Genomic DNA, 55403 nt, shown 5'->3' with positions numbered 1-55403 from the left:
GGCGGGGAGGAGATCCGGATGTGGACCTCGGCGGCGCCGGCCTCGCGGAGCATGCGGACCAGGGCCCGCTGGGTGTTGCCGCGGACGATGGAGTCGTCGACGACGACCAGCCGCTTGCCCTTGATGACTTCCTTCAGCGGGTTCAGCTTCAGGCGGATGCCGAGCTGGCGGATGGTCTGCGAGGGCTGGATGAAGGTGCGGCCCACGTAGGCGTTCTTCACCAGGCCGTTGCCGAAGGGGATGCCGGACGCCTCGGCGTAGCCGATGGCGGCGGGGGTGCCGGACTCCGGGGTCGCTATGACCAGGTCGGCCTCGGCGGGGGCCTCCGCGGCCAGCCTGCGGCCCATCTCGACGCGCGACAGGTAGACGTTGCGGCCGGCGATGTCGGTGTCCGGGCGGGCCAGGTAGACGTACTCGAAGACACAGCCCTTGGGCTTCGCTTCCGCGAATCGGGAAGTGCGCAGGCCGTTCTCGTCGATGGCGACGAACTCGCCCGGCTCGATCTCGCGGACGTAGGAGGCGCCGCAGATGTCGAGGGCGGCGGACTCCGAGGCGACCACCCAGCCGCGCTCCAGGCGGCCGAGGACCAGCGGGCGGATGCCCTGCGGGTCACGGGCGGCGTAGAGGGTGTGCTCGTCCATGAAGACGAGGGAGAAGGCGCCGCGCACCTGGGGCAGCACCGTCGCGGCCGCCTCCTCGATGGTCAGCGGCTTGCCGTCCTCGTCGGTCTGGGCCGCGAGGAGCGCGGTGAGCAGGTCGGTGTCATTGGTGGCCGCCACGCGCGGGGCGCGGCCGCCCTCCTGCTTGGGCAGGTCGGCGACCATCTCGGCGAGCTGGGCGGTGTTGACGAGGTTGCCGTTGTGGCCGAGCGCGATGGAACCGTGCGCGGTGGCCCGGAACGTCGGCTGGGCGTTCTCCCACACGGAGGCGCCGGTCGTCGAGTAGCGGGCGTGACCGACCGCGATGTGACCCTGGAGCGAACCGAGCGAGGTCTCGTCGAAGACCTGGGACACGAGGCCCATGTCCTTGAAGACGAGGATCTGGGAGCCGTTGCTGACCGCGATTCCCGCGGATTCCTGGCCCCGATGCTGGAGGGCGTAGAGCCCGAAGTACGTGAGCTTTGCGACCTCTTCACCCGGAGCCCAGACACCGAAGACGCCGCAAGCGTCCTGGGGGCCCTTCTCGCCGGGGAGTAGATCGTGATTGAGTCGACCGTCACCACGTGGCACGTTCCCGAGTGTAGGGGAGGTCGACCACTGGTCCGAATTGGGGATCCCGGCTCACCCGGGGCTCACCGGTCGGCGACGGCCCGGACGGTGACGCCGTCTTCGCTGGTCAGCGTGAGGGTGTCCTGGACGATCCGGTACTCGGCCCGGCCCTCGAAGAGACGCAGTGTCCGCTTCTCGGCGTCCATGAGTGAGCCTTCGCACATCATTCGGGTAGTGGCGGGTGTGCCGAGGGTGATATGTCCGTCGCTCACCGTGGCCCCGGCGCTGACGCGGTTGCAGGGGAGGCGGCCGCTCACGGACTTCGCGTCCCGGTCGAAGGTGAGGTGGGCGCGGCCCTTCGGCCCCGGTTCGGTGAGGGCCCATTTCGTGCCGTACAGGGGTGCGTCCCGCTCCCTGCTGAGCTCGACGGTGTCGCCGTCGGGGGTGGTCAGGGTGAGCCGTTCGCCGTGGGCCCTGGCGGTGAGTTCGGCGCCGAGGACGTGGCCGAGGGACTTCTCGAAGCCGGCGGGGGTGTCGGTACAGCCCTTCTCGGTGAAGGTGGCGTCGCTGAGCCGGACGCGGTCGCCGTCGACGGTGGCGCGGGCGCCGAAGGTGTTGCAGCCGGTGCTGCCCGACGCCTCGCCGCCGTCGTCGATCCGGACCCGTGCCGAGTCGGGTGCCTGGTGGGTGGTGCCGTCCACGGTGACGGAGTCGATGCTCCACCGGACGCCGGTGACGGGTGTGCCGGCGCCGACGGAGCCGCTGCCGCCGGCCTTCTCGCTGCCGCAGGCCGCCGCGAGCGGCACGAGCACGGCGACGGCGGCCACGGTCAGGGTCATGCTGCGCTGCTGCTTCTGCTTCTGCCTGTACATGACGATTCGACGGAGGCGCGGAGGATCTGGTTCCCCTCAGCGCATCAGCGGCAGCAGTCCCCCGAGGTCGGCGCGCTCCCCGCTCGCGCTCACCTGGGCGTCCGCCACGGCGTCCGCCCAGGCCAGCCGCCCGGTGGCCAGGCGGATCCAGGTCAGCGGGTCGGTCTCGACGACGTTCGGCGGGGTGCCACGGGTGTGCCGGGGCCCCTCCACGCACTGCACGACGGCGTACGGCGGCACCCGCACCTCGGTCGAGCCGCCGGGCGCCTTCACGGCGAGCGCGTCGGCCAGCAGCCGGGTGGCGGTGGCCAGTGCCTGCCGGTCGTGGGGGATGCCGAGGCCGGGCACGGCGGCGTTCAGGTCGTCGGTGTGGACGACGAGTTCGACGGTGCGGGTGACGAGGTAGTCGTCCAGCGGCAGGGCGCCGGCGTTGGTCTCCAGGAGCCGGCTGCCGGGGTGTTCGGCGAGCAGCGTGCGCAGGCTCTCCTCGACGTCGGCGAGGTGGGCGTCGGGGTCGGGGTGGTCCGCGGCGAGTTTCCGGGTGAAGTCGGCGATCGCGGCGGAGTTCCCGGCGGTGGCGAAGGGCCACTCGACGACCCGGACGTCCTGCCTGGGCGGGGCGGGCCGCTCCACGGCGCGGTGCAGGGCGGTCACGGCCATCCCGATGTGCGCCACCAGCTCCCGTACGGTCCAGTCGCCCAGTCGGGTGGGCAGCGCGAGCTGCTCGGGACCGAGGGTGCGGACGGCGTCCCGGACATGCCCGAGCTGGGCGAACACGGCGGTACGGGTGCGGGCGGGGTCGTAGCTGCGGGCGCGTTTCCTGGCGGGCGGCATGGCGGCGAGCCTAGACGAGCCCGGGGAGTGGCCGTGTCACTCCTCGGCGGCGGTCTCCCGGATCACCGGCTCGAACTCCCGGCGCACGTAGGCGTCGAACGGCTCCGTCAGCGCGCCGTCGATCACGCGCCGCACCCGGCACTGGGCCGCGAACTCCTTGAGGGCGGCGCGGGAGTCCGGTCCCACACCGCCGCCGATGACCATGACGCCGAACTCCTGCGACTCCAGGAGCTCGCGTGCCTCCTCGTCGGTGGTCACTCCCTCCGCGTCGAATCCGTCGGCACGCAGCGTGTCCACCACCGCCGTCACCCTGACCGCAGTCCTGCCCAGCACCAGCGTCCTCATGACCGCTCCTCTCCCGTACGTCTCCGGTACGCCGACATCGACGCGCCCGACGCTAGAAGCTCAACCGCGCTTCAGGTCAAGCCCGGCCTGCGGACCCTCGCCACGTCGAGGAACTCTCCGCGGCGAGGGACGCCGATGCCCTGCCAGGTGAAGGGGAGGCCCCGGGGCGACGCGTACCGGCAGGCGGGGATCCCGCTGTACCTCCTGATCGACCGGCACACCTGCACGGTCACGGTGCACAGCGGCCCGGACCGGCAGGCCGGTGGCTACCGGGACGTCCGCGTCGCGAAGTTCGGCGAGACGGTCCTCCTCCCCGATCCGGTCGGCATCGCACTCGGCACGGAGATCCTCGAGAACTACGTGCGATGAGACGGCGAGGTCCCGCCCGGTCGCTTCCGGGCGGGACCTCGCCGGGTACGGCCGCTTACGCCAGCAGCGCCGGGATGGTGCCCTCGTGGGCCTCGCGCAGCTCGGCCAGGGGGAGGGTGAACTCGCCCTGGACCTCCACCGCGTCGCCGTCCACCACGCCGATGCGGGTGACCGGAAGGCCGCGCGCACCGCACATGTCGGTGAAGCGGAGCTCCTCCGAGCGCGGGACGGCGACGACGGCGCGGCCCGCGGACTCGGAGAAGAGGAAGGTGAAGGCGTCGAGCCCGTCCGGGACGACCAGACGCGCGCCCTTGCCGCCGAGCAGCGCCGACTCGACGACCGCCTGGACCAGACCGCCGTCGGACAGGTCGTGCGCGGAGTCGATCATGCCGTCGCGGGAGGCGGAGATCAGGATCTCGCCGAGGAGGCGCTCCCGCTCCAGGTCGACCTTCGGGGGCAGGCCGCCGAGGTGGTCGTGGATCACCTGGGACCAGGCCGAGCCGCCGAACTCCTCACGCGTGTCGCCGAGGAGGTACAGCAGCTGCCCCTCTTCCTGGAAGGCGACCGGCGTGCGGCGGGCCACGTCGTCGATGACGCCGAGGACCGCGACCACCGGGGTGGGGTGGATGGCGGCCTCGCCGGTCTGGTTGTAGAGGGAGACGTTGCCGCCCGTGACCGGTGTGCCGAGCTGCTGGCAGCCGTCGGCCAGGCCGCGCACGGCCTCCGCGAACTGCCACATGACCGCCGGGTCCTCCGGCGAGCCGAAGTTCAGGCAGTCGGAGACCGCCAGCGGCTTCGCGCCGGTGGTGGCGACGTTGCGGTACGCCTCCGCGAGGGCCAGCTGCGCGCCCGTGTACGGGTCGAGCTTGGCGTACCGGCCGTTGCCGTCCGTGGCGATGGCGACGCCGAGGCCGGTCTCCTCGTCGATACGGATCATGCCCGAGTCCTCGGGCTGGGCGAGGACGGTGTTGCCCTGCACGAAGCGGTCGTACTGCTGGGTGATCCACTGCTTGGACGCCTGGTTCGGGGAGGACACCAGCTTCAGGACCTGGTCCCTCAGCTCCTCGCCGGACCGCGGCCGGGGCAGCTTGTTCGCGTCGTCGGCCTGGAGCGCGTCCTGCCACTCGGGGCGGGCGTAGGGGCGCTCGTAGACCGGGCCGTCGTGGGCGACGGTGCGCGGGTCGACGTCGACGATCTTCTCGCCGTGCCAGAAGATCTCCAGGCGGTCGCCGTCGGTCACCTCACCGATGACGGTGGCGATGACATCCCACTTGTCGCAGATCTCCAGGAAGCGGTCGACCTTGTCGGGCTCGACCACCGCGCACATGCGCTCCTGCGACTCGCTCATGAGGATCTCCTCGGGCGAGAGCGTGGAGTCGCGCAGCGGTACGTCGTCCAGGGTGACGCGCATGCCGCCGGAGCCGTTGGAGGCCAGCTCGCTGGTGGCGCAGGACAGGCCCGCCGCGCCGAGGTCCTGGATGCCGACGACCAGCTTCTCCTCGAACGCCTCCAGCGTGCACTCGATGAGGAGCTTCTCCTGGAAGGGGTCGCCGACCTGGACGGCGGGGCGCTTCGACGGCTTCGCGTCGTCGAACGTCTCGCTCGCCAGGATCGACGCGCCGCCGATGCCGTCGCCGCCGGTGCGGGCGCCGTAGAGGATGACCTTGTTGCCGGCGCCGGAGGCCTTGGCGAGGTGGATGTCCTCGTGCCGCATGACGCCGATGGCACCGGCGTTGACCAGCGGGTTGCCCTGGTAGCAGGCGTCGAAGACGACCTCGCCGCCGATGTTGGGCAGGCCCAGGCAGTTGCCGTAGCCGCCGATGCCTGCGACGACGCCCGGCAGGACGCGCTTGGTGTCGGGGTGGTCGGCGGCGCCGAAGCGCAGCGGGTCCACGACCGCGACCGGACGCGCGCCCATCGCGATGATGTCGCGGACGATGCCGCCGACACCCGTGGCCGCGCCCTGGTAGGGCTCGACGTAGGAGGGGTGGTTGTGCGACTCGACCTTGAAGGTGACCGCGTAGCCCTGGCCGACGTCCACGACACCGGCGTTCTCGCCGATGCCGACGAGCATCGCGTCGGACTCGGGGGCCTTCTCGCCGAACTGGCGGAGGTGGACCTTGGAGGACTTGTACGAGCAGTGCTCGGACCACATGACCGAGTACATGGCCAGCTCCGCGCCGGTGGGGCGGCGACCGAGGATCTCCACGACCCTCTCGTACTCGTCCTTCTTCAGGCCCAGCTCGGCCCAGGGCAGCTCGACGTCGGGGGTCGCGGCCGCGTGCTCGACCGTGTCCAGAGGCGTCCGGCTCATGCGTTGACCAGCTTCTTGAGGATCGAGGTGAAGAACGGGAGGCCGTCGGTGCGGCCGGTGCCGATCAGCGGCTCGACGGCGTGCTCGGGGTGCGGCATCAGACCGACGACGTTGCCCGCCGCGTTGGTGATGCCGGCGATGTCGTTGAGCGAGCCGTTCGGGTTGACGTCGAGGTAGCGGAAGGCGACACGGCCCTCGGCCTCCAGCTCGTCCAGCGTCCGCCGGTCGGCGACGTAGCGCCCGTCCATGTTCTTCAGCGGGATGTGGATCTCCTGCCCGGCGCTGTAGTCGCCGGTCCAGGCGGTGTCCGCGTTCTCCACCCGCAGCTTCTGGTCACGGCAGATGAAGTGCAGGTGGTCGTTGCCGAGCATGCCGCCGGGCAGCAGGTGGGCCTCCGTGAGGATCTGGAAGCCGTTGCAGATGCCGAGGACCGGCAGACCGGCCTTGGCCTGGTCGATGACCGTGTCCATCACCGGCGAGAAGCGGGCGATGGCACCGGCGCGCAGATAGTCGCCGTAGGAGAAGCCGCCGCACAGCACCACGGCGTCGACCTGCTTGAGGTCCTTGTCCTTGTGCCAGAGCGCCACGGGCTCGGCGCCGGCGACGCGGATCGCGCGCTGCGTGTCCCGGTCGTCGAGGCTGCCGGGGAAAGTGACGACACCGATACGAGCGGTCACTTCGCCGCCCCCGCGGCCACGTCCCCGGACTCGACCTTGACGGTGAAGTCCTCGATCACGGTGTTGGCGAGGAAGGATTCCGCAAGATCATGGATGCGGGCGAGGGCGGCCTCGTCGACCGGCCCGTCCACTTCCAGTTCGAATCGCTTTCCCTGGCGGACGTCCGAGATCCCTTCGAAACCCAGTCGCGGCAGTGCGCGCTGCACCGCCTGGCCCTGGGGGTCGAGGATCTCCGGCTTGAGCATGACGTCGACTACGACGCGTGCCACTGGCACTCCCGGTGTGTGGTGCTGAGCAGGTTCCTTCAGACTACCCGTACAAAATTTCTACGCGCGTAGCCTTGGAGGATTCTACGTGACACCGGTCACTATTCCCCTTCGGGCGGGAACCTCCGGGAAAAGCTTCGGGAAAGATCCCGGATCTCCCACCGTCCCGCTATTGCGCCCACCCACCTCCCACCATCACCCTTCAATCGAAGTCACCGCGCTCTCGTCTTGATTCCGGACACGCGAAGAGATTTAGTCGGACTTCCCATGGCAATGCCAGGCACTGTACAAATGAAATGTCATCAGCCGATGCTTTGCCCAATTACAGGCGAACAGTCGGCATCTTCACGGCGTCCTGGCACGTCAAGGCGGAGATGCCGCACGAAGGGACCGATATTCGTGGCGCAGCGTGTCGTGGTCACTCTCTTCGACGACATCGACGGCTCGGAAGCGGCGGAGACGATCGCCTTCGGAGTCGACGGACGGACGTACGAGATCGACCTGAACGAAGCCAATGCCCGGAAACTGCGCGAGGCTCTCGAGCCCTACGTCGCGGCCGGCCGCAAGCGGTCCCGCTCCGGCAGGGCCTACCGGCAGACGGAGGTCGCCCCCGCCCCGGCGGCCGTACGGGCCTGGGCGCAGGCGAACCGGATGGACGTGCCCGCACGGGGCCGGATCCCGAAGAGGGTGTACGAGGCGTTCGCCGAGGCGCAGTGATCGGCCGGCGGGCCGGGCGGCCGACGTCCGCTCAGCCACCCCTCGCGGCAACCGACTTGCGCGACACCCCGGGTGATCAGCTAAAGTCTGGAGCACGCCGAGGGGCGAGGCCGAAGGGCCCCGGCTCACGGACCGTGCGGGTGTAGTTCAGTAGTAGAACATCCCCCTTCCAGGGGGAAGGCGCAGTGTGCAATTCCTGTCACCCGCTCCGCACCGCCGTACCGATCACGGATGGGGGTCCCCCCTCTGGGGGAGGATCAGGTAGGCTGGTGCTCGCACCGATCGGTGAAGGCCGGTCGGGGGCAATGCGGACGTAGCTCAGTTGGTAGAGCGCAACCTTGCCAAGGTTGAGGTCGCGAGTTCGAGCCTCGTCGTCCGCTCGGGAATCAGACCCCGGTCCTCCAAGGACCGGGGTCTTTTCGTGCATTCCGATCGCCGGGACAAGCAGCCGTCCCGGGACGGCGGGGCCGTTCTGACATTTGTCATGACGGCCGATGACGACGCGCACTGTCGGCCGGCCCTCTGCTCCGCGATGCTCGGAGCATGCGATCAGACGAACACGAACACGTGATTGAGGTCACCGACCTGCGACGTGTGTACGGGGGCGGGTTCGAGGCGGTGCGCGGGATCGACTTCTCCGTGCGCCGCGGAGAGATCTTCGCGCTGCTGGGCACCAACGGCGCCGGAAAGACGTCGACGGTCGAACTGCTGGAGGGCCTCGCCGCCCCGGCGGGCGGACGGGTGCGCGTCCTCGGCCACGACCCGTACACCGAGCGGGCCGCCGTACGCCCCCGTACCGGAGTGATGCTCCAGGAGGGCGGCTTCCCGTCCGAACTGACCGTCGCGGAGACCGCGCGGATGTGGGCGGGATGCGTGAGCGGGGCACGGCCGCCGGCGGACGTCCTGGCGAGGGTCGGCCTGGAGTCGAAGGCCAAGGTCCGGGTGAAGCAGCTCTCCGGCGGCCAGCGGCGCCGCCTGGACCTGGCGCTCGCCCTGCTCGGCGACCCCGAGGTGCTCTTCCTCGACGAGCCCACCACCGGACTGGACGCCGAAGGCCGCCGGGAGACCTGGGAGTTGGTGAGCGCGCTGCGCGACGGCGGTACGACCGTGCTGCTGACCACGCACTACCTGGAGGAGGCCGAGAACCTCGCCGACCGGCTCGCGATCATGCACGAGGGCCGGATCGCCGCCACCGGGACCCCGGCCGAGGTGACCGCCTCGCAGCCGTCGCAGATCTCCTTCGAACTGCCCGAGGGCTACTTCGTGGGAGACCTGCCGCCGCTCGACGGCCTCGGCGTGATCGACCACGAGACCGACGGCCGGCTGGTCCGGCTGCGCACCCGCGAACTGCAGCGCGCGGCCACGGAACTGCTGGTGTGGGCCAAGCGGGCAGAGGTCGAACTGCGCCGCCTGGACGTGCGGTCGGCGTCCCTGGAGGAGGCGTTCCTGAGCATCGCCAAGGAGGCGGCCGCGCGGGAGTCCGGGACGACCACGACGACGAAGAAGGAGTACGCGGCATGAGCGCCACGGACACGAAGACGGGCGCCCCGGGCACCGGACGAACGGGCGTCACCACGCCGATGAGCCGCATGACGGCACTGGCCCGCGCCGAACTGACCCTGCTCGGACGGAACAGGGGCACCCTCTTCGCCTCGCTGTTCGTGCCGCTGGTGCTGCCGCTCAGCGTGTACTCGGCGTCCCAGGAGATGGACCTCGCCGAGGCCGGACTGACCACCGGCACCCTCGTCCTGCCCGCCGCGGTCGGCTTCTCCCTGCTCTTCGCCGTCTACTCGGCGCTCGTCGGCGTCTTCGTCGTCCGGCGCGAGGAACTCGTCCTCAAGCGGCTGCGCACCGGGGAACTGCGGGACGTCGAGATCCTCTCCGGATCCGCGATGCCGGCCGTCCTCGGCGGGCTCGTGCAGAGCCTGCTGCTCACGGCCGGCTGCTTCGTCCTGCTCGACCTGCCCGTCCCGCCCGCGCCCCACCTGGCCGTCGTCGGACTGCTGCTGGGCCTGGTGCTGTGCGCCGCGCTCGCCGCGGTCACCGCGAGCTTCACCAGGACCGGGGAGAGCGCGCAGGTCACCCCGCTGCCGCTGACCTTCGTGTCGATGTTCGGCTCCGGCCTGTTCATCCCGCTCGAGATGCTGCCCGACCGGCTGGCCTCCGTCTGCGAGCTGCTGCCGCTGACCCCCGTCATCACCCTGGTGCGCGGCGGCTGGACCGGCGACCTGTCCGTGTACGAGTCACTGGGCGCCCTGGCCACGGCGGTGGCCTGGACCGTGCTCGCCGTGTTTGCTGTACGGCGGCGGTTCCGCTGGGAACCGCGACACTGACGTACGGGGAGACCCGGACCGGGAAGAGCGAGAGCGGGGGGAGCCGGGACATGCGCAGGCCGCGGCGCTGGTGGGGGCGGAAGAGCACGCCCGCGAAGGTGGAGACGTACACACGGTGGTCCTTCCACTTCTTCGGACTCACCGAGGTCCTCGCGCTGGGGGTGTCGAACTTCGACCAGGTGGGGGCGCGGCTCGCGGCCGCGCTGTCCCTGCTGGTCGTCGCACACGCCGCGATGTGCATGCTGGTCGCCTCCCGGGCCCTGGACTGGACGCGCGGCCGGCGTGAGCAGCCCGTACGGCTGCTGTGGGCGCTCACCGCGCTGACCGCGGTGATCGCCGTCGGCGCGGTCGTCCTGGCCGAGCGCTGGCCGGGCGGCGGGGGCGTGGACACCGCGGCCGGCGGGATCTTCGCCGGAGTGCTGTGCTTCGGCGCCGGCAACATCGCCCTCGGGGTGCGCGACCGGCGCCGGGTCGCCGCCATCGCCGTCGGCTTCGCCCTCGGTGCCGGGGTCCTGTCGTTCCCGCTGGGCCTGCCGGGTCCCATCGGGCTGGTGATCACGTGCCTGGTGCTGACGGGCAGCGGCTTCCTCGCCTTCACCGCGGTCTTCTCCGTCTGGCTGCTCAACGCGGTGTACGAGCTCGACGAGGCCAGGGAGACCCGGGCCCGGCTCGCCGTCGCCGAGGAACGGCTGCGGTTCGGCCGCGACCTGCACGACGTGATGGGACGGAACCTGGCCGTGATCGCGCTCAAGAGCGAACTGGCCGTCCAGCTGTCCCGGCGCGGGCGGCCCGAGGCGGTGGAGCAGATGATCGAGGTGCAGCGCATCGCGCAGGAGTCGCAGCGGGAGGTCCGGGACGTCGTCCGCGGCTACCGGGAGGCCGACCTGGAGGTCGAACTCGCCGGCGCCCGGGGCGTGCTGGGAGCTGCCGGGATCGACTGCGAGATACGCGGCACGGCGGCCGGGCTGCCCGCCGAGGTGCAGTCCACGCTCGGCTGGGTGGTGCGGGAGGCGACCACGAACGTGCTGCGGCACGGCAACGCGGAGAAGGTCGCCGTCGGAGTGCGGAGGTCGAAGGGGCGTGTGGTGCTGACGGTGGAGAACGACGGGGTGACGGACCCGGCCGGGGCGAAGAACCCGGACGGTACCGGTACGGGGAGCGGCACCGGTGTGCCGGGCGGTTCCGGTGCAGCGGGTGGCTCAGGGCTCGCGGGTGGCACAGGGCTCGCGGGGCTGCGGGAGCGGCTGTCCGCCGTGGACGGCACGCTCGAGGCCGGGAGCGCCGGCAGGGGCAGGTTCCGGCTCACCGCCGAGGTGCCGCTGCCCTCGGCCGCCCCTGCTCCGAAGACCGCCCCGCCGGCGACCACGGCACTGGAGGCCGCGTCGTGACCGCCCCGGTACGTGTGCTGCTCGCCGACGACGAGCACCTCATCCGCGGCGCGCTGGCCGCCCTGCTCTCCCTGGAGGACGACCTCCTCGTGGTCGCCGAGGCGGCCACCGGCCCCGAGGCCCTGGCGATGGCACGGGCCCACGCCCCGGACGTGGCCGTGCTGGACCTCCAGATGCCCGGCGCCGACGGTGTGAAGGTCGCCACATCGCTGCGGACCGAACTGCCCGCCTGCAAGGTGCTGATCGTGACCAGTCACGGGCGCCCGGGGCATCTGAAACGGGCGCTCGCGGCAGGGGTGCGCGGATTCGTCCCCAAGACCGTCAGCGCCCAGCGGCTCGCCGAGCTGATCCGCACCGTCCACGCCGGAAACCGTTACGTCGACCCGGAGTTGGCCGCCGACGCGATCTCCGCCGGGGACTCGCCGCTGACCGCGCGGGAGGCCGAGGTGCTGGAGCACGCCGCCGACGGGGCGCCCGTCGCGGAGATCGCCGAGCGGGCCGCGCTCGCCGAGGGGACCGTGCGGAACTACCTGTCGTCGGCCGCGAACAAGCTGGGCGCGGAGAACCGGCACGCGGCGGTGCGTCTCGCGCGGGAGCGAGGTTGGGTATAGTGGCTGTCGCGCCACGGAGAAATCCACGGCGCGAAGTGCGAACGTAGCTCAGTTGGTAGAGCGCAACCTTGCCAAGGTTGAGGTCGCGAGTTCGAACCTCGTCGTTCGCTCCACGGAAGAAGCCCCCGGTTCCAACCGGGGGCTTCTTCGTGTCTCCGCGTCCTACCAGCGCACACCCGTCAGACGCTCGTACGCCTCGACGTACTTGGCGCGGGTCGCGTCCACGACCTGCTGCGGCAGCGCCGGCGGGGGCTGCTCGCTCCGCCGGTCCCAGCCGGACTCCGCCGAGGTCAGCCAGTCCCGTACGAACTGCTTGTCGTACGACGGCTGCGCGCGGCCCGGCTGCCACTGGTCGGCCGGCCAGAAGCGGGAGGAGTCCGGGGTGAGGACCTCGTCGGCGAGGACGAGGCCGTCGCCCTCGAAGCCGAACTCGAACTTGGTGTCGGCCAGGACGATCCCGCGCTCGCGCGCGATGTCCCGGGCGCGGGAGTAGACGGCGAGAGTGGCCTGGCGGAGCTGGGCGGCGGTCTCGGCGCCGACCTGGTGGGCGACCTCCTCGTAGGAGACGTTCTCGTCGTGCTCGCCGACCTCGGCCTTGGTGGCCGGGGTGAAGATCGGGGCGGGCAGCTCCGAGCCGTCGACGAGGCCCTCGGGAAGGGCGAGGCCGCAGACGGTGCGGGTCTCGTTGTACTCGGCCAGGCCCGAGCCGGTGAGGTAGCCGCGGGCCACGCACTCCACGGGGACCATCCGCAGCGACTTGCAGACCAGGGTGCGGCCCTGCCAGTCGGCGGGGGCGCCGGCGGGCAGCTCGGTGCTCAGGACGTGGTTCGGGATCAGGTCGGCGAGCTGGTCGAACCACCACAGGGAGAGCTGGGTGAGGACACGGCCCTTGTCGGGGATCTCGGTGGGCAGCACCCAGTCGTAGGCGGAGATGCGGTCGCTGGCGACCATCACGAGGTCGCCCGCCTCGTTCCGGTACAGGTCGCGCACCTTGCCGGTGTGCAGGTGCACCAGGCCCGGGACCTCGGTCGGTTCGGGCTTTTCGACGAATCCGGACACGGTTCCTCCCCGTGGTTGAACAAAAAGGTGCGCCCGTAGGGCTCCCCCAGGGTGGTGGTGGGAGACGGGAGGGCCAAGTACGTCGATTCTCCCGTACGCGGTGACAGGGGGCCTGGCGGGGTGGCCGCGGGCGTGATCAGTCGCGTTTGCAGATGCGGTCCAGGAGGTTGGCGGTGGCCCGCTGGACACGCGGGTCGACGTGGCCCGGACGGTCCAGGGCCGGGGACCAGGCGAACGTGCCGGACGCGAAGACCCACGCGCCGGACGGCGCCCGGTACAGCGACGTCTCCTGGTGGCGCCGGGCGCCGTGGACGTCGGTGTACGGGGAGTGGGCGAGCAGCACCCGCTCGTCGTGCTCGGGGAGCGGGGCGCGGGGGAAGTAGCGGTCGGCCTCGCCCGCGACCAGGTCCTCGATCTCGTCGCCCTCGTGGGCGCCGGTGGCCTCCCACAGCCAGTGACCGGTGTTGCGGACGATCAGCGGGTGCGGTTCCGGGACGCGTCCGGCGTACTGGATGCCGAGCAGTTGCTGCTCGGGACGGCCGGCCTCCCGCCACAGCACCGGCCTGCCCGGGCCCTGGCGCTTGCGGCAGGTCAGCAGGCGGTCGGGGACGCCGGAGGGGGAGGGCGCCAGCTCCACCTGCCAGTACATGGTGTTGGCGGAGAGGAAGACCAGGGAGGTGCCGTGGTCGCGGGCGCGCTCGGTGGTGCGGCGCATGGCCGCCGACCAGTACTCGTCGTGGCCCGGGAAGACCAGGCCCCGGTAGCGCGTCGGGTCGACGCGGCCGGAGTGCAGGTCGCGGGCGTCGGCGTAGGCGAGGTCGTATCCGTAGCGCTCGGCGAAGCGGATGAAGTCGTAGGCGTGACCGACGTGCAGGGGCAGTCCGGCGCCCGCGTAGGGGCGGTCGAAGGAGACGGTCGTCGCGGCGTCGTCCTCACCGAGCAGCCGGCCCTCCTCGTCCCAGGCGTGGTACAGGCTGGCGCCGGTACGGCCGTCCTCCGGGTAGAGGTTGTACGCCTGCCAGGTGATGTCCGGCAGGACCAGCAGCAGGTCGGCGGGGTGGTCGTCGCGGACCGTGAAGGGCACGTGGGAGCGGTAGCCGTCGGCGGTGGTGAGGACGGCGACGTACGCGCCGATGTTCCAGTACGTCGGGATCTGCAGCCGCCAGGACAGCCACCAGTGGTGGCAGGAGACCGTGCGGTCGGCGGTGAGCGGCGCGGGCTGGACGATGCCGGACAGCCGGGGACTGGTGGTGATCTTGGCGGCACCGTCACCGCCGTAGTGGCCGATCCGGTAGACGTCGACGCTGAACTCCTGCGGCGGGTCGACGGTGATGTGGAAGTCGATGGCCTCGCCGGGGGCGGCGGCTCCGGTGGCGGTGAAGCCCTTGATCTGGAGGTGCACGTCGTCGGCGGAGCGGGGCCCTCCGGTGGTGGAGCGCCGCTCGGGCGCGTCCCGGCGGCCGGTGCCCCTCCGGGAGCCGGTCCCCGGCTCGTAGGGGTCCAGGTCCGGATCCGGGTCGACGTACCAGGGGACGACCTGGCCGGTGTCGCTGAAGTAGGTCTCCCCGCCGCGCAGCCAGGGGACGGGACCCTGCCCGAAGGGATCCGTCACGGCGTGTGCGAGTGCTCCCGATTCCCAGCGGCGGATGTGCTCGGGCCCCATGGGACCGCCCCCTCCCTCGTGACCCCGTGGTCGTGCGTATGACGAACGCCTTTGCCATGTGCGCGATCGCTCCCAGCACATCACATTTCGCGCGCGTACTGTCACCGTTCGTTGGGAAGTGACTGAAAGTGGAGCCGTGAAGTCCGGTTCATGGACCGGTGAGGCGCGTGGGGGCGGCAACGGGGGCGCACCGGGAGGGATCAGACGAGGCGTACGGGCTTCTCGGGGCGTATGCCGATCTCCGCCAGCCAGGCGCGCAGAGGGCCGGGGTCACCGGCCTCCACGAGGCTGAGGACGCGCGGGGCCAGGTCCGGTGCGCGGACTCCGTCGACCAGGAGGGACGGGCCGTCGAGCCAGTCGAGCCCGGGGACGGCGCCGGCGGTGTCCATCGCGGCGCAGCACACCATCGCCGTGATGTGGTCGGTGAGGATCTCGCGGCCGGAGCGCGGGGGCTGGAGCGGGAGAAGGGGCAGCGCCCGGTCGTCCCAGAGGGCGGTGCCACCTGCGGTCCCGGCAGCCCCGGCGGTTCCGGCGGCCGTCCGGGAGACGGGGGACGGTGTTGCGGCGGTCCCCGCCTCCTCACGCGCCAGCTGGGCACTGAGCCCTGCGGCCAGGGCGGCGCCCCGGGGGGTGGTGTCGGCGAGGTCGTCGTCGGCGGGGGCGGGGGCGTACGGGCGGTCGTCCCCGGTGGTGGTGCCCGTGAGGGCCTCTCCGTCACCGGCGTCGCCGGCGGGGAGCGCGGTCCGGACCCCGGGCTCGGCGTCCGTGCCGTCTCGCCCCCCGGGCCCGTGGTCCGCCGCCGGTGCCGGGCGGTCGGTGAGGTGGTCCAGGACGCGGGCCAGGGTGGGGCCCTCGGTGCCCGGTGCGGCGTCCTCGGCGGTGCGGCGGACGCCCAGGGTGTCCAGGACGCGGTGGAGGCGGGCCGCGTCCGCGCGCCAGGCCCGGTCGACGACCTCCTCCGGGTACTCCTCCCAGCCCACCGGTGCCCAGTCGGGGCCGGCCCCGGCGGGGCCCCCGTGGAAGAGACGTGCGGCGAGCAGGGAGACCGACTCGTCGATCGCTCCGGGCTCCTCCAGCAGGTCGCAGGCCGGACGCTCGCCCAGCCGGGAGGCGAAGCCCTCGGCCAGGCGGTCCCTGCGGGACAGCTCCGTCAGGGCCGCGACGACCCCCATGTCCAGCCGGGCGGGCCACCGGCCCATCCGCCAGGCGGGCAGCGCCACCCGGGTCAGCAGCCGGTCCCAGCCCGCGTACGCCAGCCCGACCTGCTCCTGGGCGACGATCCGCAGGCCGTAGTCCACGGCCTGGGCGCGCTCGGCGGCCGCCGAGGCGACCGCGCGCTCCATCTCGGCGGCGTGCGCGCGACAGCCGCGCAGCAGCAGCCGGGACACCCGGCCGAGGCCCCCGTACACCATCCGGGACAGCGGGCGGCCCCTGTGTGCCGCGGCCACCGCCACCGCGGCGTCCAGTCCCCGTACGAAGCGCCGGGCCGCGGCTATGTCGGGGTGCGCCGACGGTCCCGTACCGGCGACGACCGGAGCGAGGACCGCGCGCAGTTCGCCCACACGCATCCACCACAGGAAGGGCGAGCCGATGACCAGGACGGGCGCGCCGGGAGTGCGGCGGCGCGCGGCGCCGCCCGGGCCGGGGGCGGCGCCGGGCCGGTCCCCGGGCGGCGGGCCGTGGGCCGGGTGGGTGCGGTCCTCCAGCCAGCTGTCGCAGTCGGGGGTGAGCGCTATCGCGGACGGCGCCGGCACCTCGAGCCGGTCGGCGAGGTCACGCACCATCCGGTACAGGTCCGGCGCCGACTCCTCGGGAACGGCGACCGTCGGGGTCACGGCGGGGCGGGCGCGGGCGACCACCAGGGCGACACCCGCGGCGGCCGACAGGACGAGAAGCGCGAGGACGCCCACCGCCCAGCGGGCCGCGTCCCAGCCCCCGCCCACGAGACGCCCGGTGGAACCGCCCACGAGCAGGACCACGGCGACGGCGGCGGGAAGCAGGGCGACGGCCAGCGCCCGGCTGCGCACCCGCAGCACGGCCAGCGCCCGGGAGCGCGCGGCCTGCGCGCCCCTCTCCACACCACCGGCACCGGTCACGGCCCGACCTCACCCCCTCCTCGTCACTGCCCTCGGCCGGCGCGCCGCTCGCGCGGCCTCCGCGCCGCGCCCTGCCGCGCCATGTCCTGCCGCGCCATGTCCTGCTGCTCTCCGGCTGTTGCTCACTTCCCCCACTGTGGCACCCGCCACTGACATCGCAATGCCGGTGGGCCAAGTGCCGGAATGCTTGCGCGGCACCTTAGTTGGGGCCTCCGCACCCGTCAGCCGTATGGCGGATCGGTCACTCGATGGAATGGCTTTGGGGAAAGGTGGGTGACGGACAGCAAGGATCAGGCCCCGGATCCTGAGGTGGATCCGGGGCCTGTCGGACCGGGTGGCGACGGAGGACTCTCCGAGGCCGGTCAGACGCTCTTCGCGGCTTCCGCCGCGGCCTTCGCCGCGATGTCCGTACGGTGCTGGGAACCGTCGAGGCCGATGCGGGCGACGGCCCGGTAGGCACGGTCGCGGGCTTCGGTGAGGTCCGCGCCGGTGGCCGTGACGGACAGCACGCGGCCGCCGGCGCTGACGACGGCGTCGCCCTCGCGCCGGGTGCCGGCGTGCAGGACGTAGGCGTGCGGCGCGTCCTCGGCGGCGACCTCGTCGAGGCCGGTGATCGGGTCACCGGTGCGCGGGGTGCCGGGGTAGTTGTGGGAGGCGACGACCACGGTGACGGCCGCGTCCTCGCTCCAGCGCAGGGGCGGCAGGTCGGCGAGGTTGCCGGTGGCGGCGGCCATCAGCAGACCGGCGAGCGGGGTCTGCAGGCGGGCCAGCACGACCTGGGTCTCGGGATCGCCGAAGCGGGCGTTGAACTCGATCACGCGGACCCCGCGCGAGGTGATCGCGAGACCGGCGTACAGCAGGCCGGAGAAGGGGGTGCCGCGGCGGCGCATCTCGTCGACGGTCGGCTGGAGGACGTTCTCCACGACCTCGTCGACCAGCTTGGGATCGGCCCAGGGCAGCGGCGAGTACGCGCCCATGCCGCCGGTGTTCGGGCCCTCGTCGCCGTCGAGGGCGCGCTTGAAGTCCTGGGCGGGCTGCAGGGGACGCACGTTCTCACCGTCGGTGACGGCGAAGAGGGAGACCTCGGGACCGTCGAGGTACTCCTCGACGACCACGCGCTCGCAGGCGTTCGCGTGGGCCCGGGCGGTCTCGATGTCGTCGGTGACGACGACGCCCTTGCCGGCGGCCAGCCCGTCGTCCTTGACGACGTAGGGGGCGCCGAAGGCGTCGAGGGCCGCGTCGACCTCGGCCGGGGTCGTGCAGACGTACGCGCGGGCCGTGGGCACCCCGGCGCCGGCCATCACGTCCTTCGCGAAGGCCTTGGAGCCCTCGAGCTGCGCGGCCTGCCCGGAGGGGCCGAAGACCGGGATGCCCGCCTCGCGCACGGCGTCGGCGACGCCGGCGACGAGAGGCGCCTCCGGTCCGACGACGACGAGGTCGGCGCCGAGTTCCGTGGCCAGCGCGGTCACGGCCGCGCCGTCGAGGGCGTCGACCGGATGCAGTGCGGCGACCTCGGCGATGCCGGCGTTGCCGGGTGCGCAGTGCAGCGCGGTGACGTCGGGGTCGAGGGACAGGGAACGGCACAGGGCGTGTTCGCGGGCGCCGCCGCCGATGACAAGGACCTTCACGGGGGTCAGCCTAATGGGAACGGGCCGGGCCGCTTTGTGCGGGCTTCCGAAGAGGCGGGCGCGGAGCGCTTGTACGTTCCTCCAGCGCGGTCCGGCCTGGTCGGTCCGGCCCGCCCTGCCCGGCCGCCCGGCTCCGGCGGGTGGCGGGTGGCGGGTGGCGGGTGGCGGCTACTCGTGCACGATCTCCTCGACGACCGTCGCGCCCAGCTCGCGTACGAGCAGCTCCTTGCCGGAGAGAGCCGATTCGTCGAGGTCGGGGTCGTCGTCCTCGGGGATGTCGTCCTCGGGGGAGACCGGGGGCGGCTCGGGCGCCGCGGGGCGGGGGGCGGGGGCGGCCGTCGGTGCGGCCTGCGCGGTGGGCGCCGTGGGAGCACCGCCGCCGCGGGACGGCGGGGCGGCGGGGGCCGGCGCCGTCGGCCGCTGGACGGGCGTGCCGCCGCCGGTACCGCCGTAGCCGCCGCCGGACGGGCCGACGGGGGGCGGGGGCGCCGAGCCGCCGGAGGGGTCGACCACCGCGTCGATCTTCCACTGCACGTGGAACTGCTCGGCCAGGGCCTGCCGCAGGACGTCCTCGCTGCCGCTGCTCTGGAAGTTGTCGCGGGCTCCGGCGTTGACGAAGCCGATCTGCAGGGTGGTGCCGTCGAAGCCGGTCACCTGGGCGTTCTGGCTGAGCAGGATCCAGGTGAACCGACGGCGGTTCTTGACCGCCTCCAGGATGTCGGGCCACAGCGAGCGCGGGTCGGGCCCGCCGGCCGGGGGCGCGGCCGGGGTGGCGGCCGGGGCAGGAGGCGTCACGGGCGCGGCGGACGACGCGGCGGCTGTCGCGGATGCGGTCGGCGTCCGGGGCTGACCGCCTCCCGCCGGAACGGCCGTGGGCCATCCTCCGGGACGTCGTCCACCGCCCGCAGGAGCCGCGGTGGGCCAGGCGCCGGGCGCGGGTGCCGAAGCGGCGGGGTCAGGGGCGGGCGCGGGAGCGGCCGGGGGCTGAGCACCCGCACCATCGCCCCCACCGGGAGCGGCAGCGGGCGCAGGGGCCGGAGCGGCTTGAGGAGCAGGTGCAGGGGCCGGGGCCGGGGCCGGGGCGCCGCCCACCGGCGTCCGCACCGCCGCCCGGGCCGCGGCCGGGCCGCCGCCCGGCGGGACCGGTGCGGCGGTCACGGAACCCGCGGCTCCGGCGTGCGCCTCGGGTCCGGGCGCGTACCCCATGGCCGGCGCACCGGCGCCCGCGGAGAACTGGACGCCCCGCTCGATCCGGTCGAGGCGGGCCATCACCGACCGCTCGTCGCCGTACGCGGCGGGCAGCATCACGCGGGCGCAGATCAGCTCCAGCTGCAGCCGGGGCGAGTGGGCGCCGCGCATCTCGGTGAGGCCCTCGTTGACGAGGTCGGCGGCGCGGCTCAGCTCGGCCGCGCCGAAGGACCGCGCCTGGGCCTGCATCCGCTCGACGACGTCGGCCGGGGCGTCGATGAGCCCCTTCTCCGCGGCGTCGGGCACGGCGGCGAGGATGACCAGGTCGCGGAGCCGCTCCAGCAGGTCGGTGACGAACCGGCGCGGGTCGTTGCCGCCCTCGATCACCCGGTCCACGACCTCGAAGGCGGCCGAGCCGTCCCCGGAGGCGAAGGCCTCGACGACGGAGTCGAGCAGCGAACCGTCCGTGTAGCCGAGGAGAGAGGTGGCCATGGCGTACGTCACACCGTCGTCCCCGGCGCCGGCCAGCAGCTGGTCCATGACGGACATGGAGTCACGCACGGACCCCGCGCCCGCCCGCACGACCAGCGGCAGCACGCCGTCCTCGACGGGGATGTCCTCCTTGGCGCACACCTCGGCGAGGTAGTCGCGCAGGGTGCCGGGCGGCACGAGCCGGAACGGGTAGTGGTGGGTGCGCGACCGGATGGTCCCGATGACCTTCTCGGGCTCCGTGGTGGCGAAGATGAACTTCAGGTGCTCCGGCGGCTCCTCGACCACCTTGAGCAGGGCGTTGAAGCCGGCCGGCGTGACCATGTGGGCCTCGTCGATGATGTAGATCTTGTACCGGCTGTGCGCGGGCCCGAAGAACGCCTTCTCCCGCAGGTCACGGGCGTCGTCCACACCACCGTGCGAGGCGGCGTCGATCTCGATGACGTCGATCGAGCCCGGTCCGTTCCTCGCCAGGTCCCGGCACGACCGGCACTCGCCGCACGGCGTCGGCGTGGGGCCCTGCTCGCAGTTCAGGCAGCGCGCCAGGATGCGCGCGCTGGTCGTCTTGCCGCACCCGCGCGGACCGCTGAACAGGTACGCGTGATTGACCCGGTTGTTCCGCAGCGCCTGCTGCAGCGGGTCAGTGACATGCCCCTGACCGATGACCTCGGCGAAGGACTCCGGGCGGTAACGGCGGTAGAGCGCGAGAGACGACACGCATACGAGGTTATAGGCGCCCACCGACAACCGGTCCCGCCGGCGGATCCGGGCCGGCCGCCCCGCGAACGCAAGCGCCCCCCACGCACCCGCCAGAGCCGACCTACCCTTGCTGCCTTCCGGCCCTGGGGGAGTTCAGTCAGATAGCGCCGCGTGAGGGGCTGCGCCACACGTTACCCGATCCGGGCCCCCGAGAACGAGTTCGCGAGCACTCTCCGGCGTCATGTAATGTTTGCCGCGGAGGATTCGCCTAGAGGCCTAGGGCGCACGCTTGGAAAGCGTGTTGGGGGCAACCCCTCACGAGTTCGAATCTCGTATCCTCCGCCAGTGCCTCACCGGGCACGATGTCGAAGGGCCCCCTGGAAACAGGGGGCCCTTCGACGTTGTCCCGTCGCCGTTGTCCCGTCGGCGGGGGAACGGCATGGGGTCCGCCATGCCGTTCCGGCCCGCCCGCGGCACCGCGGTCCGTGCGGGACCGCGTCAGCTCCGGACGTCGTCGTGGAGGGGCGAAGACTCCTCCGCCTCCAGGCGCACGGTCGGCAGACGCCGGGCCAGGGGGGCGGGAAGCCACCAGGCGTGGCGGCCCAGGAGGTGCATGGCCGCCGGGACGACCAGGCAGCGGATCACCACGGCGTCCAGGAGGATCGCCGTCGCGAGCCCCAGGCCGAACTGCTGGAGCATGCGGTCCGGGGAGAGGATGAAGGCCGCGAAGACGACGATCATGATGGCCGCCGCGGCGGTGATGACCTGGCCCGTGGCGGCCAGTCCCTCACGGACGGCGAGAGCGGGGTCGCGGGTGCGCTTCCACTCCTCGTGGATGCGGGAGATCAGGAAGACCTCGTAGTCCATGGAGAGCCCGAAGACGATCGCGAAGATCATGACGGGGATGAACGCCTCCACCGGGCCGGGCTGCACTCCGAACCAGCCGTGCTGGAAGACCAGCGTGATCACGCCGAGCGCCGCCGAGATGGAGAGGAGGTTGAGGACCGCCGCCTTGACCGGGATCCACAGGGAACGGAAGACCAGCAGAAGCAGGAGCGTGGACAGGCCCACCACGATCGTCACGAAGAGCGGGATGCGGGACGACACCGAGTCGGCGAAGTCCTGCGCCGCCGCCGTCGGGCCGCCGATCAGGTACGTGGCACCGGTGCGGTCGGCCAGGCCGGGCAGCACGTCGTCGCGGAGGGTGTGGACCAGGTCGGCCGTGGACTCGGACTGCGGGGCGGTGGCCGGGAAGGCGATGACCGTCGAGACCTCGCCGTCGGACGAGGGCAGGGGCGGTGTCGTCGCCGCGATGCCCGGGGTGTCGGCGAGCGTGGTGCGCAGCGCCGTCGCCGCCGCCTCGTCGCCCTGGGCCACCACGACCAGGGGTCCGTTGAAACCGGGACCGAAACCGTCGGCCAGCAGGTCGTAGGCCTTGCGGCTGGTGGACGTCGCCGGGTCGTTGCCCGCGTCGGCGAAACCCAGCCGCATCCCGACGGCCGGTGCCGACAGAGCCAGCAGCGCCACGGTGGCCGCCAGCAGCGCGGGCAGCGGGCGGCGCTGCACGGCGCCGGCCAGGCGGCGCCAGCCCCGGCCCTCCTCGGCACCCTTGGCCGCCGTCTTCGCCGCCCGCTTCAGCACGTGCCGCTGGAGACGGGGGCCGAACAGGGCGAGCAGGGCCGGCAGCAGGGTCAGCGAGGCGGCCATCGTGACCAGCACGGTCAGCGCGACGGCCAGCGCCGCGCCCTGGAGCGCACCGAGTCCCAGGGCGACCAGGCCCAGCAGGGCGATGATGACGGTGCAGCCGGCGAAGAAGACCGTACGGCCCGCCGCGTCCAGGGCGGTGCGGGCGGCCGTGTCGCGGTCCATGCCGCGGACGAGTTCGTGGCGGTAGCGGTAGAAGATCAGCAGCGCGTAGTCGACACCCACCCCGAGGCCGACCAGCATCATGATCGGCGGGGTGAAGTCGGCGACCGTGAAGAGGTGCGAGGCGAGCGCGATCAGGCCCACCGCGCCGCCGACCGCGAACAGCGCCGTGACCAGGGGCAGCGCGGCGGCCACGATCGATCCGAAGAGCAGGACGAGGATCACCAGCGCGGCGAGCATGCCCGCGCCCTCGGCTCCCCCGCCGCCGCTCTCCTCGGCGCTCTGCACCGCATCCCCGCCCAGCTCCACGGTGAGGCCGTCACCGGCCGCCGACCGCGCCGTGTCGATGATGCGGGCGACGTCCTCCTTGGGGACCTCCTCGGTCGTCCCGTCCAGGACGACGGTGGCGTAGGCGATGGTGCCGTCCTCGGAGACGGCGGCGGCGTCGTCGTACGGGCTGTGGACCTCGGCGACGGACGGCAGGGTGCGTACCCGGTCGAGGAGCCGTTCCACCTCGGCGCGGTCGCCGGCCAGTCCGGCGGAGTCCTGCAGGACGACCTGCACGCTGTCGCCCGCCTGGGCGGACCCGTGCCGTTCCAGCAGGTCGGTGGCGGTCTGGGAATCGGTGCCGGGGAGGGAGAAGTCGTTGCGGTAGGTGCTGCCTGCGAGCTGGGAGCCGACGGTGATGACGGCGACCACGATCACCCAGAGCAGCAGGGCGCTCCAGCGGTGACGCCGGGACCAGGAGGCGAGGCGGCCGAAGACGCCGGGGCGGGCCGCGGGCCGGGTGGGCAGGGGCGAGGGACTGTACGAGTGCATGCCCGCAGCGTCCGGCTCCGGTGTGACGCCGGGCATCGGCCCCGGGAGGACAGTCGCCGTACTGCGTGGGTTGCGGGGGGCGGGGGCGCCGTACTGCGTGGGTTGCGAGACGTGGTGGCGTACGCCCGGCGCGTCACCGCCCCACCGGGCCGCGGCAGGCTCACCCCGACAGCCAGCGGGGGCTCACCATCCCCGACTCGTATGCCAGTACGACCAGTTGGGAGCGGTCGCGGACGTCCAGCTTGGTCATGATGCGGCTGACGTGGGTCTTCGCGGTGGCGGGGCTCAGGACGAGGCGGGCGGCGATCTCGTCGTTGGAGAGGCCGGCCGCGACCAGGCACATGACCTCGCGTTCGCGTTCGGTGAGGGCGTTCAGCCGCGGGCCGGGCTCGGGGGCCCTGGCCCGGCCCGCGAACTCGGCGATCAGACGGCGGGTGACGGAGGGGCTGATCAGCGCGTCCCCGCGGGCGGCGACCCGGACGGCGTGCACCAGTTCCTCCGGCTCGGTGTCCTTGACCAGGAAGCCGGTCGCCCCGGCGCGCAGGGCGCCGTACACGTAGTCGTCGAGGTCGAAGGTGGTCAGGATGACCACGCGTACGTCGTTCAGGCGGGAGTCGGCGGCGATGTCCCGGGCCGCCTGGAGGCCGTCCACGCCCGGCATGCGGATGTCCAGCAGGACGACGTCGGGACGCAGGGCGCGGCAGACGGCCAGGGCCTCGGCGCCGTCGCTCGCCTCGCCGACCACCTCCAGGTCGTCCTCGTCCTCCAGCATCGACCGGAACCCGGCGCGCACCAGACGCTGGTCGTCGGCCAGCACGATTCTGATCATGGGGTGGGGAGTGCTCCCTTCGGTGGTGCCGGGACGTCCGGGCACGGCAGTGTCGCCCGGACCGTGAAACCGCCGTCCGCGGCCGGCCCGGTGGTGAGGTGGCCGCCGAGGGCGCGGGCCCGCTCGCGCATCCCGGCGATGCCGCTGCCGGAACCGCCGCTCACGGGTGAGGGGCCGCGGCCGTCGTCGGTGACCTCGACGGTGACGTGCCGCGTGCCGTGCTCGATGCGCACGGCGACGGCGGTGGCGTGGGCGTGGCGGGTGACGTTGGTCAGGGACTCCTGCACGATGCGGTACGCGGCGAGATCCACCTCGGCGGGCAGCGGGCGCCGGCCGCCGCCGACGCTCACGCGGACGTCGAGGCCGGCCAGCCGGGCCGACGCCACCAGTTCGCCGAGCCGGTCGAGGCCGGCCGTGGGCGCGGTGGGCGCCGGCTCGTCGGCCTGCCGCAGCACGCCCAGGGTCGCCCGCAGTTCGCGCAGCGCCTCCCTGCTGGCGTCCTTGACCGCGGCGAGAGCCTCCTGCGCCCGTTCGGGACCGCTCTCGGGGTCCTTGCGCAGCCGGCGCAGGGCGGCGGCGGACTGGACGTTGATGAGGGAGAGGTGGTGGCCGACGACGTCGTGCAGCTCCCGCGCGATGCGCAGCCGCTCCTCGCTCGCCGCCCGCTGCTCCGCCTCCCGCGACAGGGCCAGCCGGTTGTCGCGCACCCATCCGAGGGCGATCACGCCCACCAGCCAGCCGGTCATCATGAACAGGGCTATGCCGTTGACGTCGTGGTTGCCGAGCAGCGTGCCCGTGCCGGTGAGCAGCAGGCCGAGCGCGGCCAGGACGATCGCCGCGCGGAGACGGCCCTCGGCCGCGACCATGTACAGGGCGACGACGAAGGCGACCACCAGGGGGCCGTCGTAGGCGCTGACCAGGTAGTACGCGATGGTGGCGGCCAGTACGAAGGCCGCGGTCGGCACCGGGTGGCGCCGGCAGACGTACAGGGCGGCGCAGGCGGCGACGAGCAGGGCCCAGCCGAGCGCGGTGGTCTCCCAGGGCTCCTCGCGTTCGCCGATCAAGGAGCGCAGACTTCCCACCACGACCAGGGTCAGGACCGCACCGGCCAGCGCGGCGTCCGCCGCCCGGCCACGCGGCAGCCCGGACCGGGTCGGCGGGACGGAGGAAACCATGCCGTAAGCGTAGGCAGGCCACCCACCGCGTGCCCACCCCCTGCACGGCGGACCCGCTCGGCACCGGCCCGCAACCCGGGGCGTAACCGGGCGCCGGGCACCGCAACCGGTGGAGTACGGCGGATACCGGCCGCAGGCCGACGCTCCGGCGCCCGTCGCCCGCCGACGCTGGGGGCATGAGTATCGATCCCGCCCCCGGCCTCCCCCTCTCCGCCCGCCTGCGCCGCCTGAACCTGCCGGTGGTGGCCCTGCTCACCGCCGTCGCGCTGGTCCGGCCGGTGTTCTCCGTCACCGGACTGGCCGACGCGCTCGGCAAGCCGCTCACCCCCCTGCTGCTCACCCTCCTGATCAGCCTGGTGTGGATCCTCGTCGTCGGACTCGGCCGGATGCGGGAGCCGTTGCTGACGCCGGTGGCCGCGGGGGTGGCGTACGCGGTGGCCACCCTGCTCCTGAGCGGGGTGCTGTCCCCCGTGCTCACGGGGGAACTGCGAGGACCGCTCGCACGGCCACAGGCCATCCTGCCGATGTTCCTCGTCAGCGGGGTGTGGGGTACGGTCTGCGGCGTCTGCGCGCTGGGCGTGCGCCGGTTGCGCGGTGGAGCGGTGTGAGCGGGCGGCGGCTCGCCCTCCGACCTCACGGCCGGGTCCTCACCACGGCGGACGGGCCGTCACCCCGCCGTCCACCACGAGGTCGTGGCCGGTGATCCAGGACGCCAGCCCGGACGCGAGGAACACGCACGCGTCGCCCACGTCCTCCGGCCGCCCGAGCCGCCCCGTGGGCGCCGCCCGCCGCCACCGCCGTACGCCCTCCGGCCAGGACTCGGCGAGCCCGTCGCGGTCGATCAGGCCGGGCGAGACGGAGTTGACCCTGATCCCCCACGGCCCGTACTCCAGAGCCGCCGAACGGGCGTGCATCACGACCGCCGCCTTGGAGGCGCTGTAGTGCGCGTGGGCGGGGGCCGGGGCGCCGGCCTCGACGGACGCGATGTGGGTGACGGTGCCGCCGCCCTCCTGGTCCCGCATGATCCCGGCCGCGGCCTGCGTGCAGGCGAAGACGCCGGTGAGGTTGGTGTCCACCACGTCCCGCCACTCGGCGGCCGTCATGCCGGGCAGTTCCCGCAGCGGCTGCACGCCGGCGTTGTTGACCAGCGCCGTCAGCCGGCCGCCGCCCCAGTCGGCGGCGTCCTCGACCAGGGTGCGGCAGGCGTCCTCGTCGGTGAGGTCGGCGCGCAGCACCACGGCCCGGCCGCCGTGCTCCCGGATCCGCGCGGCCACGTCCCCGGCCGCCGCGACCGCCGTACGGCAGTGCACCGCGACCGCCGCGCCCTCCTCGGCGAACCGCAGCGCGATGCCCCGGCCGATGCCGCCGCCCGCGCCCGTGACGAGCGCCACCTGGCCGTCGAGGAGACGCGCGGACGGGCTCACGGCCGGCACAGTTCCGCGATCCGCGCCGCCTGGTCCGGGTGGCGCGCCGTGAGGGCGGCCGCGTCGCCGTGCTCGTAGTCCTCGTAGGTGAAGCCGGGCGCCATCGTGCAGCCGAAGAGCGTCCAGGTGCCGCCGGCCGCCACCCTGCCGCCCATCCAGGTGCCGGCGGGGACCGTGTACTGCACGTGCTGCCCGTCCAGGACGTCCGGTCCCAGCACGGCCGTGCGCGCGCCGCCGTCCGGGCCGAGGAGCAGCAGCTCCAGGGGGTCGCCGAGGTAGAAGTGCCAGGTCTCGTCGGACGGCAGGCGGTGCAGCGCGGAGAAGTCGTCCGGCCGGGAGGTCAGCAGCGCCACGACGGCGGTCCCGGTGGGGCGTCCGTCGGCGCGCTCCGGGCCGGCCCAGGTGCGGCGGAACAGGCCGCCCTCCCGGGGGATGGGCTCCAGCCCGTAGTGCGCGATCAGGTCCTCGGCGGTCGGCGGGGGCGTCACGCCGGGAAGGCTACCTCCCGGCGCAGGAAGGCGAGCTGTGCGCGCTTCTCGGGCAGGTACACGTCCGGCAGGTCGACCTCGGGCAGGACGACCTCCGGGCCGGCGGTGAAGCCCTGCTTGAGGAAGCGGGCTGTCGCCTTGTCGTTGCGCACGTCCGGGTCGACCACGATCCGCGTCCGGTCCAGGCCCAGCAGGACGTAGGCCGTGAGGGCCCGGGACAGGGCGGCGGTCCAGCCGGGGCGGGCGCCCCGCTCCCCGGCGGGAGCGAGCAGCAGGTGGACTCCGATGTCACCGGGTTCCACGTCGTAGCACTCGCCGACCCGGTCGGCGCCGGGCTCGTAGGTCTGGAACAGCGCGACCGGCTCGTCGTCCTCGACCACCAGGAAGGCGTGGTGGGTGTCGAGGCCGGCCATGTGGGCGTAGATGTCGGCCACCTGGTCCCTCGTCAGGCCGTTCATGCCCCAGAAGGCGGCGCGTTCCTCGCTGACCCAGGAGTGGATCACCCCGGCGTCCGCGGCGGCGTCGAGGGGCAGGACCCGGACGGTGCCGAAGCCGTCGAGCGCCTGCTCGTGGACGGCCGGACGGGACGCGTACGGGGGCGTGGCCGGTGCCGGGTTCGGGGTCGGGGTCGGGTCAGACATCGGTCTCCTTCGTGAGCCGGTCGAAGTCGGTGACCACGGGGACGAGTTCGCCCGCGAGCCACAGGGACTGCTGGTCGTGGTGGTGGGGGGAGCGGGGGTCGCCGGACGCGCCGTGGGGGACCACCCAGCGGCTGTCCTGCCGGTCGGCCAGGTCCCAGACGTATCGGGCGGCGGGTCCGCGCGCGGCGCGGTCGGTGAGGCCGGGGACGGCGGAGGTGCACAGCACGCAGTCGTGGTCGCCGGAGAGTCCGGGTTCCTGCGCGGAGGCGTCCGGCAGCGCCCGCCAGGGGGCGAGCCGGTGGGTGTCGCCCCAGGTGCCGGAGGGCTCCCGCCCGGCCACCTCCTCCAGGGCGGCGCGGACGGCCCCGGCGCGGTCGACGCCGTACAGGTCCTCGGCGCGCAGCAGGTGTTCGAGGGCGTAGGCGATGCGCGGCACCAGTGCGAGCCAGGGCAGGAATACCTCGGGGTAGGCGGGCGGGACGGCGGCCCCGGCGAAGGCCGGGTGTGCCGCCAGGTGCCGTACGAGCGCGCCGCGGACGGCCGCGTAGGCCGCCGCGTCGGTGCTGCCGGCGTCCATGCGGCGGTCCCAGGCGAGGAGGCGGTCGCGCAGGGCGGCGGCCTCGGGGGTCAGGCCGTCGAGGACGCTCAGGTGCTCGAGGAGCGGGGCGGCGGAGGCGAGGTGGGTGTCGGTGTGGATCGCGGCCATGCCGGCGGCCGACCAGCGGTCCTCGGCGGCGAGCAGGGCGGTGATGCGCTCGGCGCGGTGCGGCGGGGCGAACTCGACGCCGAGGGGTGCCGCGGGGCCGCGCTGGTTGGCCATGACGGCGACGCCGTCGGTGAGCCCGGCGCGGGGCGTCCCGTGCCAGCCGGTCCACTCGTGCCCGGGCTCCCACGCGGGCACCGGGCGCAGGCCGTTGGCGGCGGCCCGCACCGGCACCCGGCCCGCGACCCGGTGCAGCAGCCCGCCCTCGGTGTCGGCGGCCTGCACGACGTTGACCGGTTCCACCCACGCGTCCAGGGCCCGGTCCACGTCGGCGGTCCGGCGGGCCCGCAGCAGCGGCAGCAGGGCGGAGAAGCCCAGATCGGCGGTGACGCGGGGCGGGTGGCGCAGGCTGAGGGCAAGGGGGGTGCCGTCGACCAGCCCCTCGGGGCCGCCGGCGATCACCGGGCCCCGATCGGTCTCGATGACCTCGATCTCGACGGGCTCCTCCCCCGCGACCCGGATCAGCTCGGTGTGCCGGGAGGCCCGGTGCCAGGCGCCGTCCGGGCCGAGCGCCTCCACGCCGGCGCCGGTACGGCGCAGCCGTTCGCGGTAGAGGTCCTGGTAGTCGGCCATGGCGTTGGTGATGGCCCAGGCGACGGTGCCGGTGTGGCCGAAGTGGGCGATGCCGGGGACGCCGGGCACGGCGAGGCCGACGACGTCGAACTCCGGGCAGGACAGGTGGATCTGCTGGTAGACACCGGGGTCCTCGATGTAGCGGTGCGGGTCGCCGGCGATGACCGCGTGCCCGGTCACGGTGCGTTCGCCGCTCACCAGCCAGCCGTTGCTGCCGGCGGTGCCCGGCCCGTCGGTGGCGAACAGGGCGACGGCGTCCGGGCCGAGGTGCCCGGCGATGTGCTCGCGCCAGAGCTTGGCGGGGAAACCGGCGAAGAGGACGTGGGTGGAGAGCCAGACGGCGAGCGGGGTCCAGGGCTCCCAGCGGCCGGGCGCGAGACCGGCGCGCGCGAACTCGGGGGCGGGGGTGTCCCGGGCGAGCGACTCGTTCACGCCGTCGGTGTACGCCCGGACCCAGGCGGCCGTCTCCGGGTCCCCTTCCTCCAGGGCGGCGAAGCAGCGGCGGGCGGTGTCGGCGAGCCGGGCCCGGCGGGCAAAGCGGTCCCAGGGCAGGGACTCGGCCCCGAGGAAGGACGCCGAGGTGCCCTGTGCGCGGTGCCGTTCGACCTCCAGCTGCCAGCCCCGGTCGCGGGCGGTCACCCGGCCCTGCGCGCGGGCGAGTCCCTCCACGCTGTCCGCGCGCAGATGCGGGATTCCCCAGGCGTCGCGGTATATCTCGGCGCTCACCCCTGTGCCCCTACTTTCCTTTAGGTTAGGCTCACCTAAGTCTTACGTCGTGGCGGAATCGTACGGGAAAGGTGAACGACCGATGGGGCAGGGGCGGGGTTGGGAAGGCGCGGTCCTCAAACTGATGCGCGCGAAGGACTTCGAGTTCACCGTGACGGACGCCGAGGACGTCACCCCGCACTACCGGCGGCTGCGCCTGTCCGACGGCGGCCTGCTGGCGGCGACCGGCGTCCACCCCACGATGTGGGTGCGGCTGTGGTTCGAGAACGCGGGCAAGCCCCACCAGCGGGCGTACACCCTGGTCGACCCGGACCCGGTGACCGGCACCTTCGCCATGGAGTTCGCCCTGCACGAGGGGTGCGCCAGCGACTGGGCGCGGGCCGCGAAGCCCGGCGACACCATCGAGGCCACCGTCCAGGGCACCGGCTTCCAGCACCCCGACCCGGCCCCCTCCCGCCTCTTCGCCGTCGCCGACCCGGCGTCCCTGCCCGCCCTCAACTCCCTGCTGGACGCGCTGGACACGGTGCCCGCGACCATCTGGTTCGAGGGCGACACCGAGGGCCTGCCCCTGCGCACCGCCCCGTCCCGGCACGAGGTCCGCACCGTCCCGCGCCGCGACGCCGGCGCCCACCTGGTCGCCGAGGTGAAGGCGGCGCTGCCCGGACTGCTGCGCGACACCGCCGAGCCGTACGTCTGGATCGCCTGCGACACGGCCACCACCCGGGCCCTGGCCGCCCACGTCCGCAAGGACCTGGGCGTGCCCAAGCACCGGGTGAACGCGCTGGGGTACTGGCGCGCGACCTGAGCCCCGGCTCCCGTCCGCCGGGACACGGATCCCGCTCCGCGCCCCGGCGGACGGGCCCCCGAGGCCGTTTCGCCCCCGTTTGCGACGTCATCTCCCGTGCCGCGCCGCGCCGTCGAGGCTGCGCCCGCGACGCCCGGGCCGGTAGGCTTTCCGTGTGATCTTCAAGCGCATCGGAAACGGCCGGCCGTACCCCGACCACGGCCGGGAGAGCACCCGGCAGTGGGCGGACGTCGCGCCGCGCCCGGTCCGCCTCGATCAGCTCGTGACGACCAAGGGCCAGCTCGACCTGGAGACCCTCCTCGCCGAGGACTCCACGTTCTACGGCGACCTCTTCGCGCACGTCGTGAAGTGGCAGGGGGACCTGTACCTGGAGGACGGCCTCCACCGCGCGGTCCGCGCGGCGCTGCAGCAGCGACAGGTGCTGCACGCACGCGTCCTCGAACTCGACTGACGGACCGCCGGGACCCGCCTGACGAACCGCCGGGGACCCGACCGGCGGACCGCCCGGTCCGGCTGACGACGCGTCGGTGCCGCCCGGTGCCACCGGGGGGTCCCGGCGCTCCTTGACCCTTTCGGGTTGAATCAGACCGATCCGCGTAAGATCGAGTGATCATCTAATAGGCATCATCGCTCCGGCGCACTACGCTGCGCTCATGAGCATGCTGACTCCCCCGGGCATGGGCGGCAAGTACCGGGTCACGGGGGACAAGTACCCGCGGATGCGGCCCGCCCGGCGGCGCGGCAGGCTCGGACTCGCCGTCGCGGCCTGCACGGCCGTCCTCGGCGTCCTCGGCTGGGGCACGCTGCAACTCATCGACGTCTTCACCGGCGACGACGAGGCGTCGGCGACCACCGCCGCCGGGGAGTGCCGGCCCGCCCCGGCCCGCGCGAGCGCGTCCCCCGCCGCGGTGTCCGTGCCCGCGCCGGCGCAGATCACCGTCAACGTGCTGAACGCCACCACCCGCAAGGGTCTGGCCCAGCAGACCGCCGACGAGCTGAAGAAGCGCGGCTTCCGCATCGGCGAGGTGGGCAACGCGCCCGCGGAGTACGACAAGAAGATCGGCGGCACCGGTGTGCTCCTCGGCCCCGCCGCCTCCCTGAAGGGCTCGCTGCCCGTGCTCGGCACGCAGCTGCCCGCCGCCGAGCGCCGTACCGACGCGGCCCGCAAGGACACCGCCGTCGACCTGATCATCGGCGACGGCTTCAAGGGGCTGGCACAGCGGGCGGACGCCGACACGGCGATCGCCCGCCTGAGCACGCCGCAGCCGACGCCCGCCGCGCAGAAGAAGGACTGCTGAGCAGTCGTACGGACGCGCCGCGAGCGGTTACTCGGCCGCTCCGTACATCCGGTCGCCCGCGTCCCCGAGGCCCGGGACGATGTAGCCCTGGTCGTTGAGGCGCTCGTCGACCGAGGCCGTCACGACCGTCACCGGGGTGCCGGCCAGTTCGCGCTCCATCAGCTCGACGCCCTCGGGGGCCGCCAGCAGCACCACGGCCGTCACGTCGTCGGCGCCGCGCTTGATCAGCTCCTGGATGGAGGCGACCAGCGTGCCGCCGGTGGCCAGCATCGGGTCCAGGACGTACACCTGGCGCCCGGACAGGTCGTCCGGCATGCGCGTGGCGTAGGTGGAGGCCTGCAGCGTCTCCTCGTTGCGCACCATGCCGAGGAAGCCCACCTCGGCGGTCGGCAGCAGCCGGACCATGCCGTCGAGCATGCCGAGACCGGCGCGCAGGATCGGCACCACCAGCGGGCGCGGGTGGGAGAGCTTGACGCCGGTGGTCTGCGTGACCGGCGTGTGGATGTCGACCTGTTCGGTACGCACGTCGCGCGTGGCCTCGTAGGCGAGCAGGGTGACCAGCTCGTCGGCGAGGCGGCGGAAGGTCGCGGAGTCGGTGCGCTGGTCGCGCAGCGTGGTGAGCTTGTGGGCGACCAGGGGGTGGTCGACGACGTGGAGACGCATGTCCCCACAGTAACCGGGCCCCGGCACCCCGGCGTCCCCGCGCCCGGGCAGGACCGCACCACCGCGTTCCTCCCGTTCCCAGGCGTCGGACCGCCCGTCCGGGGGAAGGTGGGAGGAACGGACGCGGGGTGGTGAGACTGTGCCTGACCGGAACATCGCCGGCACGCCTTCCTCGGGCGAGGAGCCGAGGACACGGCGGAGGACGGAGCCGGGGCCCAGGACGGGCCCGGACACGGAGGCCGAGCGCCGACGGCGCCGGGCCCAGTTCCTGCGCGACCTCGCGGAGGCGCGGGAGCTGCGGGACCGCGTCCAGCCGCGCCGCGCCAAGACCGCCCGCCTGCGCCACGCGATGCGCATGCGCACCTTCCGCTGGTGACGCCCGCGGCGGGCACTGCCTCCCGCACCGGCACCGGGAACGGACCCTGAGGCACCGGCCGGTGCGGAACGGCCGGCCGGACGCCGGGGCGTGAGCCGGGCCGGGGGCCGCCGCGCGCGGGAACCCGCGTACGATCCGCGGGTGGCGGGACCGGGGCCGGCCGGCGGCTCGGCGGGAACGGGAAAGTTTCCGATCAAAACTGACGGACACAGGGCGTCGAAGACATCCCCTGAAGCCCTTGTTTCTGCCACGATTCCGAGTGGGTGGGGCGCGGAGCACCGCATGCCCCGCCCGCGACCTCCGCCGGGGGGATCCCCAACCGGCACGCCTATGACCAGTGGGAGAGTCACGGTGTACTTCGCCGCACTGCTCGCGCGCACCGAAGACGGGTGGGTAGCGAGCGACACGGAGCTGGACGATGTGGAGACCCTGTCGGATCTGGCCGACCTGGCCCGGGAAGCCTCTCCCGACGAGGACACGGTGCTCGTGCTGATCGAGCAGGAGGACGCGTGGTTCGGCGTCGTCCGCGTGGACGGCGAGGAGGATCCCCGCATCTACGTCTCGGACGCCGCCGCGGCCTCCCGCAGCAGCTACGGGGAGATCCTGCTCACCGACGAGCTGCTCGGCCGGGCCCCCGGCGACGACGGCCCCGACCTCGACGCCCTCGACCTGGACGGCACCGAGGACGGGGAGTCCGACGGCGAGGACGCGGCCGTGGACGCCGGCCCCGGCGAGTCCGCCGTGCCGCACGGCCCGGTCGGGGACGCCGGGGTCCTCGACGACCTCGGACTGAGCGAGAAGGAGCTGCGCGCGATGTCCGGGGACGCGGTCGGTGAGATCGCCGAGGCGCTCGGCGCCCTGGACGTACTGGAGGCGGTCCGCTGACCTCCTCCGCGAAGAAGGGTCCGGGCCGGGTGCCGCCGGGCCCGGAACCCGCCCCGCCCGACCCGGTGCGCGACCGGTGGCGGCCCGCGATGCGGCTCGCCCTGGCCGAGGCCGGGCACGCCGGCCGGGGCGGGGACGTCCCCGTCGGCGCCGTCGTACTGGCCCCGGACGGCAGCACCGTGCTGGCGTCCGGGCACAACGAACGCGAGGCCACCGGTGATCCGACGGCCCACGCGGAGGTCCTGGCGATCCGGCGGGCCGCAGCGGAGCTCGGCGACCGGTGGCGGCTGACCGGCTGCACGCTGGTCGTCACCCTGGAGCCGTGCACGATGTGCGCGGGCGCGCTGGTGCAGTCCCGGGTGGACCGCGTCGTCTACGGCGCCCGCGACGACAAGGCGGGAGCGGCCGGCTCCCTGTGGGACGTCGTCCGCGACCGGCGGCTCAACCACCGGCCCGAGGTGATCGAGGGCGTGCTCGCCGAGGAGTGCGCCCTGCTGCTCACGGACTTCTTCCGCGCCCGCTGAACCGCGCCGCACGGTGCGCGGCATATCGATTTCGAACCATGCCGCACCGTGTTGTAAGGTCTCTCTCGGTAGCGTGTCCGAGCGGCCGAAGGAGCTCGCCTCGAAAGCGAGTGTGGCGCAAGTCACCGAGGGTTCAAATCCCTCCGCTACCGCCACAGAGGGGCCCGGTCCGGTGGACCGGGCCCCTCACCGTTCCCGGGGTGCCGGCGCCGCCGCTCACCGGTGCGAGGCATTGATCGCACAGGGGAGCGGGCCGTTACACTCACCGCCGGTAGCGCAGAGTCCGAGGAAGTTCCCAGGGGGAGGCCGCGGTGGCGGTGAACGCGAAGAAGATCGCCGTCTACGCACTCGTGGTCTTCGTGCTGTATGTGATCATCACGGACCCGGCCAAGGCCGCCGACTACGTCCAGATCGGGTTCCAGGGCATCTCGGACGCCGCGGGAGCCGTCGGCGACTTCATGACCTGGGCCGCCAACGGAGGAAAGTGATGATCCGTCACCTGGTGCTGTTCAAGCTGAACGAGGGCGTCGAGCGCGACGACCCGCGCGTCGTGAAGGGCGTCGAGGCCTTCCGCGCCCTCGGCGGCCGGATCGAGGAGCTCCGCTTCTGGGAGTGCGCCTGGAACATCAGCGACCGACCCATCGCCTACGACTTCGCCATCAACTCGGCCGTCGACGACGCCGACGCCCTGCAGCGCTACCTCGACCACCCCGCGCACCGGGCGGGCGTCGCGCTGTGGCGCGAGTTCGCCACCTGGGTGATCGCCGACTACGAGTTCTGAGCACCGCCCGCCCCCTCGGCCCCCCGCCGGAGACGTCGGGGGGCCGACTCGTGCACGGGACCCCTCATGCCCGGTATGTTCCGTTCGCACCCAACACGGCTTTATGCGGTGCTTGCGCATGCTGCACATGTCTTGTGATGCTATGACCGCTTTTGACGGAGAGTTGACGGATGAGTTGACGGATCAAGAGGTGGAGTTGACCGTGCCGGCCAGTACTGCGCCTCAAGCACCGCCCGCACCCCCCGTGCAGGCGCAGGAGCCGCCCGCCGGGGAGACCGCCCCGCAGCGCAGCAGGGGCGCCGACACCCGGGCCCTGACCCAGGTGCTCTTCGGAGAGCTCAAGGGACTCGAACCGGGCACACCGGAGCACGACCGCGTGCGCACGGCGCTCATCGAGGCCAACCTCCCGCTGGTGCGCTACGCCGCCGCCCGCTTCCGCTCCCGCAACGAACCGATGGAGGACGTGGTCCAGGTCGGCACCATCGGGCTCATCAACGCGATCGACCGCTTCGACCCCGACCGCGGCGTCCAGTTCCCGACCTTCGCGATGCCGACGGTGGTCGGCGAGATCAAGCGCTACTTCCGCGACAACGTCCGCACCGTGCACGTACCGCGCCGGCTGCACGAGCTGTGGGTGCAGGTCAACAGCGCCACCGAGGACCTGACGACCGCCTTCGGGCGCTCCCCGACGACCGCCGAGATCGCCGAGCGGCTGCGCATCGGCGAGGACGAGGTGCTCTCCTGCATCGAGGCGGGGCGCTCGTACCACGCCACCTCGCTGGAGGCCGCGCAGGAGGGCGACGGACTGCCCGGGCTGCTCGACCGGCTCGGCTACGAGGACCCCGCGCTGGACGGCGTCGAACACCGCGACCTCGTGCGCCACCTGCTGGTGCAGCTCCCGGAGCGCGAGCAGCGGATCCTGCTGCTGCGCTACTACAGCAACCTCACCCAGTCCCAGATCAGCGCGGAACTCGGCGTCTCCCAGATGCACGTCTCCCGCCTGCTGGCGCGCAGTTTCCAGCGGCTGAGGTCCGCCAACCGGATCGACGCGTAACCCGCGCACGCGATCCGGCGCATAATCAAAAGCGCGTCCGAACATTCACCGGCGCGAGCGAATCGCTCAGCAGGGACGTTGCGGAGAATTCCGCCCGACGGCCCGTCAGACCCCCTCCCTGCAGGGGGTTTTCGCGTCTCGCATGTCGACATGTCACTACAGCGCGTTGCCGACATGTGACATTCTGCCGTAAGCGCGTTTGCCGGGGCCTCGGCACCGGTATTCAGGTGAAGGCTGCGTTCCCGCCGTGGGAGCGTGCGCCGCGACCGTCCCGCGACCCAAAGGGGGTGGCATGTCCGTAGACCAGGGCAGCTCGAAGGTGCTCGCGCTCGCGGAGAGCGAGACCGCGCCCGAGGCGCTCCAGGCGCTCGGCCCCATCGATGACGTCCCGGCCCTCGACGCCGTGCCGGCTCAGGCCGCCGACGCCCCGGCCCAGACGGCCTCGACGAACATCGACACCCGCACCCTGTCCCGCTCCCTGTTCCTGCGGCTCGCCGCGCTCGACCAGGACAGCCCGGAGCGCGCCTACGTCCGGGACACCCTGATCGAGCTCAACCTCCCGCTGGTGCGCTACGCCGCCGCCCGCTTCCGCTCGCGCAACGAGCCGATGGAGGACATCGTCCAGGTCGGCACCATCGGCCTGATCAAGGCGATCGACCGCTTCGACTGCGAGCGGGGCGTGGAGTTCCCGACCTTCGCGATGCCGACGGTCGTGGGCGAGATCAAGCGGTTCTTCCGCGACACCTCGTGGTCGGTGCGCGTCCCGCGCCGCCTCCAGGAGCTGCGCCTGGCGCTGACCAAGGCCAGCGACGAGCTCTCCCAGAAGCTGGACCGCTCCCCGACCGTCGGCGAGCTGGCGGCCGTGCTGGGCGTCTCCGAGGAGGACGTCGTCGACGGCCTCGCGGTCGGCAACGCCTACACCGCCTCCTCGCTGGACTCCCCCGCCCCGGAGGACGACGGCGGCGAGGGCTCGCTGGCGGACCGCCTCGGCTACGAGGACACGGCGCTGGAGGGCGTGGAGTACCGCGAGTCCCTCAAGCCGCTGCTGGCCAAGCTGCCGTCCCGGGAGCGGCGGATCATCATGCTGCGCTTCTTCGCCAACATGACCCAGTCGCAGATCGGCGAGGAGGTCGGCATCTCGCAGATGCACGTCTCCCGGCTGCTCACCCGCACCCTGGCACAGCTGCGCGAGGGCCTCATCTCGGACTGAGCCCGCCCCGCCGGCCGGCGGGGCCCATGGCAGCACGGCGACCGGCGCGGCACCCCGAGGGTGCCGCGCCGGTCGCCGTGCCGGGAGGAGCCGGGAAGGGGTGCGGGGAGACGTCCCCGCACCCCTTCCGCTCTACTTCAGCGCCAGCCAGGCCACGGCCGCGACGATCACCACGGCGGCCACGACGCCGACGATCAGGCCGATGCGGGGGCCCGAGGAGGCGACCGGGTCCGCCTGCCGGGAGCCGGGGGCGCCCTCGTCGACGAACGCGCGGAACATCTGGGTGCTGCCTGCGGGGTCGTAATTGCCCTGGGGGCCCTGGTTGTTAGCCATGGGCCGAGACACTAGCGAATCCGTGGGGACGTCCCAAGTGCAGGGCGTCCGAGACCGGTCGTCCCACACCGGCGGCCGCCACCTGGATGTTTACTGTCGCAATACTTGCCTTTGCCAACTTTTTATGACCGGACCCCCGTTTTTATTTGCCTGTAGCAACCAATCGCTTCTATGGTTGCCCTAAGCAACGAATGCGGGAGGTGCCCATGGCCGAGAGGGCGCAGTACGAGGAGCTGATCCGCCAGTTCAGCGCCTTCGGCGTCGTGAGACGGGAGATGGGCCGGATCCTGCCGGCCGAGTGCCCCGCCGGATCGGCCGCCGTACTGACGCTTCTGGGCCGCCACGGCGACATGCGCATGAGCAAGCTCGCGGAGCTGCTCTCCGTGGACATGTCGGTGACCAGCCGCCATGTCGCCCACATCGCCGATCGGGGCTGGATCGAACGCTCCCCGGACCCGGCGGACAAACGTTCGCGCATCCTGCGCCTGACGCCCGCGGGCCAGGCCCAGCTGGACGACCTGTCCGAACGGACGACCCAGCTGCTGGCCCACCGTCTGAGCGACTGGTCCGACGAGGAGGTCGGCCAGCTCACCCGGCTCATGACCAGGCTCAGGGCGAGCTTCGACGACTGCCGGTCCCCCGCGGGCCGGCCCGCCGCACCACCCGCGGTCGAAGAGACCACCCGTACACCCGCAGTCACCACATAAGCAAAGGAAGTCCATGGCAACGACCACACCAGCCGGTGTGCGGGCTCATGCCAAGCACGGGGGAGGCTCCTCGGGAGACGCTCCGATGACGCACCGGCAGATCATGGAGGCACTGTCCGGGCTGCTGCTCGGCATGTTCGCCGCCATCCTGTCCTCCACCATCGTCACCAACGCCCTGCCCGAGATCATCGGTGACCTGGGCGGCGGCCAGAGCGCCTACACGTGGGTCGTCACCGCCTCGCTGCTGGCGATGACCGCCTCCACCCCCCTGTGGGGCAAGCTCGCGGACCTGGTCAGCAAGAAGGCCCTGGTCCAGATAGCCCTCTGCGTCTACGTCCTCGGCTCCGTCGTGGCCGGTCTGTCGCAGAACCCGGCGATGCTGATCGGCGCGCGCGTCATCCAGGGTCTGGGCGCCGGCGGTCTGTCCGCCCTGGCCCAGATCATCATGGCCGCGATGATCTCCCCGCGCGAGCGCGGCCGGTACTCCGGCTACCTCGGCGCGACCTTCGCCGTCGCCACCGTCGGCGGTCCGCTGCTCGGCGGCGTCATCACCGACACCAGCTGGCTCGGCTGGCGCTGGTGCCTCTACGTCGGTGTGCCCTTCGCGGTCATCGCGCTGGTCGTGCTGCAGAAGACGCTGCACCTGCCGGTGCTCAAGCGCCAGGTCAAGGTCGACTGGGCCGGTGCCTTCTTCGTCACCGCGGCCGTCTCCCTGCTGCTGATCTGGGTCACCTTCGCGGACGACAAGTACGACTGGATGTCCTGGCAGACGGGCGTCATGGTCGGCGGCGCGATCCTGCTGACCCTGGTCTTCTGCTTCGTCGAGACCAAGGCCGAAGAGCCGATCATCCCGATGCGGCTGTTCAGGAACCGCACCATCACCCTGGCGTCGCTCGCCTCGCTGTTCGTCGGTATCGCGATGTTCGCGGGCACCGTCTACTTCAGCCAGTACTTCCAGCTGGCCCGGGACAAGTCCCCGACCATGTCGGGCGTCATGACGATCCCGATGATCGGCGGTCTGTTCATCTCGTCCACGGTCTCCGGTCAGATCATCACCAAGACCGGCAAGTGGAAGAACTGGCTGCTGGCCGGCGGCGTGCTGCTGACGGCGGGCCTCGGCCTGCTGGGCACCATGCGCTACGACACCCCGTACTGGCGCATCGCGATCTTCATGGCGCTGATGGGTCTCGGCGTCGGCATGATGATGCAGAACCTGGTGCTGTGCACGCAGAACCAGGTGGCCCCGAGCGACCTGGGTGCCGCGTCCTCCGTCGTGACCTTCTTCCGGTCCCTCGGCGGCGCGGTGGGCGTCTCGGTGCTCGGCTCCGTGATGTCCACCCGGATCAGCCACTACGCCGAGGACACCATCGGGCAGCTGGACCCGCAGGAGCAGGCCGCCGCGGCCAAGGCCGCCGGGGGCGGTTCGATCCCCGACATGGACCTGCTGCCCCCGGGCATCCGCGAGTGGCTGGAGAGCGCCTACGGGCACGGCATCGCCGACATCTTCCTGATCGTCGCGCCGATCGCCCTGATCGCCTTCCTGGTGACGCTGTTCATCAAGGAGGTCCCGCTGCGCACCACCGGCGCCCTGGTCCAGGCCGCGGAGTCCGCCGCCGAGACCGCCTCCCCGGCGGCCCCGGCCCCGGCCGAGGCCACCCGGACCGCCGAGCCGGTCCCGGCCGGCGCGGTCGCCACGGCGGCCGGCTCCGAGGCGCCCGTCTCCGGCGGCGTCCCGGTCCGCGGCTTCGTCCGCGGCGCCGAGTCCGCGCCCCTGGGGCAGGCCGCCGTCACGCTGATCTCGCTCGCGGGCCGTCAGCTGGGACGCTCGGTCGCCCGGGCCGACGGCTCCTACGCCCTCGACGCGCCGGGCGCGGGATCGTACGTCCTGATCGCCTCCGCCGACGGTTTCCAGCCGCAGGCGTCCACGATCGTCGTCAACGACGAGCCGCTCGCCTACGACATCCTGCTCAGCGGCACCAGCGGGCTCACCGGCCTGGTGCGGGCCGCGGAGGGCGGGCGGCCCGTCAGGGACGCGATGGTGATCGTGACCGATGTGCGCGGTGACCTGCTGGCCACCACCGCCACCGGCGAGACGGGCGAGTTCTCCCTGGCCGAGCTGGTGCCGGGCACGGTGACCGTCGCGGTGAACGCCGCCGGCTACCGGCCCCGCGCCCTGCCCGTCGAGGTGGGCGGCACCGGTGTCACCCGTGTCGAGGTCGACCTGCAGGCCGGCGCCGCGGTCCAGGGTGTCGTACGGGCGCCGCACGGTCCGCTGGCCGACGCCCGCGTGACCCTGGTCGACGCGGCCGGCAACGTGGTCGGCACGGCCACGACCGGTGCGGACGGGGCGTACGCCTTCACCGACCTGGACGCCGGTGACTACACCGTCATCGCGACCGGCTACCCGCCGGTGGCGACGTCCCTCACGGTCACCGGCCCCGGTGCCGACGGCCACGACATCGAGCTCGCCCACCCCGGCGAGTAGCGAAACCCCGGCCCGTGGTGGCGTGCGCGCTCCGAGCGGAGGTGCGCACGCCGCCGCGGGCCGGTTCTCTTACGACCACTTTCTGAGCCTTTGCAGGGAGAAAACGGGATGGGACTGACCGCGAGGATCCGCACGCGGGACGGATGGGCCGTGTCGCACGCGGTCGTCACGGTGACCGACATGACCGGCACGCAGGTGCTGCGCGCCGAGGCGGACGCCGAGGGCACCGTGCGGGACACCACCCCGCTGACGCCGGGTGCCTACACCGTCATCGTCACGGCCGTCGGTTACGCGCCGGCCGCCTCCAGCGCGCTCGTCACCGCGAGCGGCCGGGCCGAGGTCGGCACCGTGACCCTGGCCCGCCAGGGCGGCACCGAACTGCCGCCGCCCGGCCCGTGGACCATCGACCCGGCGCACTCCAGCGTGGCCGCGGTCGCCCAGCACCTGGGCATCTCCAGCGTGCACGGCCGGTTCACCGACTTCGCCGGCACCGTCGAGATCGCGCCGGACGACGTCACCGGGTCCCGGGTGGAGGCGGTGATCAAGGCGGCCTCGATCGACACCGGCAACGGCATGCGCGACACCCACCTGCGCTCGGCGGACTTCCTGGACGTCGAGCGGTTCCCGGAGATCACCTTCCGGTCCACCGGGGTGACCCGGGCCGGCACCGACCGCTGGACCGTCCACGGCGAGCTGGGCCTGCACGGCGTCGTCCGCCCGGTCGACCTGGACCTGGCCTACCTCGGCACCGGCGCCGACCCGTGGGGCGGCACCCGGGCCGCGTTCCGCGCGACCACGGAGCTGCGGCGCGAGGACTTCGCCATGAACTACAACCAGGTCCTCCAGGCCGGCATCGCCGCCATCGGCACCACGCTCAGGGTCGAGCTGGACATCCAGACCGTCCAGGGGGACTCACTGCCGGCCGTGTGAGGCGCCGCCGGACGCCCGGGCCACCAGTTCGTCGCACAGGTCCCGGAGCTTGACGTTGGTGTGCTGCGAGGCCCTGCGCAGCCGTTCCATGGCCCGGTGGGCGTCTATGCGCTCCCGGGCCATGAGGATCCCGACCGCCTGGTCGATGACGCTGCGGGAGATCAGGGCGGTGCGCACGTCGGCGGCCGAGGCCCGCTGCCGTTCGATGCGCAGGGCCTCGTTCACCGCGTCGGCGGCCCGCGCCGCGAAGGCGCGGGCCGCTTCGCGTCCCTCCTCCAGCGAGCCGGGGGCGAGGCCGTAGAGGTTGAGCGCGGCGCCCGTCTCGCCCTCGATCTCCAGCGGCAGCGCCAGCACACAGCGCACCCCGACGGCCAGCGCGTACTCCGTGTACGCGGGCCAGCGGGTCTCCTCGGCCAGGTCGGCGGAGTACCGGGGGCTGCCGCTCCCGGCCGCGTCCACGCAGGGGCCCGAGCCGTTCTCGTACTGGCGCAGGTCCAGGCCGCCGGGCAGGCCGGAGCTGCCGGCCAGGGTCAGCAGCCGGTCGGCGCGGCGCACCGTGACCGAGCAGGCGTCGGCCCCGGGCACGTGGCGCACCGCCCGGTCGGTCAGATCGCGCAGCAGCGTGTCCAGGCCCTGGCTGCGTGCCAGCGCCCGGTCCAGCGTGTCGGGGCTCTCGGAACTCCGTGCGGTCATGCCCGTACGGATATCCCGTCGGCGCCGGTAGATGCCCGCGGACGTCCGTCCGCGCCCGCCCGCGTCCCGTCAGGCGGAGGTGCCGCCGGTCGCGTCGACGATGCGGCGGGCCAGGTCGCGGAGCTTGACGTTCTCCCGCTGGGAGGCCTTCACCAGGGACTCGAAGGCGCCGGCCGCGTCGATGTCCAGGCGCTCCATGAGGATGCCGGTGGCCTGGCCGATCAGGTCCCGGGTGCGCATGGCCTCGGTGAGCTGCTCGCGCACGGTCGCCGAGTCCAGGGCGAGGCTGACGTGCGCGGTGAACAGGCGGCCGATGCGGGTGGCGTCCTCGTCGAAGGCGCGGGGCTTGCGGGCGTAGGCCGTCAGCACGGTCAGGCGGCGCCGGTCGGCGCGCAGCCGCAGGGACAGCGCGGAGCGCAGACCGAGGTCGGACAGGGCGCTGCCGCCGTCCTCGGCCTCGCTGTCCTCTATCCGCACCACGGGCGTGGTCCACAGGTGGTCCCAGCCCGGATGCGGTGCGCGGGCCCCGTCCCGGGACTCGACGGAGCGCACGATCTCGTCGGTCCAGGCGAGCGTGCGGCGTCTGCTGCCGCGCTCGATCTCCGAGATGCCGACGTGCTCCGCGCCCGGCATGAGATCCACGGCCAGCTCGACCGCGGTGCGCAGCGTGGTGCCGGCGGTCCCCGTACCGTGCAGCCGCCGGGCCGCCGCGGTCAGGGTCTCGGCCAGCTCGTAGCCCACCGGAAAACGCGACACATCAGTAAATTCGGACGCAGTCACCACGAACCTCTTCGGCATGCACGGTCGTACGACCGTGCGCAGGAGAGCTCCGCAGCACATTCCCGACTGCGAGCACAGGACGAACAGCACTTTAGCCGCTCGGTTGCGCGCCGGTGACGCCCGGCCGACGCAGTGAGCAGGGCGCCTTTCGCGTCCCGCCCCGGCGTGGTGGAATGGGGCCCGGGTCAGGAAGCGGCCTTGCCAGAAGCCGGACGGACGTCTTTCAGGTGAGTGACGTGACCTTCCTTCCCGAACCGTGCCAGCCGTGCGATCCGCCCGGCTGCGCCGTGCTCGCGCTGCCTTCGGAGATCGATTTCTGCAACGCCGCGGGTCTGCTGCCCATGATCATGACCGCGGTCGGTCATCGCTCCGGGGAGCTGCGCCTCCTCGTCCTGGACCTGACCGGGACCCGCTTCATGGACTCCCAGGGCGTCCGTCTCGTCGAGGAGGTGGACCGGCTGCTGCCCGACGGGGCCCGGCTGCGCGTGGTGGCGGCCGCGGGGAGCGTGCCGAGCCGCGTCCTGGAACTGACCGGCCTGCGCCGCGACGTGCCGGTCCACGACAACCTCGCGGAGGCGCTGCGGCCGGTGAGCGGGCTCTCCGCCTAGGGGGTCGTACGGCTCGGGCGGGTCCTAACCGCGCTCCACCATCGCCTCGATGCCCGCGATGATCAGTTCCAGGGCGAAGTCGAAGTCCCGCTCCAGCATCTCCGCCACGGTGTCGCCGCCGCGGGCCGCCATGATGTCCCGGGACTCCTCGATGACGCCCGAGGTGTCCGGCCACTCGGTCACCGCGCTCATGGAGTGCCGGAAGTACTCGTCCGGGCTCAGGCCGCTGTCCGCCGCCCGGCCGAGGAAGTGGCCCTCGATCGTGCCGTAGCCGTAGACGAACTGGAAGACGGCCGCGAGGGCGCCGGTCATCCGGTGCGCGGGCAGGCCGGTGCGGCGGATGACGCGCTGCACCGCCCGGGAGAAGGCCAGCGAGTGGGGGCCGATGTTGAGGTAGGTGCCGATCAGCTGGGACAGCCAGGGATGGCGCACCAGCAGCGCGCGGTTCTCCCCGGCCAGCGCGCGCAGCTGGTCGCGCCAGTCCCCGCCGTCCTCCGGGTCGGGCAGCCGCAGCTCTCCGTAGGCGGCGTCCAGGGCGAGTTCGAGCAGTTCGTCCTTGGTGTCGACGTACCAGTAGACGGACATCGCCGTCACGTTCAGCTCGGCGGCCAGGCGGCGCATGGAGAACTTCGGCAGGCCCTCGGCGTCCAGCAGCCGGACGGTGGCCTCGGTGATCCGCTCCCGGTCCAGCCCGGACGGCTGTCCGCCGTCCCGCCCGCCGCGGCGGTCCCGGTCGCCGAGCCAGACACTGGCCCTCTGCCCCTGCCGGCCTGCCTTCACCATGCGCACCTGCTCCTCGACTCGTCACACGCCGGCCGGCTCCTGTGCCCCGGAGGGACGCCGGACCTCATCGCTGTACGTCTTCGCCGCACGGGCGCGGTCAGCCGTCGGCGGGTTCCCGGGCGACCACAGTCTCCGGCCCCGTCCGCTCCGCGCGCCGCAGCAACACCGCCGCGAGCGCGCCGCCGAGCAGCACGGCCACCGCTCCCACCAGCTGGCTGCTCTCCACCCCGGAGGAGAACGCGTCGATGACCCGCTCCCGTTCGCCCTCCCCCTCCGCCGCGGCCAGGGCGGCGGGCAGCGACGCCGCCGCCACCGGCGCCAGCGCCGTGAACCGCGAGGTCAGCACCGCGCCCAGCACGGCCACGCCCAGACCGTTGCCGAACTCTCCCAGTGTGCCGTTGATGCCCGCGCCGATCCCCGCCTTGGCCGGCGGTATCGAGCTCATGATCGCGTGTGCCATGGCCGGGTTGGCCACCGCGCACCCCACGCCGATCAGCAGCAGGCCCAGCAGTGTGCCGGCGTACCCCTGGGCGGTCAGGCCGGCGATGGCGGCCAGGCCCGCCGACATCAGCACCATGCCCAGCATCACCGCCTTCGGCGTGCCCAGCCTCACCAGCCACTTCGCGGACAGTCCGGAGAAGTTCAGCAGCACCACCGTCAGCGCCAGCGGCGCGGTCCGCAGGCCTGCCTCCAGGGGGCCGTAGCCGAGCACGAACTGCAGGTGCTGGGTGAGCAGGAAGAGCGCGCCGCCCATGCCGAAGGTGATCAGGACGAGCCCGGCCACCGCGCCCGTGAACCGCTGGTTGCGGAAGAACTGCAGGTCGAGCATGGGATACGGGACACGGCTCTCCCAGTACCCGAAGAGCGCGAGGACGACCACCGCGACGGCCGCCGTGGTGAGCACCCTGCCGGAGGTCCAGCCGTGCCCGGGACCGGAGATGATCGCGTAGACCAGGGCGGCCATGCCGATCGTGGACAGGAGGGCGCCGAGCAGGTCGGGGCGGCCGCCCCGCCGGTCCTTCGACTCGGGGACCAGGGTCACGACCGCGGCCAGGCCGAGCGCCACGACCGGCAGGTTGATCAGGAAGATCGCGCCCCACCAGAAGTGGTCCAGCACGAAGCCGCCGACCAGCGGTCCGCAGGCGAAGCCGAGCGCGCTGACCGCGCTCCAGATGCCGATCGCCCGGGGGTGTTCGTCGGGCGTGAAGATCTGCATGACCACGGCGAGCGTGGTGGTGAGCAGCAGCGCGCCTCCGACGCCCATGCCGGCGCGCGCGGCGATCAGCTGGCCGGTGGTGTCCGCGAGGCCCGCCGCCAGCGAGCCGAGGCCGAACAGGGCGAGTCCCGCGGTCAGCATCCTCTTGCGGCCGTAGCGGTCGGCCGCGCTGCCCGCGGTGAGCAGCAGTCCGGACTGCACGAGCGAGTAGGCGTTGATCATCCACTGGATGTCGGCCGTCCCCGCCCCCAGCTCGCTGGTGAGGGAGGGGATGGCCACGTTCAGCACGGTGTTGTCCAGGATCACGGTCAGCTGGGCGAGGCTGATGACGCCGAGGATCAGCCAGCGCTGCGGGTGGGCCTCGACCCTGGGCTCGGCCGGTGCCTGTTCCTGCGAGGACGTCGTCATGCCATACAGCGTATAGGGGCTCCCTTACGGTGTACAACACCGTGAGGGAGCCCCTTCGCCACCGGTCAGCCGCCGTCGGCCGGCCGGGTGAGGTCGTAGAAGGTGGCGGAACCGGCCGTGACCTTCGTGAAGTTGGCCTCGACCCAGGAGGTGATCTGCGCGGAGCTGCCGGAGTCGCCTCCCGTGCCGCCTCCCGTGCCGCCGCCGGAGACGAAGTAGTGGATGCGGCCGTCCGCCACGTACTTCTTGAACTGGTCCAGCGTGGGTGAGGGGTCCGTGCCGTTGAAGCCGCCGATCGCCATCACCGGTTCGCCGGTGCTGAGCTGGTAGCTCGCGGCGTTCTGGGAGCCGATCGCCGCCGCGACCCAGGTGTACCGGCCGGCGTCGGTCTCCAGCAGCTTCCTGGCCTCGGAGCCGACCTGGGCGCCGTTGAGCAGGCCGCCCATGCCGCCCGTGCCGCCGCCTCCGCCGCCGCCCGCCGGGCCGCCCTCGCCCGTCGCGCCGCCGGGGGCGGTCCGGCCGTTCGGCGGCCGGCCGTTCGGGGCCGCCTGGCCGTTCTGGCCGCTGCCCGGGAAACCGCCGTCGCCCGGACCGCCCTGGCCCTGAGCGCCTTGCCCCTGCCGGCCCTGCTGCCCCTGCCCCGGCGTGTTCCCGCCGCCCGGGAAGCCGCCGCCGCCGGGCCCGCCGCCGCGGCCGCCGACCGGGCCGCCCATCATGCTCGCGCCCGACGGACCGGCCGTGACGATGGAGCCGCTGTGCCCCTCCTGGACGGTGCTGAGCGTGTACGCGGCCGGCCCGGCCAGCGCCGCCACCACGCCCAGCCCGGCCGCCGCGAGCGCGGTCCGCCGTCCCAGCCGCCCGGCGAGGACCAGCCCGAGCGCGGCGACCAGGCCGCCGACGAGGACCGCCCCCCGCAGCCACGGCAGGTGGTCGGGCGTGCGGTTCAGCAGTACGTACCCCCAGGCCGCGGTCGCCGTGACGGCGGCGGCGAGCGCGAGGGACGCCCAGGCCCGCTCGCGCCGCTCCCACAGGGCCACCGCGCCCATGCCCACCACGGCCGCCAGGTACGGGGCGAGGGCCACCGTGTAGTACTGGTGGAAGATGCCCGCCATGTAGCTGAAGACGACCATGGTCATCAGCAGCGAGCCGCCCCACACCAGGAAGGACGCCCGCGTCGCGTCGGTGCGGCCGCGCCCGCGCAGGGCGATCAGGCCCGCGACGAGCAGGATCAGCGCGGCCGGCAGCAGCCAGGAGATCTGGCCGCCGATCTCGGTGTTGAACATCCGGTCCCAGCCGGTCTCGCCCCACTGTCCGCCGCCGGGGCCGCCCCCGCCGCCGACGCTGCCGGTCTCCTCGCCGTTCAGCCGGCCGAGGCCGTTGTAGCCGAAGGTCAGCTCAAGGAAGCTGTTGTTCTGCGAGCCGCCGATGTACGGCCGCGACGAGGCGGGCCACAGCTCGACGACCGCGACCCACCAGCCGCCGGAGACGACGAGCGCGACGGTCGCCAGCGCCAGCTGCCCCAGCCGCCTCCGCAGCCGCACGGGCGCGCACACGCCGTAGACCAGAGCGAGCGCGGGCAGGATCAGGAAGGCCTGGAGGGTCTTCGCCAGGAACGCGAAACCGATCGCGACGCCCGCCCACACCAGCCACTTGGTCCGGCCGCCCTCCAGAGCGCGCACGACGAGGTAACAGGCGACGGACATCAGCAGCGCCAGCAGCGCGTCCGGGTTGTTGAACCGGAACATCAGCGCCGCGACGGGCGTCAGCGCCAGCACCGCCCCGGCGAGCAGTCCGGCCGCGGGACCGGAGCGGCGGCGCACGGCCGCGTACACGACGGCGACCGTCGCGACGCCCATCAGCACCTCGGGGAACAGGATCTGCCAGGAACCGAGCCCGAAGGCCCGGACCGCCAGCGCCATCGGCCACAGCGCGGCCGGGGGCTTGTCGACGGTGATGGCGTTGCCCGCGTCGAGCGAGCCGAAGAAGAACGCCTTCCAGGACTGGCTGCCCGCCTGCACGGCCGCCGAGTAGAAGGAGTTGGCGTAGCCGGAGGCGCTCAGGTTGCAGAGGTAGAGCAGCGTGGTGGCCAGCAGCAGGCCGAGGAAGGCCGGGCGCGCCCAGCCCGGGTCCTCGGGGCGGCCCCGCCACAGTCTGCGCGGCAGGTCCCGCCGGGGCGACCGGGGCGGAGCGTGCGGGGGCGGGGCGTCGCCGTCGGCGGGACGCGCCTCCCCCTGGTACGTCGTCCGGTCGTGGTGCGTCGTCATCGTCCGTCCCTCGGGTCGGTGTCGGCGGGGCGCACCGGCTGGAGTCGCACGGTGGCGTCGCCCCGGGTGTGCTCCGCGGCGTCGCCGGCGCGGAACGGGGTCGTCGGACGGGAGGGCGTGGCGTACGGGGCCGCTCCGTAGGGGGGCGGGGCCGGTACGGGTGCCGTCCGGTCCGCGGCGCGCGGCGCGTCCGGGAACAGCCAGGCGCGGAAGAGCAGGAAGCGCAGCACGGTGGCGGCGAGGTTGGCGGCGATCAGCACCGCCAGCTCGGTGGAGTGGGCCGGGTCGGTACCGGCCGCGCTCAGGGCGGCGAGGGAGCCGCTGGTGAGGGCGAGGCCGATGCCGAGGACGACCAGCCCCTGCGCCTGGTGGCGGACCGCGCCGTCCCGGCCGCGCACCCCGAAGGTCAGCCGCCGGTTGGCGGCGGTGTTGACGACCGCGGAGACCAGCAGGGCGAGCGCGTTGGCGGCCTGGGAGCCGGCGAAGACGCGGAAGCCGCTGTAGAGCAGCAGGTAGAAGAGGGTGGACAGGGCTCCGACGACGCAGAAACCGACGAGCTGCCGGGCCAGTCCCTGCGGTACGCCCTCGACGTCCCGGTCGCGCGGGTCGTCGCCGAAGGGCCGGGCCAGCCGGTCCAGCGGCAGCGAACCGGTGGCCAGGGCCCTGCCGACCCGCCACACGCCCTTGAGGTCGTCGACGGCCGTCCGCACGATGTGCACGGTGGAGTCCGGGTCGTCGACCCAGTCGACCGGCACCTCGTGGATGCGCAGCCCGGCCCGCTCGGCGAGGACCAGCAGCTCGGTGTCGAAGAACCAGCCGGTGTCCTCCACCAGCGGCAGCAGCACCTGGGCGACGTCCCGGCGGATCGCCTTGAAGCCGCACTGGGCGTCGGAGAAGCGGGCCTGCAGGGAGCCGCGCAGGATGAGGTTGTAGGTGCGGGAGACGAACTCCCGCTTGGCGCCGCGCACCACCCGGGAGCTGCGGGTGAGCCGCGAGCCGATCGCCAGGTCGGAGTGGCCGGAGATCAGCGGGGCGACCAGCGGCAGCAGCGCGTTCAGGTCGGTGGACAGATCGACGTCCATGTAGGCGAGGACCGGGGCCTTTGAGGCCGACCACACCGTCCGCAGGGCCCGGCCCCGGCCCTTCTGCTCCAGCCGGGAGGACCTGACCTCGGCCAGTTCCGCCGCCAGCCGGGCCGCCACGTGCGGGGTGGCGTCCGTGGAGGCGTTGTCCGCGACCGTGATGCGGAACGCGTACGGGAAGGTGCGGCTGAGGTGCTCGTGCAGTCGCAGGACGCACGGCCTCAGGTCCTTCTCCTCGTTGTGGACGGGGATCACCACGTCCAGGACAGGCGTACCGGCTCCTGCGGCCGGGAGGTGCTCCCGCGCCGGCAGGGAGCCGGGGGAAGAGTCGGTTCGCATGGGGCCGACTCTTCTCAATCCCCCTGTCGCGCCCGTGTGGTGAGGCTGTGCCGCACCTGTGAGTGCGCTCGCGCGTCCTCCCGGGCGGAGGGCACGGGCGGACCGGACGGCACGGACATCGCGGGCAGCGCGGGCAGCGCGGGCAGCGCGGGCAGGTGCACGGTGAAGACCGTGCGTCCCGGCACGCTGTCGACGGTCACCCCGCCGCCGTGCGCCGCCGCCACGGCCTGCACGATGGCGAGCCCGAGGCCCGTGGAGCCGGTCGCCCGGGACCGCGCCGAGTCCCCGCGCGCGAAGCGCTCGAAGACGTGCGGCAGCAGCACGGGCGGGATGCCCTGACCGTCGTCCTCGACGTCCACGCACAGCCAGGGCCCGCTCCGCCGCACGCGTGCGGTGACGGTCGTACCGGGCGGGGTGTGGTTGCGGGCGTTGGCCAGCAGGTTGACCAGCACCTGCTGCAGCCGGGCGGCGTCCGCCGGCACCGGCGCCGGTTCGTCGGGCAGGTCGAGCCGCCAGACGTGGTCGAGGCCGGCCGCGCGGGCGTCGCTGACGGTGTCGACGACGAGTGGTACGAGGTCGGTCGGTTCGAACCGCAGCGGCCGTCCGGCGTCCAGGCGGGCCAGCAGCAGCAGGTCCTCGACGAGCAGGGTCATCCGCCCGGCCTCGGACTCGATGCGGCCCAGCGCGTGCCGGGTGTCGGGGCCCACCTCTTCCCGTCCCCGGCGGGTGAGTTCGGCGTAGCCGCGGATGGAGGCGAGCGGGGTGCGCAGTTCGTGGCTGGCGTCCGCGACGAACCGCCGCACCCGCGTCTCGCTCTCCTGCCGCGCGTGCAGCGCTCCGTGCACGTGGTTCAGCATCCGGTTGAGCGCGGCACCGACCCGGCCGACCTCGGTGTGCGGGTCGCACTCGGACTCGGGGACGCGCTCGGTGAGGTTCACCTCGCCCGCGTGCAGGGGGAGTTCGGAGACGCGGGTGGCGGTGGCGGCGACCCTGCGCAGGGGGCGGGTGGCGACGCCGACGATGACGGTCCCGGCGAGGGAGGCGGCGACGAGGCCCGCGGCGGTGACGCTGGCCTCCACGAGGATCAGGGTGTTGACGGTCTCGGTGACGCCGGAGGTCGGGACGGCGGCGTAGTAGCCGTCGCGGTACTCGACGCGGTAGTCGCCGAGGCCGGGGATCCCGACGCTGTGCGTCTCGTCGTCCCGGGGGACGGACGCCAGCGCGGCGCGCTGCGCCTCGCTGAGGGAGACCGCCGTCGACCTGCTGAAGTCGGTACTCTCGTCGTCCTTCTTGCCGTACTCGGCGTCGACGACGGTGCCGCCCCGCACCTCGGCGACGACCGTGCCGTACGGCTGCGGTCCCCCGTGGGTGACGAAGTCGTCGAGGTCCATCCGCCGCGGGGTACCGACGCCCGCCTCGGGGTCGCCCGGTGGCCCGAACCCGGACACCCGCCCGGCGATCTCCCGCACCTGCCCGTCCAGCTGCTCGTACAGATGCGACCGCAGGGCCAGTGTCGTCACCGTGCCGATCACCGCGCACACGACGGCGATCAGGGCCACCGACGCGACGACGAGCCGTGTCCGCAGGGTCCGCGGGCGCGGCCGTCGCCGTCGGCTCATGACGCCGCGGGCTTGATCAGGTAGCCGGCGCCGCGCCGGGTGTGGATCATCGGCTCGCGCCCGGCGTCGATCTTGCGGCGCAGGTAGGAGATGTACAGCTCGACGACGTTGGCCTGCCCGCCGAAGTCGTAGGACCAGACCCGGTCCAGGATCTGCGCCTTGCTCAGCACGCGCCGCGGGTTGCGCATCAGGAAGCGCAGCAGCTCGAACTCGGTGGCGGTGAGGTGGATGCCGTCACCGCCGCGGGTGACCTCGTGGCTGTCCTCGTCGAGGGTGAGGTCGCCGACGACGAGGACGGAGTCGGAGCGCCGGTCGGCGGCGCCGGAGCGGCGGATCAGGCCGCGCAGCCGGGCGACGACCTCCTCCAGGCTGAACGGCTTGGTGACGTAGTCGTCCCCGCCCGCGGTCAGCCCGGCGATACGGTCCTCGACGGCGTCCTTGGCGGTCAGGAACAGCACCGGCACGTCCGGCAGGTCGCGGCGCAGCCGTCCCAGCACGCTCAGTCCGTCCGTGTCGGGCAGCATCATGTCCAGGACGACGGCGTCGGGCCGGAACTCCCGCGCGGCCCGGACGGCACCGTGCCCGTCCCCCGCGCTGCGGATCTGCCAGCCCTCGTAACGCAGGGCCATGGAGAGCAGTTCGGTGATGGGCGGCTCGTCGTCCACGACGAGCACCCGGACGGGGCTCCCGTCCGGCCTCAGCAGTTCGGTGCGCCCCTGGGGCGAGGTCGTGGTCATACCGGTCACGATCCCGGTGCGCCCTGAGAACGCTCTTTCGCCAGGCTGTGATTTCCCTGAGAAACCCACAGGGGCCTCTCAGAAGCCTCATGGCCACCGGCCCGGAGCAGCGCCGCCCGAACGGCGGCCCCGGAACAGCGGGCTCAGAACAGACTTCCCTGGTCACCGGCGGAGTCCCTGGACTCCCTGAACTCCCGCACGGGAAACGCGCGACGGCCCCCCTCGGCGGCCACCAGCTCCCAGCCCGTCATCAGCCGCGTGTCGAGCACGACGACTCCCCGCTCCGTCACCAGATGCAGATCCGGCCCGGCGGCCGCCACCAGCTCACCGCCGATCTCACCCCCCGCCACCAGTTCGGTGACCTCTCCCACGGCGGCCGCCCCGCCCTCCGTGCCCCCGAGCCCGAAGGCATCCAGGTGGTCGACGGCCCGGAACGGCGCCGGGGTCAGCGAGTCCGGCCATCCCCCCAGCGCCACCGCCCGCCCGTGCAGCTCCGCGATCTCGGCGGCCCGCTCCTCCCGTGTCCCCGGCAGCCCGGCACGTACGGCCCTTTTCCGGCCGTACGGAATACGGTCGGGCACTCCCAGGGCGGCCCGCAGCAATTCCTCGGTCCGCCGCGCGGCCATCAACGGACCGGTGCCCAGCCAGCTGAAACACACCGCCCCCTGTTCCAGGAGCCGGGCCGGTCCCCTTTCCGCACCGGTGATCCCCACCTTGACGAGCCCCGGCCCGAACCACGCCAGATATACCCGGTACGGCCGCGGATCGTCGGCGATCGTGTCGGCGGCCACGGAGTGCGCCCGGTCCAGCCGCGCGCACTCCCCGCACCGCGCCCCCGTACTCCTCCCCGGCACGGCCGCCCCGCCCGGGCACGCATGCCCCCGCGCCCCCGCACACGTCCGCCCACCCCCCTCCACGACCCCGAAGGCCACCCGCTTCCCCCAGGTCAGCGCGGAGCGCCGCCCGCCGGACCACATGAGCGCGGGCCCCCCTGCCGACCACCGCAGCCCCGCACACCTCCACATCAGTGCCATCACCCCGAGCGTAGGCGTCCCCACCGACAACGCCCCGGTCACCGGAGCCCGCCTCCGTCGCAGTGACATGCCTCACACAGAAATACGACCGCCCGGAACAACTCTCCCCGTCCGTCCGATTTGTCCGCACGCATATCCGCCCACGGAAACAGAGGAGCGAAAAAATATCGACCGGCCGTTTACCCGGCCGATAAAATCAGCAGCATTTCCGGCCACCCGCGCGTTTACGGCGGCCTTTTTCTCTTCTCCTCTCCATCGGGACATCCCGGACTTCAGGAAAGGTGCTCTGTGAAACTCTGCCGTTCCCTCGCCATGGCCGCCGCCGTCGCGGTGGCCACGCCCCTCACGCTCTTCGCGGCCACCCCGGCCCTCGCCGCCGGGACTCCGGCGGCACAGGCGCAGAAGCAGCCGACGCACGCGGAGTTGGTGAAGGCCGCGGCCGACACGAAGACGGCGTACGAGAAGGCCGTCGGCGCCGAGAAGGAGGGCAAGGAGACCCTCGAGGCCACCCTGGCGGCTCTCGAGTCCGACACGCACCCGCTCAGGGCCGCCGTGACCGCCGCGAACAGGACGGCGAAGGAGGCGGCCGGCACCAAGGCCACCGCCGAGAAGGCCGTCACGGACGCCGAGGCCGCCCTCGAAGCCGCCGCGAGCGACACCGAGAAGGCCGAGGCGCAGAAGGCCCTCGACACCGCGAAGGCCGACCTGGCGAAGGCCGCCGAGGCCCAGCGGAAGGCCGACGCCGCGGCCGCGGCCGCGCAGACCGCGCTGGACGACGCCCGGGTGGCCGCCGTCCGCGCCTACAGCGTGCTCCAGCAGGACGTCGACAACGCCCTCAAGGCCAAGCAGGCCGCCGAGGAGGCGCTCGCCGCCGCCGAGGAGTGCGTCCGCGCCGACGGGCTGACCTCGCTCGCGGTGGGGCTGCCGGCCGAGGTCGTGGCCGGCAGCACCGTCGACTTCACCCTGCGCGTGACCAACGGGACCGAGCACACCCTGTCGGTGAAACCCCTGGTCTTCTTCCACGCGGACGGTGAGAGCGCCGACGGGAAGAGCCCACTGGCGGTGGAGTGGTCCAACGGTTCCGGCTGGCAGACCCTCTCCGGCGCCGAGCCCGAGCACATCGCGACCGTCGACGCCCTCGCGCCCGGCGCGCACAGCGACGTGAAGCTGCGGATGAAGGTCGACGACAGGGCGAAGGCGGCCGACGCCTTCGCCCTCTTCGCCGGTGACGCGTCCAGCGCGTACAACCCCTGCGTCCTGGGCCCGATGAAGCGCTACGACTTCACGGTCCTGCCCGCGGGAAGCGAGAGCGACCCGGAGAAGGAGGCCGAGCCGGTCGCGCCCGGCAAGGGCGACGACAAGCGCCCGGCCGCCACGAAGCCCGGCGCGAAGCCCGCCGCGAAGCCCGGCGCCGGCACCACGACGCAGGGCGGCGCGTCCCGGCAGACGGTGACCACCACCGGCGGCACCCCGGCCGGCAGCCTCGCCGCGACCGGCACGTCCCCCGCGATGACGCCGATCGCCGTCACCGGCGCCCTCGCCGTCGCGCTCGGCGCGGGAACGGTCTTCGTCGTACGCCGCCGCAGGGCGACGGACCACTCCTGACCGCCGCGGCGCCCGGGCCCCCCGCGCCGCCCCCCCCCGGACCGGCCCCCCGGGTACCCCGAACCACCCCCGGCCCCCGGGAGTCACCACCGGGGCACGGGGTGGGGTGGCCGCGGCCGGATTT

General features: G+C 73.2%; 52 protein-coding genes, 5 tRNA genes and 1 other RNA gene (1 of these 58 running past the window's edge). 27 read left to right on the top strand and 31 right to left on the bottom strand.

The genetic code is table 11. The features are described 5' to 3' along the window. The 4 genes from purF to ACFYOJ_RS30890 form a co-directional block, all read right to left on the bottom strand. Positions 1–1229 carry the 5' portion of an amidophosphoribosyltransferase gene (purF, locus tag ACFYOJ_RS30905; RefSeq protein WP_356557240.1) on the bottom strand. The gene continues 301 nt to the left of window position 1, outside the view, so the window shows 1229 of its 1530 coding nt (coding positions 1–1229); its start codon is at positions 1227–1229; its stop codon lies off the left edge, out of view. Positions 1230–1291: 62 nt separating this feature from the next. Beyond that, a complete protein-coding gene (locus ACFYOJ_RS30900) occupies positions 1292–2080 on the bottom strand; it encodes an META domain-containing protein (protein ID WP_356557241.1) in 789 nt (262 codons plus the stop codon). Positions 2081–2116: 36 nt separating this feature from the next. Then, positions 2117–2914 carry a sterol carrier family protein gene (locus tag ACFYOJ_RS30895; protein WP_356557242.1) on the bottom strand — a complete coding sequence of 266 codons (798 nt, stop codon included), beginning with the start codon at positions 2912–2914 and terminating at the stop codon, positions 2117–2119. A 36-nt stretch (positions 2915–2950) separates the two neighbouring features. Further along, positions 2951–3259 carry a hypothetical protein gene (locus ACFYOJ_RS30890; protein ID WP_356557243.1) on the bottom strand — a complete coding sequence of 103 codons (309 nt, stop codon included), beginning with the start codon at positions 3257–3259 and terminating at the stop codon, positions 2951–2953. A 135-nt stretch (positions 3260–3394) separates the two neighbouring features. Here ACFYOJ_RS30890 and ACFYOJ_RS30885 point away from each other — a divergent pair, with 135 nt between their 5' ends. Next, the gene (locus ACFYOJ_RS30885) at positions 3395–3628 is read left to right on the top strand and encodes a Uma2 family endonuclease (protein ID WP_388598298.1); all 234 of its coding nucleotides are present in this window, start codon (positions 3395–3397) and stop codon (positions 3626–3628) included. A 55-nt stretch (positions 3629–3683) separates the two neighbouring features. Here the strand turns inward: ACFYOJ_RS30885 and purL are convergent, their stop codons facing one another. The 3 genes from purL to purS are packed head-to-tail and all read right to left on the bottom strand — an operon-like array spanning position 3684 to position 6888. Next, positions 3684–5942 (bottom strand): phosphoribosylformylglycinamidine synthase subunit PurL, encoded by a 2259-nt coding sequence (purL, locus tag ACFYOJ_RS30880; protein WP_356557244.1) that lies wholly within the window; start codon positions 5940–5942, stop codon positions 3684–3686. Next, on the bottom strand, positions 5939–6619 hold the full coding sequence (gene purQ / locus ACFYOJ_RS30875) for a phosphoribosylformylglycinamidine synthase subunit PurQ (protein WP_356557245.1): 681 nt from the start codon (positions 6617–6619) through the stop codon (positions 5939–5941). The genes purL and purQ overlap by 4 nt, the downstream gene beginning before the upstream one ends. After that, complete coding sequence (gene purS, locus ACFYOJ_RS30870) at positions 6616–6888, bottom strand: phosphoribosylformylglycinamidine synthase subunit PurS (protein WP_356557246.1); 273 nt, start codon at positions 6886–6888, stop codon at positions 6616–6618. The genes purQ and purS overlap by 4 nt, the downstream gene beginning before the upstream one ends. Positions 6889–7284: 396 nt before the next feature. Here purS and ACFYOJ_RS30865 point away from each other — a divergent pair, with 396 nt between their 5' ends. The 8 genes from ACFYOJ_RS30865 (at position 7285) to ACFYOJ_RS30830 (ending at position 12047) form a co-directional block, all read left to right on the top strand. Next, complete coding sequence (locus ACFYOJ_RS30865; RefSeq protein ID WP_356557247.1) at positions 7285–7602, top strand: Lsr2 family protein; 318 nt, start codon at positions 7285–7287, stop codon at positions 7600–7602. A 136-nt stretch (positions 7603–7738) separates the two neighbouring features. After that, a tRNA-Gly gene (locus ACFYOJ_RS30860) sits at positions 7739–7810 on the top strand. A gap of 99 nt (positions 7811–7909) precedes the next feature. Continuing rightward, positions 7910–7982: transfer RNA gene (locus ACFYOJ_RS30855), tRNA-Gly, on the top strand. Positions 7983–8145: 163 nt separating this feature from the next. Then, on the top strand, positions 8146–9123 hold the full coding sequence (locus tag ACFYOJ_RS30850) for an ABC transporter ATP-binding protein (RefSeq protein WP_356557248.1): 978 nt from the start codon (positions 8146–8148) through the stop codon (positions 9121–9123). Beyond that, positions 9120–9935 (top strand): ABC transporter permease, encoded by an 816-nt coding sequence (locus ACFYOJ_RS30845; protein ID WP_356557249.1) that lies wholly within the window; start codon positions 9120–9122, stop codon positions 9933–9935. Before ACFYOJ_RS30850 ends, ACFYOJ_RS30845 begins: the two co-directional genes overlap by 4 nt. Positions 9936–9985: 50 nt before the next feature. Continuing rightward, positions 9986–11323 (top strand): histidine kinase, encoded by a 1338-nt coding sequence (locus ACFYOJ_RS30840; RefSeq protein WP_356557250.1) that lies wholly within the window; start codon positions 9986–9988, stop codon positions 11321–11323. Next, the gene (locus ACFYOJ_RS30835) at positions 11320–11934 is read left to right on the top strand and encodes a response regulator transcription factor (protein ID WP_356557251.1); all 615 of its coding nucleotides are present in this window, start codon (positions 11320–11322) and stop codon (positions 11932–11934) included. Before ACFYOJ_RS30840 ends, ACFYOJ_RS30835 begins: the two co-directional genes overlap by 4 nt. A gap of 37 nt (positions 11935–11971) precedes the next feature. After that, positions 11972–12047 (top strand) — tRNA-Gly (locus tag ACFYOJ_RS30830). A 49-nt stretch (positions 12048–12096) separates the two neighbouring features. On the opposite strand, the gene ACFYOJ_RS30825 is transcribed toward ACFYOJ_RS30830, so the two are convergent. The 6 genes from ACFYOJ_RS30825 to ffs all read right to left on the bottom strand — a co-directional run bounded on the left by ACFYOJ_RS30825 (position 12097) and on the right by ffs (position 20940). Then, positions 12097–12993, bottom strand: coding sequence for a phosphoribosylaminoimidazolesuccinocarboxamide synthase (locus ACFYOJ_RS30825; RefSeq protein ID WP_356557252.1), 897 nt, complete (start codon positions 12991–12993; stop codon positions 12097–12099). A 136-nt stretch (positions 12994–13129) separates the two neighbouring features. Beyond that, positions 13130–14656 (bottom strand): N,N-dimethylformamidase beta subunit family domain-containing protein, encoded by a 1527-nt coding sequence (locus ACFYOJ_RS30820; RefSeq protein ID WP_356557253.1) that lies wholly within the window; start codon positions 14654–14656, stop codon positions 13130–13132. A 200-nt stretch (positions 14657–14856) separates the two neighbouring features. Further along, the gene (locus ACFYOJ_RS30815) at positions 14857–16752 is read right to left on the bottom strand and encodes a hypothetical protein (RefSeq protein ID WP_356557254.1); all 1896 of its coding nucleotides are present in this window, start codon (positions 16750–16752) and stop codon (positions 14857–14859) included. A 362-nt stretch (positions 16753–17114) separates the two neighbouring features. Next, complete coding sequence (gene purD / locus ACFYOJ_RS30810; RefSeq protein WP_356557255.1) at positions 17115–18380, bottom strand: phosphoribosylamine--glycine ligase; 1266 nt, start codon at positions 18378–18380, stop codon at positions 17115–17117. A gap of 168 nt (positions 18381–18548) precedes the next feature. Further along, positions 18549–20774 carry a DNA polymerase III subunit gamma and tau gene (locus ACFYOJ_RS30805; RefSeq protein ID WP_356557256.1) on the bottom strand — a complete coding sequence of 742 codons (2226 nt, stop codon included), beginning with the start codon at positions 20772–20774 and terminating at the stop codon, positions 18549–18551. Positions 20775–20841: 67 nt separating this feature from the next. After that, positions 20842–20940, bottom strand: an RNA gene (gene ffs, locus ACFYOJ_RS30800) — signal recognition particle sRNA small type. A 73-nt stretch (positions 20941–21013) separates the two neighbouring features. Between ffs and ACFYOJ_RS30795 the strand changes: the two genes are divergently transcribed. After that, a tRNA-Ser gene (locus ACFYOJ_RS30795) sits at positions 21014–21101 on the top strand. A 153-nt stretch (positions 21102–21254) separates the two neighbouring features. Here the strand turns inward: ACFYOJ_RS30795 and ACFYOJ_RS30790 are convergent. The 3 genes from ACFYOJ_RS30790 to ACFYOJ_RS30780 form a co-directional block, all read right to left on the bottom strand. Next, entirely contained in the window at positions 21255–23441 is a 2187-nt protein-coding gene (locus ACFYOJ_RS30790) for an MMPL family transporter (protein WP_356557257.1), read from the bottom strand. A gap of 160 nt (positions 23442–23601) precedes the next feature. Next, positions 23602–24270, bottom strand: coding sequence for a response regulator transcription factor (locus ACFYOJ_RS30785; RefSeq protein ID WP_356557258.1), 669 nt, complete (start codon positions 24268–24270; stop codon positions 23602–23604). Further along, positions 24267–25445: a sensor histidine kinase gene (locus tag ACFYOJ_RS30780; protein ID WP_356557259.1), complete on the bottom strand. Its 1179-nt coding sequence runs from the start codon at positions 25443–25445 to the stop codon at positions 24267–24269. Before ACFYOJ_RS30780 ends, ACFYOJ_RS30785 begins: the two co-directional genes overlap by 4 nt. Positions 25446–25621: 176 nt before the next feature. Between ACFYOJ_RS30780 and ACFYOJ_RS30775 the strand changes: the two genes are divergently transcribed. Next, a complete protein-coding gene (locus ACFYOJ_RS30775) occupies positions 25622–26053 on the top strand; it encodes a hypothetical protein (protein ID WP_356557260.1) in 432 nt (143 codons plus the stop codon). A gap of 39 nt (positions 26054–26092) precedes the next feature. Here ACFYOJ_RS30775 and ACFYOJ_RS30770 read toward each other — a convergent pair whose 3' ends face one another. The 4 genes from ACFYOJ_RS30770 to ACFYOJ_RS30755 are packed head-to-tail and all read right to left on the bottom strand — an operon-like array spanning position 26093 to position 30060. Continuing rightward, a complete protein-coding gene (locus ACFYOJ_RS30770) occupies positions 26093–26869 on the bottom strand; it encodes an SDR family NAD(P)-dependent oxidoreductase (RefSeq protein ID WP_356557261.1) in 777 nt (258 codons plus the stop codon). Continuing rightward, positions 26866–27357: a cupin domain-containing protein gene (locus ACFYOJ_RS30765; RefSeq protein WP_356557262.1), complete on the bottom strand. Its 492-nt coding sequence runs from the start codon at positions 27355–27357 to the stop codon at positions 26866–26868. Before ACFYOJ_RS30765 ends, ACFYOJ_RS30770 begins: the two co-directional genes overlap by 4 nt. Beyond that, on the bottom strand, positions 27354–27998 hold the full coding sequence (locus tag ACFYOJ_RS30760; RefSeq protein ID WP_356557263.1) for a GNAT family N-acetyltransferase: 645 nt from the start codon (positions 27996–27998) through the stop codon (positions 27354–27356). The genes ACFYOJ_RS30765 and ACFYOJ_RS30760 overlap by 4 nt, the downstream gene beginning before the upstream one ends. Beyond that, complete coding sequence (locus ACFYOJ_RS30755) at positions 27991–30060, bottom strand: penicillin acylase family protein (RefSeq protein ID WP_356557264.1); 2070 nt, start codon at positions 30058–30060, stop codon at positions 27991–27993. The genes ACFYOJ_RS30760 and ACFYOJ_RS30755 overlap by 8 nt, the downstream gene beginning before the upstream one ends. An 82-nt stretch (positions 30061–30142) precedes the next feature. Here ACFYOJ_RS30755 and ACFYOJ_RS30750 point away from each other — a divergent pair, with 82 nt between their 5' ends. From ACFYOJ_RS30750 to ACFYOJ_RS30740, 3 genes are all read left to right on the top strand, one after another. Beyond that, a complete protein-coding gene (locus tag ACFYOJ_RS30750; RefSeq protein ID WP_356557265.1) occupies positions 30143–30865 on the top strand; it encodes a siderophore-interacting protein in 723 nt (240 codons plus the stop codon). A 154-nt stretch (positions 30866–31019) separates the two neighbouring features. Further along, positions 31020–31316 (top strand): type II toxin-antitoxin system VapB family antitoxin, encoded by a 297-nt coding sequence (locus tag ACFYOJ_RS30745; RefSeq protein ID WP_003999914.1) that lies wholly within the window; start codon positions 31020–31022, stop codon positions 31314–31316. A 226-nt stretch (positions 31317–31542) separates the two neighbouring features. Then, positions 31543–32163: a LytR C-terminal domain-containing protein gene (locus tag ACFYOJ_RS30740; RefSeq protein WP_356557274.1), complete on the top strand. Its 621-nt coding sequence runs from the start codon at positions 31543–31545 to the stop codon at positions 32161–32163. A gap of 27 nt (positions 32164–32190) precedes the next feature. Here the strand turns inward: ACFYOJ_RS30740 and upp are convergent, their stop codons facing one another. Next, positions 32191–32826, bottom strand: a complete 636-nt coding sequence (upp, locus tag ACFYOJ_RS30735; RefSeq protein WP_356557266.1) for a uracil phosphoribosyltransferase — start codon at positions 32824–32826, stop codon at positions 32191–32193. A gap of 139 nt (positions 32827–32965) precedes the next feature. Between upp and ACFYOJ_RS30730 the strand changes: the two genes are divergently transcribed. From ACFYOJ_RS30730 to ACFYOJ_RS30695, 8 genes are all read left to right on the top strand, one after another. Continuing rightward, positions 32966–33202, top strand: coding sequence for a hypothetical protein (locus ACFYOJ_RS30730; protein WP_356557267.1), 237 nt, complete (start codon positions 32966–32968; stop codon positions 33200–33202). Positions 33203–33553: 351 nt separating this feature from the next. Further along, positions 33554–34087 carry a hypothetical protein gene (locus ACFYOJ_RS30725; protein WP_356557275.1) on the top strand — a complete coding sequence of 178 codons (534 nt, stop codon included), beginning with the start codon at positions 33554–33556 and terminating at the stop codon, positions 34085–34087. Between the two features lie 89 nt (positions 34088–34176). Further along, on the top strand, positions 34177–34611 hold the full coding sequence (gene tadA, locus ACFYOJ_RS30720) for a tRNA adenosine(34) deaminase TadA (RefSeq protein ID WP_356557276.1): 435 nt from the start codon (positions 34177–34179) through the stop codon (positions 34609–34611). A gap of 67 nt (positions 34612–34678) precedes the next feature. Further along, positions 34679–34766: transfer RNA gene (locus tag ACFYOJ_RS30715), tRNA-Ser, on the top strand. Positions 34767–34922: 156 nt separating this feature from the next. Further along, positions 34923–35099: a hypothetical protein gene (locus ACFYOJ_RS30710; RefSeq protein ID WP_030979209.1), complete on the top strand. Its 177-nt coding sequence runs from the start codon at positions 34923–34925 to the stop codon at positions 35097–35099. Then, entirely contained in the window at positions 35099–35392 is a 294-nt protein-coding gene (locus ACFYOJ_RS30705; protein WP_356557268.1) for a Dabb family protein, read from the top strand. Before ACFYOJ_RS30710 ends, ACFYOJ_RS30705 begins: the two co-directional genes overlap by 1 nt. Before the next feature lie 142 nt (positions 35393–35534). Next, positions 35535–36446, top strand: coding sequence for an RNA polymerase sigma factor SigF (locus tag ACFYOJ_RS30700; protein ID WP_356557269.1), 912 nt, complete (start codon positions 35535–35537; stop codon positions 36444–36446). Between the two features lie 292 nt (positions 36447–36738). Continuing rightward, entirely contained in the window at positions 36739–37656 is a 918-nt protein-coding gene (locus ACFYOJ_RS30695) for an RNA polymerase sigma factor SigF (RefSeq protein ID WP_356557270.1), read from the top strand. A gap of 132 nt (positions 37657–37788) precedes the next feature. Here ACFYOJ_RS30695 and ACFYOJ_RS30690 read toward each other — a convergent pair whose 3' ends face one another. Further along, the gene (locus ACFYOJ_RS30690) at positions 37789–37989 is read right to left on the bottom strand and encodes a hypothetical protein (RefSeq protein WP_356554075.1); all 201 of its coding nucleotides are present in this window, start codon (positions 37987–37989) and stop codon (positions 37789–37791) included. A gap of 206 nt (positions 37990–38195) precedes the next feature. On the opposite strand from ACFYOJ_RS30690, the gene ACFYOJ_RS30685 reads away from it, so the two are divergent. The 3 genes from ACFYOJ_RS30685 (at position 38196) to ACFYOJ_RS30675 (ending at position 42111) form a co-directional block, all read left to right on the top strand. Next, positions 38196–38696 carry a MarR family transcriptional regulator gene (locus ACFYOJ_RS30685; protein WP_356554076.1) on the top strand — a complete coding sequence of 167 codons (501 nt, stop codon included), beginning with the start codon at positions 38196–38198 and terminating at the stop codon, positions 38694–38696. Between the two features lie 13 nt (positions 38697–38709). After that, entirely contained in the window at positions 38710–41181 is a 2472-nt protein-coding gene (locus tag ACFYOJ_RS30680; protein WP_356554078.1) for an MFS transporter, read from the top strand. A 108-nt stretch (positions 41182–41289) separates the two neighbouring features. Beyond that, positions 41290–42111, top strand: a complete 822-nt coding sequence (locus ACFYOJ_RS30675; protein WP_356554079.1) for a YceI family protein — start codon at positions 41290–41292, stop codon at positions 42109–42111. On the opposite strand, the gene ACFYOJ_RS30670 is transcribed toward ACFYOJ_RS30675, so the two are convergent. Both ACFYOJ_RS30670 and ACFYOJ_RS30665 read right to left on the bottom strand, forming a co-directional pair. After that, positions 42094–42804 carry a GAF and ANTAR domain-containing protein gene (locus ACFYOJ_RS30670; RefSeq protein WP_356554081.1) on the bottom strand — a complete coding sequence of 237 codons (711 nt, stop codon included), beginning with the start codon at positions 42802–42804 and terminating at the stop codon, positions 42094–42096. The genes ACFYOJ_RS30675 and ACFYOJ_RS30670 overlap by 18 nt on opposite strands. Before the next feature lie 69 nt (positions 42805–42873). Continuing rightward, positions 42874–43602 (bottom strand): ANTAR domain-containing protein, encoded by a 729-nt coding sequence (locus ACFYOJ_RS30665; RefSeq protein ID WP_356554083.1) that lies wholly within the window; start codon positions 43600–43602, stop codon positions 42874–42876. A gap of 218 nt (positions 43603–43820) precedes the next feature. Between ACFYOJ_RS30665 and ACFYOJ_RS30660 the strand changes: the two genes are divergently transcribed. Further along, complete coding sequence (locus ACFYOJ_RS30660; protein ID WP_356554084.1) at positions 43821–44192, top strand: STAS domain-containing protein; 372 nt, start codon at positions 43821–43823, stop codon at positions 44190–44192. Positions 44193–44216: 24 nt separating this feature from the next. Here the strand turns inward: ACFYOJ_RS30660 and ACFYOJ_RS30655 are convergent, their stop codons facing one another. From ACFYOJ_RS30655 to ACFYOJ_RS30625, 7 genes are all read right to left on the bottom strand, one after another. Beyond that, positions 44217–44975, bottom strand: a complete 759-nt coding sequence (locus ACFYOJ_RS30655; RefSeq protein WP_356554086.1) for a TetR/AcrR family transcriptional regulator — start codon at positions 44973–44975, stop codon at positions 44217–44219. A gap of 97 nt (positions 44976–45072) precedes the next feature. Beyond that, positions 45073–46599, bottom strand: a complete 1527-nt coding sequence (locus tag ACFYOJ_RS30650; RefSeq protein WP_356554088.1) for an MFS transporter — start codon at positions 46597–46599, stop codon at positions 45073–45075. 65 nt (positions 46600–46664) lie between these two features. Next, a complete protein-coding gene (locus ACFYOJ_RS30645) occupies positions 46665–48863 on the bottom strand; it encodes a glycosyltransferase family 39 protein (RefSeq protein ID WP_356554090.1) in 2199 nt (732 codons plus the stop codon). Next, positions 48860–50284, bottom strand: a complete 1425-nt coding sequence (locus ACFYOJ_RS30640; RefSeq protein WP_356554092.1) for a bifunctional glycosyltransferase family 2/GtrA family protein — start codon at positions 50282–50284, stop codon at positions 48860–48862. Before ACFYOJ_RS30640 ends, ACFYOJ_RS30645 begins: the two co-directional genes overlap by 4 nt. Positions 50285–50298: 14 nt before the next feature. Beyond that, positions 50299–51903, bottom strand: a complete 1605-nt coding sequence (locus ACFYOJ_RS30635; protein WP_356554094.1) for a HAMP domain-containing sensor histidine kinase — start codon at positions 51901–51903, stop codon at positions 50299–50301. Continuing rightward, complete coding sequence (locus ACFYOJ_RS30630; protein ID WP_356554096.1) at positions 51900–52640, bottom strand: response regulator transcription factor; 741 nt, start codon at positions 52638–52640, stop codon at positions 51900–51902. Before ACFYOJ_RS30630 ends, ACFYOJ_RS30635 begins: the two co-directional genes overlap by 4 nt. 143 nt (positions 52641–52783) lie before the next feature. Beyond that, complete coding sequence (locus tag ACFYOJ_RS30625; protein ID WP_356554098.1) at positions 52784–53674, bottom strand: DUF2797 domain-containing protein; 891 nt, start codon at positions 53672–53674, stop codon at positions 52784–52786. Positions 53675–53962: 288 nt separating this feature from the next. Between ACFYOJ_RS30625 and ACFYOJ_RS30620 the strand changes: the two genes are divergently transcribed. Beyond that, complete coding sequence (locus tag ACFYOJ_RS30620) at positions 53963–55279, top strand: hypothetical protein (protein ID WP_356554100.1); 1317 nt, start codon at positions 53963–53965, stop codon at positions 55277–55279. The last annotated feature ends 124 nt before the right edge of the window (positions 55280–55403 follow it).

It is taken from the genome of Streptomyces sp. NPDC006384 (assembly GCF_042870695.1).
GTDB lineage: Bacteria > Actinomycetota > Actinomycetes > Streptomycetales > Streptomycetaceae > Streptomyces.
Note: the sequence above shows the minus strand (reverse complement) of the source record. Positions and strands in the feature narration are given on the sequence as shown.

Excerpts from the sequence above, each read along its gene's own strand:
- ACFYOJ_RS30900 (WP_356557241.1), bottom strand. The coding sequence starts at position 2,080 with ATGTACAGGCAGAAGCAGAAGCAGCAGCGCAGCATGACCCTGACCGTG.
- ACFYOJ_RS30895 (WP_356557242.1), bottom strand. The coding sequence starts at position 2,914 with ATGCCGCCCGCCAGGAAACGCGCCCGCAGCTACGACCCCGCCCGCACC.
- ACFYOJ_RS30890 (WP_356557243.1), bottom strand. The coding sequence starts at position 3,259 with ATGAGGACGCTGGTGCTGGGCAGGACTGCGGTCAGGGTGACGGCGGTG.
- ACFYOJ_RS30885 (WP_388598298.1), top strand. The coding sequence starts at position 3,395 with ATGCCCTGCCAGGTGAAGGGGAGGCCCCGGGGCGACGCGTACCGGCAG.
- purL (WP_356557244.1), bottom strand. The coding sequence starts at position 5,942 with ATGAGCCGGACGCCTCTGGACACGGTCGAGCACGCGGCCGCGACCCCC.
- ACFYOJ_RS30850 (WP_356557248.1), top strand. The coding sequence starts at position 8,146 with ATGCGATCAGACGAACACGAACACGTGATTGAGGTCACCGACCTGCGA.
- ACFYOJ_RS30845 (WP_356557249.1), top strand. The coding sequence starts at position 9,120 with ATGAGCGCCACGGACACGAAGACGGGCGCCCCGGGCACCGGACGAACG.
- ACFYOJ_RS30840 (WP_356557250.1), top strand. The coding sequence starts at position 9,986 with ATGCGCAGGCCGCGGCGCTGGTGGGGGCGGAAGAGCACGCCCGCGAAG.
- ACFYOJ_RS30820 (WP_356557253.1), bottom strand. The coding sequence starts at position 14,656 with ATGGGGCCCGAGCACATCCGCCGCTGGGAATCGGGAGCACTCGCACAC.
- ACFYOJ_RS30790 (WP_356557257.1), bottom strand. The coding sequence starts at position 23,441 with ATGCACTCGTACAGTCCCTCGCCCCTGCCCACCCGGCCCGCGGCCCGC.
- ACFYOJ_RS30785 (WP_356557258.1), bottom strand. The coding sequence starts at position 24,270 with ATGATCAGAATCGTGCTGGCCGACGACCAGCGTCTGGTGCGCGCCGGG.
- ACFYOJ_RS30780 (WP_356557259.1), bottom strand. The coding sequence starts at position 25,445 with ATGGTTTCCTCCGTCCCGCCGACCCGGTCCGGGCTGCCGCGTGGCCGG.
- ACFYOJ_RS30775 (WP_356557260.1), top strand. The coding sequence starts at position 25,622 with ATGAGTATCGATCCCGCCCCCGGCCTCCCCCTCTCCGCCCGCCTGCGC.
- ACFYOJ_RS30760 (WP_356557263.1), bottom strand. The coding sequence starts at position 27,998 with ATGTCTGACCCGACCCCGACCCCGAACCCGGCACCGGCCACGCCCCCG.
- ACFYOJ_RS30750 (WP_356557265.1), top strand. The coding sequence starts at position 30,143 with ATGGGGCAGGGGCGGGGTTGGGAAGGCGCGGTCCTCAAACTGATGCGC.
- ACFYOJ_RS30740 (WP_356557274.1), top strand. The coding sequence starts at position 31,543 with ATGGGCGGCAAGTACCGGGTCACGGGGGACAAGTACCCGCGGATGCGG.
- upp (WP_356557266.1), bottom strand. The coding sequence starts at position 32,826 with ATGCGTCTCCACGTCGTCGACCACCCCCTGGTCGCCCACAAGCTCACC.
- tadA (WP_356557276.1), top strand. The coding sequence starts at position 34,177 with ATGCGGCTCGCCCTGGCCGAGGCCGGGCACGCCGGCCGGGGCGGGGAC.
- ACFYOJ_RS30705 (WP_356557268.1), top strand. The coding sequence starts at position 35,099 with ATGATCCGTCACCTGGTGCTGTTCAAGCTGAACGAGGGCGTCGAGCGC.
- ACFYOJ_RS30700 (WP_356557269.1), top strand. The coding sequence starts at position 35,535 with ATGACCGCTTTTGACGGAGAGTTGACGGATGAGTTGACGGATCAAGAG.
- ACFYOJ_RS30695 (WP_356557270.1), top strand. The coding sequence starts at position 36,739 with ATGTCCGTAGACCAGGGCAGCTCGAAGGTGCTCGCGCTCGCGGAGAGC.
- ACFYOJ_RS30690 (WP_356554075.1), bottom strand. The coding sequence starts at position 37,989 with ATGGCTAACAACCAGGGCCCCCAGGGCAATTACGACCCCGCAGGCAGC.
- ACFYOJ_RS30685 (WP_356554076.1), top strand. The coding sequence starts at position 38,196 with ATGGCCGAGAGGGCGCAGTACGAGGAGCTGATCCGCCAGTTCAGCGCC.
- ACFYOJ_RS30680 (WP_356554078.1), top strand. The coding sequence starts at position 38,710 with ATGGCAACGACCACACCAGCCGGTGTGCGGGCTCATGCCAAGCACGGG.
- ACFYOJ_RS30675 (WP_356554079.1), top strand. The coding sequence starts at position 41,290 with ATGGGACTGACCGCGAGGATCCGCACGCGGGACGGATGGGCCGTGTCG.
- ACFYOJ_RS30670 (WP_356554081.1), bottom strand. The coding sequence starts at position 42,804 with ATGACCGCACGGAGTTCCGAGAGCCCCGACACGCTGGACCGGGCGCTG.
- ACFYOJ_RS30665 (WP_356554083.1), bottom strand. The coding sequence starts at position 43,602 with ATGCCGAAGAGGTTCGTGGTGACTGCGTCCGAATTTACTGATGTGTCG.
- ACFYOJ_RS30655 (WP_356554086.1), bottom strand. The coding sequence starts at position 44,975 with ATGGTGAAGGCAGGCCGGCAGGGGCAGAGGGCCAGTGTCTGGCTCGGC.
- ACFYOJ_RS30650 (WP_356554088.1), bottom strand. The coding sequence starts at position 46,599 with ATGACGACGTCCTCGCAGGAACAGGCACCGGCCGAGCCCAGGGTCGAG.
- ACFYOJ_RS30645 (WP_356554090.1), bottom strand. The coding sequence starts at position 48,863 with ATGACGACGCACCACGACCGGACGACGTACCAGGGGGAGGCGCGTCCC.
- ACFYOJ_RS30640 (WP_356554092.1), bottom strand. The coding sequence starts at position 50,284 with ATGCGAACCGACTCTTCCCCCGGCTCCCTGCCGGCGCGGGAGCACCTC.
- ACFYOJ_RS30635 (WP_356554094.1), bottom strand. The coding sequence starts at position 51,903 with ATGAGCCGACGGCGACGGCCGCGCCCGCGGACCCTGCGGACACGGCTC.
- ACFYOJ_RS30630 (WP_356554096.1), bottom strand. The coding sequence starts at position 52,640 with ATGACCACGACCTCGCCCCAGGGGCGCACCGAACTGCTGAGGCCGGAC.
- ACFYOJ_RS30625 (WP_356554098.1), bottom strand. The coding sequence starts at position 53,674 with ATGGCACTGATGTGGAGGTGTGCGGGGCTGCGGTGGTCGGCAGGGGGG.